Here is a 56,287-nt window from a genome sequence, read left to right on the forward strand (position 1 = left end):
CGCGTTGACCATGCCGGGAAAGACGCGGATGCCGATGAACGGCGATCGCTGCGGGATCACGGCCTCGGCCACGCCCGCCATCCGGTTGATGAGCTTTCCGGCCGCTTCGTCTCCGGTCATCGCGCGGGTCGTCAGCCCGTGGGCCGCGGCGAAGGCATCGGCGGCCTCGGCCGTGCCGCGAACCACGATGCGATCGCCGTCGCGCAGCAGCCCCAGAAGACGTGGCGTGCCCGCGGGGTCGCTGACCGTGACAAGGCGCAGCGCGTCGTCAAGCGGCAGTGCGTCGACCGGGGTTCCAAGAAGGGGCGAGGTGGGCGTCAGGACAAGCACGAAGACATCGCCGGTCAGCCGGTACTGTTCGACCAGCGTCTCGGCATGCCGGCTGAGATCGCGCGGCAGGCTTGGGGCCTCGCGCTCGGGGACAAGGCGCTTGCCCAGCAGCAGCACGATCGCGATGGTGCCGATCAGAAGGGGCACGCCGACAAGCGCGAACTCGAAGAACCCGATGGCGCGCGGGCCGTAATCGCCCGCGGCATCGGCGATCAGCACGTTCTTCGGCGCCCCTGTCAGCGCCAGATGCGCCCCGGCGCCCGAGGCAAAGGCCATCGGCATGAGGAAGCGCGCAGGCTGCGCGCCCAGCCGCACGACCATCAGCATGACCACGGGCAACAGGGCGCCGATCGCGCCGCTGGCATTGATCAGCGGGCAGAGCACCGCGACCGCCACCATTCCGATCACCAGAAGCCGGTCGGCGTCGCCGGACACGATCCGTTCGAAGACCTGGCCAAGCCAGGCTGTCACGCCGGTCGCCTCGAGCCCGGCCGTGACGATGAAAAGCGATGCCACGAACATCACCACCGGATCGCCGAATCCCCGAAAGACCTCGTTCAGCGTCAGGATGCCGGTGGCGTAAAGCGCAAGCGCGCTGCCCATGGCCACGACCACCAGCGGCAGCCGGTTCCAGACGAACAGGGCGATCGTGGCCAGCACGATCAGGAAGAGCAAGCCGATCTCGCTCATCCGCGCATGCCCTGCGCGGCGGTCATCAGAAACCCCAGATCAGCGGCACCACGAAGACGGCCACCACGAAGAACCACAGCATGAAGGGCAGGCCGAACTTCCAGTAGTCGGTGAACTTGTAGTTGCCCGGCTCCATCACCATCAGGTTCGTGGGCGTTGCCACAGGCGTGAGGAAGGCCGCCGCCGCGGCCACGCCCACGGCCATCAGCACGGGCTCGGGTGAAATGCCCATCTGCGTTGCCGTGACGACCGAGATCGGGATGATGATCAGCGCGGTGGCCGTGTTCGAGATGACCTGGCCCAGAACCGCCGTGAGCACGAAGAGACCAGCCAGAAGCACGCGCGGACCCGCGTCGCCGACAAGGCCGACCAGCCCCTCGGCCAGAAGCTGCGCGGCCCCGGTTTCCTGGATCGCGACCGACAGCGGCATCATCGCGCCCACTAGGATCACGGTCGTCCAGTTGATCGCGCGATAGACCTGTTCGACGTTCAGGATGCCGCTGACAAGGAAGGCACCTGCGGCCAGAAGCCCGGCCACAGCCGCCGGAACAAGGCCGGTCGCCAGAAGCAGGACCATGCCGGCAAGGATCACCAGGGTCGTCTGTGCGCCGGGTCCCATCGGCAGCGCCTGCCGTCGCACAAGCTCGGGCGAATCGACGACCAGCACTTCGGCCGGTTCCAGTCGGGTCTCCATCGCTTCCCAGGTGCCCTGCAGAAGCAGCGTGTCGCCAGCGGCCAGCGGCTCGCCCGTGGTCAGGTCCTTGCCTTGTCGCTGGATCGCAAGAACGATCAGGTCGCCGCTGGGCGTGACCATGCCCGGGAAGAACCGTTCGCCCACCAGCGGCGAGCGCGGCTTGATCACCACCTCGGCCAGCCCCGAGTTGCGGTTGAAAAGCCGGTTGGCGGCCCCCTGCGGATCGACCTCGTCGATGATGGTGAGCCCAAGTTCCTGAGCGAACTCGCCAACCGCCACTGTGTCGCCCCGCACGACGACGATGTCGCCGGCCACGAGCCGGTCGCGCCGCATCTCGAGCCCCTCGGCGGCTGCGGCCTTGAGCCCGACCTCGCTTGCGGCCGTGCGGACGGACACAAGCGCGAGCCCCGGGCGGGACGACAGATCAATGGCGTTCCGGTCGGTGCCGACGAGGGGCGAATCCTCGCGGATGCGGAGCCACTGCACGTCGGACGTCAGCTTGTACTGTTCGACCAGAGTATGCGCGTGCCGGCTCAGGTCGCTTGGCAGCGTCTTGCTGACCCGAGCGGGCAAGAGCTTCTCGCCCAGCACGACCGAGATCAGCACGCCGCCGATGACCAGCGGGACACCGACAAGGCCGAACTCGAAATAGCTGAAGTTGCGGCTGGTCGCGTCAGAGAGCGCCTCGGAAATCAGGACGTTGACCGGCGTGCCGGTCAGCAGCAGCATCGACCCGCAGTGCGCGCCGAACACCAGCGGCATCAGCAGGCGCCCCGGCGCGCGGTTCAGCCGAACCGCCAGCACCACGACCACCGGCAGAAGAGCCGCCACGGCGCCGTTCACGCTGATCAGCGCGCTAAGAACGGCCACCGCAAGCGTCATGAACACGATCAGCCGGGTCCGGCTGTCGCCGGCCTTGTCGATCAGGGCCTGTCCCACCCAGGCGGTGACGCCCGACCGCTCCATCCCGGCGCTTATGACGAAAAGCGACGCCACGAAGATGGTGGCCGGATCGCCGAACCCGGCAAGGCTTTGCTGGATGGTCAGGATGCCCGTCGCCCAAAGCGCCAGCGCGCAACCCACGCAGACCACGATGACCGGAAGCCGGTCCCACATGAAAAGGACGATGACGCCTGCGACGATTGCAAAAACGATCCAGATTTCGGTCACGGGCGCATACCTTTGGATGGTTTCAGGATCTTCGTGACAGGCCGGACGCTATCACGCAATCCTTGTCAGGCGAATACTCCACGTTGGCGATCAACTTCGGTTGGGAGGCAGGCGCCCCGGTGTCACGGGCGGCACTTTGCGGGTCTGGTGGGCTGTGTTTGCCTTCAAAGCAGGCCGCGCTTTTCCTGCCTGTGGCATGCTAGCCTGCGAAATGGTCGCGCGAACACCTTGCGAGGAATGCATGGAGCCAAGACGAATCGCCCTGCTGGGTCTGCCGGTGGACGAGGGGGCAGGTCAGCCCGGATGCCTCATGGGTCCGGATGCCTATCGGACCGCCGGCCTTGCCGGGATGATCCGGGCGCTCGGGCACGAGGTCACCGATCTTGGCCGGGTCGTTCCGGTGCCGTCCGGGACGGCCCTGTCGGGGGACGCAAGGCGCGCCGCCGTGATGGACTGGGTCCGGGCGATCTTGCCTGCCGCGCAGGACGCGGCCGCGGGATGGGATATCCCGGTCTTTCTGGGCGGCGATCACAGCCTGACGGCCGGCACGCTGCCGGGTGTCGCGGCCCATGCGGCGCGGCTTGGCCGCCCGCAATTCGTACTCTGGCTCGACGCGCATTCCGATGTCCATACCCTCGACACAAGCGAAACCGGCAACCTCCATGGCACGCCCCTTGCCTATGCGCTTGGCCTTCCGGGCTGCGAGGCCTATCCACCGTTGCCCGCCCGGATCGAGCCCGGGCACGTCTGCATGATGGGCCTGCGCTCGGTCGATCCGGCCGAGCGGCGCCATATCGCGGAACTGGGGCTTGATGCCCACGACATGCGCAGCATCGACAAAACCGGCGTCACGAAACCGCTTCTGGCCTTTCTCGACCGGGTGAGGCAGGCCAAGGGACGGCTTCACGTCAGTTTCGACGTCGATTTCCTTGACCCCGCCATCGCGCCGGCGGTGGGAACCACGGTTCCTGGCGGCGCGACCTTCCGTGAGGCGCACCTGATCATGGAGCTTCTGCACGACAGCGGTCTTGTCACCTCGGTCGACCTTGTCGAACTCAACCCCTTTCTCGACCACGCCGGGCAGACCACGCGGCTGATGTCGGACCTCTGCGCCTCGCTTCTTGGCCGCAGCGTCCTTGATCGGCCGACGCGCATGTTCCGCGCCTGACCGTGCGGCGGTCGTGGCGCCGATGCCGGTCTTCCCGCTTGCATGGAAGAAACGCGGCGACCCGATGGCCGGTGCCGGATTCCCGGGTTCAAGGCCGTGCCCCGTCCCATTCCGGTCGAGGGGCCGCAGGGAGAGAGGCTCGGGCGCGTCGACGGGCATCCCATTCGGCCCGCGCAGAGGCGCTTTCCGGTCCGCGCGTGGGTCTTTCGACCGGTCACGATCTGCACCTTCGTCGCTGGCGCCCCCTGAAGGCGTCTCGGCCGGGAAGGGTTCGCGTGACGTTCCCTTCACGCGGACCGACGGCGGCGATACGATCTGGCGGACAGAGATCGACCTTGTCCTCGACCCCCAGTGATGGCTTTTTTCGAAAGACATGACCAAGCCCTGCATCATCTGTGTCGCGATCACCGGATCACTACCGCAGAAGTCCGACAACCCGGCGGTGCCGATCAGCATCGCCGAGCAGGTGGAAAGCACGCACGAAGCCTTCGAAGCGGGGGCCACAATCGCACATTGCCACGTGCGGATGGAGGATGGCACTCCGACCTCGGACCCCGAGCGCTTCGCGAGGCTGAAGGAGGGGATCGAGACCCATTGCCCCGGCATGATCGTGCAGTTGTCGACCGGCGGTCGGTCGGGGGCAGGGACGGCGCGGGGCGGGATGCTGCCGCTGCGCCCGGACATGGCGTCGCTCAGCGTGGGGTCGAACAATTTCCCCACCCGCGTCTACGAGAACCCGCCCGACCTTGTCGACTGGCTGGCGGCCGAGATGCTGACCCACGGCGTGAAACCCGAGATCGAGGCCTTCGATCTGTCGCACATCTTCCAGGCGGCGCGCATGGCGGCGGACGGGCGGCTGAAATCGCCGCTTTATGTCCAGTTCGTCATGGGCGTGAAAAACGCGATGCCGGCGGACAAGGCGTCCTTCGATTTCTTCGTCGAGACACTCGCGCGCCTTGCGCCTGACGCCGAATGGTGTGCGGCGGGGATCGGGCCGGCGCAAATCCTGCTCAACGAATGGTGCGTCGCGTCGGGCGGGCATTGCCGGACGGGGCTTGAGGACAACGTCCGGCTGGACCGGGACCGGCTTGCGCCATCGAACGCGGCGCTGGTGCGCCGGGTGGTCGGAATCTGCGAGCGCTACGAACGGCCCGTGGCGACCTGGGCCGAGGCGCGCAGGATCCTTGGCCTTCGCCTGCCGGGCTGAGTTCGCCCGGGCAAAGTCAACCGGGCCATGGCCAGCCGGGCAAGCCGAGGCCGCCCGACATCACGCAGGGCCGTCCCGACGCGGCGCCATCAGCCCCGGCGCACGGGAATTCACGGACCCGGTCGCGCAGAGAGGTGTCTTGGGCCATGCATCTTTCAGTTCGGAATCCCGACGTCGAGCATAACGGCGCGGCGCATGATCTCGGGGCCGCTCCTGTCCCACGTGAAGAAGCTGCATCGGGCCGGGTCGCGACGCTACCGGTCCCGCTGGCGCCCCCACGCGGGCTGCTCAGGCAAAGCCCCTCAGCCTGCGTCCGGGATCGTCTTGCCGGGGTTCAGGATGCCCAGGGGATCGAGGGCCCTCTTGATCGACCGCATCACGTCGAGTGCCACGGGGTCCTTCCATCTTTTCATCGACGACAGCTTCGAGACGCCAATGCCATGCTCGGCCGAGAAGCTTCCGCCAAGTTCGGCCACGGTGTCTTCGATCGCGGTGCGGATGGCCTCGTCCCGGGTCCCGTCGGTCGTCGCGGGCCAGACGTTGTAATGAACGTTCCCGTCCCCGAGGTGAGCCACGACGAAGGTACGCGCGCCCGGGTCGACCTGTTCCAGCCGCTTCGAGGCACGCGCGAGGAAGGATTCGACCTTGTCGACGGCCAGGGCCACGTCGTTGATGATCGGGTGCGGCGAGGTGACGGTCAGGTCTGCGGCGCTTTCCCGCCGGGCCCAGATCTCGCGCCGCTGCGTCTCGTTCCGGGCGATGGCCGCGTCCAGGACAAGACCCTGTTCGCATAGTCCCGCCAGCACCTCTTCAAGCTGCTCCACGAGCGGCACTGTCCCGTCGGGACGCGGCGTTGCGTCGGCGGGCGAAGTGGCCCCCAGTTCGACCATCAGGTTGACCTCATGCGTCTGGGCGAAAGGTTCGCGGGCGCCTGGGACATGGGCAAGATGCGTCTCGATGTAGCCGCGCGGCATGTACTCGAACGCCTCGACCTTGCCCCCGGTGTCCTCCTGCAGCCGGTTGAGGATCGCCAGCGCCTCGGGCAGTCCGCGCGCCGCCACCATCGCGGTCGCATAGGCGCGAGGGCGGGGAAAGAGCTTCAGCACCGCGGCGGTGATGACGCCCAGGACGCCCTCGGAACCGATGAAAAGCTGGCGCAGGTCAAGCCCCGTGTTGTCCTTGTGAAGGTCCGTCATGAGGTCGAGCACCTCGCCTGAGGCAAGCACGACCTCCAGCCCAAGGCAGAGACCGCGCGTATTGCCGTAGCGCAGGACGTTCGATCCGCCGGCGTTCGTTGCAAGGCAGCCGCCGATCAGCGCGGACCCGCGCGCCCCGAAGGTCAGCGGAAAGACAAGCCCTTCGGCCTCGGCGGCCGTATGGATGTCGGAAAGGATCGCTCCGGCCTCGACCACCATGACACGGGCGGTCGGGCGGATTGCGCGGATCCGGTTCATCCGGTCGAGCGACAGCATCAGCGCCCCCTCGGCATGGGTGCCCCCCGACAGGCCGGTACTGCCTGACACCGGCACGACCGGCGTGCGGTGGGCACTTGCAAGTCGCAGGACGGCCGCGACGCCCGCGGCGTCGCCCGGCCGGACGACAGCGAGGGGCGACCAGCGGTAGACGCCCGTCCAGTCAGACTGCCAGCGCCGCGTCTTCTCTCCTGTCAGGACGTGGGCCGCGCCAATCTCCGCCCGAAGCGCGGCGAGAAGGGCGCCGCGGCCCGCTGGGGCGGCGTCGTCGGAGTGCGGGGTCTGGGTGGCGGCGCTCAGTACGTGGCCCTCCCTCCGGAAAGGTCGAAGACGCCGCCCGTGGTGAAGCTGTTCTCTTCGGACGCGAGCCAGGCGATCATCGCGCCCGCCTCGTGCAGTTCGAGCATCCGGCCGCGCGGGATCTTCGACAGCATGTACGCGATGTGCGACTCGCTCTGCTGTAGAGCGAGCGTCGTCTTGGCGACCGCGGGCGTCACACAGTTCACGGCGATGTCCTGGCCGGCGAGTTCCTTGCCTAGCGACTTCGTCAGCGCAATGACTCCGGCCTTGGCCGAAGAATAGGCCGGCGCATTCGGGTTGCCTTCCTTGCCGGCGACCGAGGCCACGTTGACGATCCGCCCGTAGCCCGCCGCGATCATGTGCGGCACCACCGTGCGCGACACGTAGAAGGTGCCGACGAGGCCCACGTGGATCACCGCCTCGAAGGCCTCGGGCGGGTACTCCCACGTCGTGGCGTTCGGCCCGACGATGGCGGCGTTGTTGATCAGCACGTCGATCCGGCCGAAGCGGGCCATGGTCGCCGCCGTTGCGGCCTCGACGCTTGCGAGGTCGCCGATGTCGCAGGCGACGGGCAACACCCGTCCCATGTCGAAATGCTCGGGCAGACGAGCGAGCACGGCGTCGTCCCGGTCCCAAATGGCAAGAGACGCGCCGCCGTCGTACATCCGTTGCGCCGCGGCGAGGCCGATGCCCTGTCCACCGCCGGTCACGACCGCGACGCGGCCCGAGAAGTCATATGCGTTCGCCACTCTTTTTCCTCAGTCCATGTCGAAGACGCAGTCCAGCGGGATCTGGACGGGCGTCAGGTCGGGGTTGGTGTCCATGATGTCGGACATGTGCACGAACCACTTCTGCATCAGCGGCTCGGCGAAAAGCTGGTGCAGACGGTTCGTGGCCGTCTTGCGGTGGGTCGCGAACAGGATGTCCGTCTCGGGATCATGGAAGATCGCGTAGTCGCGAATGCCGTAGGCCGCCAGAAGCTCGGCAAGCTCGGGCCAGATCTCGTCATGCCGCCGCTTGTACTCGGCCACCCGGCCGGGGTGCAGCTTCATCTTGAAGGCGACGCGTTCCATGGCTGTCCTGTCGGCGTCCCCGGGCCGGGGAGTGTCGGCCCGGGGCTCTCTGTCATCGACGATCAGAAGTCGAAGTCGTCGATGTTGTTGATGTCGAACGTGGTGAGCGATGACTGCGTGTTGATCGAGTTGTTTTCGTTGATCGTGATCGTTCCGAGGTTCGGCACTTCGAAAGTGGCGCCGACCTCGTTCTGGATCGTCCCCTTGGTCAGGCCGTCGACAAAGTGGGCGACAAGCCAGCCCTGGTTGTAGGGCGACCAGAGCTGGAACGCGTCCACCGTGCCGTCCTTGATGAAGTCGCGCATCTCGGACGGCAGGCCGAGGCCCGTGACCTGCACCTGATCGGAAATGCCGCGCGATTGCACGACCTGCGCCGCCGCCGCGATCCCCACCGTAGTCGGTGCGATCACGCCCCTAAGGTCGGGATAGTTGGCAAGCAGCGCCTCCATCTCGGTCGTCGACTTCTCGGGCTGGTCGTCGCCATAGACCGTCGCCACCAGTTCCATGTTGGCGTACTTCGGATCGCTGGCGAGCGTTTCGTTCATGCCCACGATCCACTTGTTCTGGTCCGGTGCCTCAGTGGTGGCGGACAGGATCGCGATTTGCCCTTCATACCCGATGAGCGAGCCCACAAGCTCGACCTGGTCGCGGCCGACGATGTCGAAGTTGGTGGGCAGGATCGCGGCGTCGCGGAACTCTTCGCTGCCGGTGATGTCGCCGTTCACGGTCAGCACGAGGATCCCCGCGTCCTGCGCTTGGCGCAGCACCTGGTTCAGCGCGTCGGGGCTGTTTGGCGCAATCGCGATCACCTCGACGCCGCGCTGGATCTGGGCCTCGATGAAGGGGATCTGGCTTGTGGCTTCGGCCGTCGCGGGCGCCACGAACTCGAACTCGCACCCGAGCGACTCGCAGGCATCCTCGAAGCCGCCGGTGATCGAGTCGAAGTAGGGGTTGCCGGTGTTCTTGCCGATATACACGATCGACAGGGGATCATCCTGTGCGAACGCGGCCGAGACCAGGCCGACGGCTGTGGTCAGGCCAAGCAGAAGTTTCGTCTTCATTTGTCTTCCTCCCAGTTTATCCGGCCCTTGCCGGCGGTTCAGCCCGCTACCGTTGGGTGCGGGAATAGATCAGGTTCGTCGCCACGATCGATACGATCAGCAGCGATCCCAGCACGCAGAGCTGCCAGGCCGGCAGCCAGTTCGCGACGATCATGCCGGTGGACACGATGACAAGGAGCCAGGCCGCAAGGAAGCTGCCGATGATCGAGCCCCGCCCACCGAAGATGTAGGTGCCGCCCAGCATTGCGATGAGCACCATCTGCAACTCACCCCCCAGCGCCAGGTCGTAGCGAACCGAGCCCAGGCGCGATGCCGTCATCAGCCCCGCGATGGACGCCGTAAGGCCAAGAAGCAGAAACAGGATTGTCTTGATCCGCGCCGAGCGGATGCCCGCGTGGCGTGCCGCGACCGCGTTCGTGCCGATGAGGTAGATCTGCCGCCCGAAGACCGTGAGCCCCATCACGACCGCCAGGACCAGCGCCGTCGCGGTGAAGATGACGACGGGCAACGGAATGCCCAGCACCATCACCTCGTTTATCCCGATGTACCACTCGGGCACGCGGATCGACCGGTCCCCCGCGATGATCTGCGCGAGGCCCCGGAACAGGATCAGCGTGCCGATCGTGACGATGATCGACGGAAGTTGCAGCGCGATGACCATGAACGCGTTGAGCGCCCCCATGGCAAGCCCCGCGAGAAGCCCGATGGCGATCGCCATCGGCATCGGTACGCCGGACGCCTGCGCCCAGGCGAAGAGGCTCGCCGACAGCGCCATTTGCGCGGCGCCCGACAGATCGATCTCGCCCGCGATGATGACCATGGTCAGCACAAGCGCGACGAGCGCGATCTCGGAATAAAGCGTGAAGCTACGCAGGATGTAGCTGATGTCGAGGAAGAAGGGCGAGATCCGGCTTGCCACCACGACCGCAAGGACGAGGAGCGCGAACGTCATGACCTCGGGCCGGATCAGGGCGGACTGCCAGGCCGGCTGCGCGGGCGTCTTGGGGCTCGATGTGGCGTCGGTCACGTCATGGCCCCCGCTGCCTTGTCTCCTCGCTGCCGCACCATCCGGTCGATGACGAGAGCGACGAGGATCACCGCACCATAGATCGCATTCTGCGCGGTTCCCGGAATGCCGAGAAGGGGCAGGGCCGACGCCACGCAGCCCAGAAGCAGCACGCCCAGCACCACGCCCCCCACCGTTCCGACGCCGCCGTTGATCGACACCCCGCCGATCACCACGGCCGCGATCACCTGGAATTCGAAGCCCGCGCCCGTGTTCGACGGATTCACGAAGCCCCATCGGCTGGCGTACATGATGCCCGCAAGCCCGGCGAGCCCGCCCGAGATCGCGAAAACCACAAGCGTCACCTGCGTCACGTTGATCCCGCGCAGGGGCGCGGCAGTCGGGTTCGACCCAAGCGCGAAGATCTGCCGCCCCATGCGCGTGTGCATCACGAACCAGTATGTAAGCAGCGCGACGCCGAACATCATGAAGATGATCCACGGGATGCCGAAGATGGGCGAGGTCTGCGACATCGCCTTCAAAGCCGATGGCACGTACTGGCGGTCGATCTGGCGCGCGTCCGACATGATGAAGGTGAGCCCGCGATACAGGTTCAGCGTGCCGAGCGTCACGATGATCGCGGGCAGGCGGAAGTAGACGACCAGCGCGCCGTTGATGAGGCCAAGGACGATGCCGACCCCGATCGACAGCGGAAAGCCCAGAACCCAGGGGATTTCGGGCGCATAGCGGAACATCAGGCCCGAGGCCATCGCCGCGACCGCCATGATCGAGCCGATGGAGAGGTCGACGTGCCGCGCGGCCAGGACCAGCATCTGCCCCATCGCGGCGATCATGATGAGCGGCACCAGAAGCATCGTGACGCGAAGCTGGTTCAGCGTCAGGAACTGCGGCTTGTAGAGGCCCACGGCGAGGCAGAAGAGGACGATCATCACGAGGATGCCGGCCTCGCGCCGCTGAAGAAGACTGACGAGGCCGCCGTTCATGCCGCGATCCCCGCCGCAGAGGTGCGCGGCACGGCCGCGTGCATGACGCTTTCCTGCGTGGCTTCCTCTCGCGGGATCTCGGCCGTCAGGCGCCCTTCGGCCATGACGAGGATCCGGTCGCAGAGGGCCAGCAACTCGGGCAGTTCGGACGAGATGAGGAGGATCGCCTTGCCGTCCTCGGCCAGGGCCCCGATCATGTCATAGAACTCGGCCTTCACGCCCACGTCGATTCCGCGCGTGGGTTCGTCGAGGATGAGGACCGCCGGGTCGGTGTGCAGCCAGCGCGCAAGGATCGTCTTCTGCTGGTTGCCGCCCGACAGCTCCACGATCGGCTGGCGCAGCGTGGCGAGGCGGATCTTGAGCTTCTCGACCGAGGCCTGGGCAAGAGCGCGGACCCGCGCCGCACTGACGATCCCGAAGCGCGAGATCTGGCCCGGAACGGCCGCGGTGATGTTGTCCTCGACCGACCTCGTGCCGAAGATCCCGGCCACGGCGCGATCCTCGGGGACGAAGGCGAGGCCAAGCTCGATGGCGTCCGTCGGCGTTGCGATCGTCACGTCACGTCCACCAACGTGGATCGTGCCGCTGTCGGCGTGCGCCACGCCGAAGATCGCGCGCGCCACATCCGTTCGGCCCGCACCGACCAGGCCCGCGAGTCCCACGATCTCGCCCCGCCGCACCGTGAACGAGATGTCGCGGAAGGCGGGTGCGCGCGTCAGGCCCCGGACCTCGAGCGCGGTCTCGCCGATCCGGGCGCGGTGCTTGTGGATATAGTCCTTGAGAGGCCGGCCGATCATCATGCGGATGATGTCGGCATCCTCGACCCCGGCCACATCGACTGTCCCGACCAGGCGCCCGTCGCGGAAGACGGTGGCGCGGTCGCAGAGCGCGCGCACCTCCTCGAGCCGGTGGGAGATGAAGATGATCGTGCGCCCTTCGTCGCGCAGACGCCGGGCGATGCCGAAAAGCGTCTCGACCTCCTTTGGCGTCAGCGGTGCCGTCGGTTCGTCCATGATGATGAGCCGCGCGTCGCTGTCGAGCGCGCGGGCGATCTCGACCATCTGCTGATCGGCGATCGACAGGCCGCGCATGACGCGGTTGACGTCGATGCGCACACCCAGAAGCTCCATCAACTCACGCGCCCGCGCTGTGTTCCTGGCCCAGCGGACGCGGCCAAGTGGTGCCTCATCCCCGTGCCCGAGGACGAGGTTCTCGGCGACCGAGAGATCGGGGAACGAAATCGGCTCCTGGTGGATCAGGGTGATGCCAAGGCGCTGCGCGGCCACCGGCGAGGCAACCTCGGTCGCACGCCCTTCCAAGGTGAGCGTGCCCCGCGTCGGGCGGTGCACGCCCGCAAGGATCTTGGCGAAGGTCGACTTGCCCGCGCCATTCTCGCCCAGCAGCGCGTGGATTTCGCCCTTGCGAAGGTCGAGATCGACGTCGGTCAGCACCTCGACACCCGCGAACTGCTTCGAGATGCCCCGGGCTGACATGAGGACGCTCGCGGTCATGCTGTCGTCCGCCATGGGCGTCAGGCCCCGCCGCCGGGAACCGGCGCGTCGGGGTTCAGAAGGCCCTGCGCCTTCAGATCGCTCCAGAAGGCCTGTGGAACGGTCGTGGCAAGGTGGCGAACGTTCTGTGCGACCTCCTCGGGCCGGGCTGCGCCGGGAATGATCGAGACGACGGCCGGATGGGCGAGCGGGAATTGTAGTGCCGCCGCCTGAAGCGCGATCCCATGCGCGGAGGCCATGTCCTGCAGGCGCCGCGCCTTGTCCTGAATCGCCTTCGGGGCGGCGGCGTAGCCGTAGCTTGCCCGTTCGCTCGCCCCGGTGGCGAGGATGCCCGAGGCATAGGGCGCACCGATGATGACGGACACGTTGCGGCGAAGGCATTCCGCCATGCCGCGGTGCAGGCTGTCCTGGTCGAGAAGCGTGTAGGGCATCGCGACGAGAAGGAAGTCGAGGTCGACCTCGGGCGCCACGGTCTCGAAGGCTTCGTTCGTATTGATGCCCATGCCGTAGGCGCCGATGTCGCCCGCGGCCTTGAGCTCCTGGAGGGCTTTCATGCCCGAGGACGCCAGGGCACGCCGATGCCCAAGGTAGGTCTCGGCCGGCTGGTGATAGGCCGCGTCGAGGTCGTGGATCACGAGCGCGTCCACGGTGTCAAGCGCCAGCCGCTGCAGCGCCTGCTCGTACGAGCGCATGATCCCATCGTAGCTGTAGTCGAAGCGGACTTCGAAGTTCAGGCCGCCGGCCCAGGGGCCGCGGTCGAAGGTCGCCGGGTCTTTCGGCCGGTGCAACGTGCGGCCGACCTTGGTCGAGATCAGGAAGTCGCTGCGGGGCAGGGTGCGCAGGAAGCCGCCCAGCCGGTGCTCGGCCAGGCCCCGGCCGTACCAGGGGGCCGTGTCGAAGAAGCGCATGCCGCTGTTCCACGCGGTCTCGAGCGTCGACCGCGAGATCGCTTCGTCGACGTAGCCGTAGAGTTCGCCCAGATGCGCCGTGCCAAGCCCGCAGACCGGCAGCTCAAGGGTCGTTCGACCGACCTTGCGACGTGAGTCGAGGCTGACAGCCAATGCTTCCCCCCTTGGATTTCCGGCCGTTTGCGTCGCGGCGCTTTGCTTGCGAGGTAAAACTTGTCAGACAAAAATTAGTTTGACAACTTTTTTGTGATGCCGACAATTCAGCTCACACAGGGCGGGGCGATCGGGCCTGCCTGGGGGGAGGGAAGACCGCGCATGACGGCCGTCGGCACCTATCCGATGCTCTATGCGTTTTTTGACGATCAGGGTCGCCTGCGCGCCGACGCCGTTGCACCGCAGGTCGCCGCCGCGGTCGCCGCCGGGGCCGAGGGCGTGGCCGTCCTTGGCCTCGGAACCGAAACGCACAAGCTTGGACGCGACGAACGGCGCGCGCTTCTTGACGGCACGCTCGCCGCGGCCGCCGGACACTTGCCCGTCGCGGTGACGATCTCGGAAGGAAACCTGCCCGACGCAATCGACGCCGCCCGCGAAGCCGCAGCGGCAGGGGCGGCGTGGCTCATCCTCCAGCCGCCGCGGCCGCCGGCATCGGGCACCGACCTCGTCGCCTGGTTCGGTCAGGTCGCCGAGGCCGCAGGCGTGCCGGTCGCCATCCAGAACGCGCCCGAGTTCCTGGGCATCGGCCTGACGCCCGCCGAGATCGCCCGCCTGCATGAAGCGCACCCGAACGTCATCGCCGTGAAGGCGGAATGCAGCGCGCTGGCGCTGGGCGAGTTGCGCGATGCGGTGGGCGGCGGCCTGCGGCTTCTCAACGGGCGCGCGGGGCTCGAGCTGACCGACAACTACCGCGCGGGCGCCGACGGCATGATCCCGGGGATCGAAACGATCGACCTGCAGGTCGCCGTCGCCCGGGCAATGCGGGAGGGCGATGAGGATCGTGCCGAGACGCTCTACCGCCGGCTTCTGCCCACGCTGGCCTTCATCATGCAGGGCGTCGCGCAGTTCGTGCTCTACGGAAAACTCATCGCGGCGATGCGCCTCGGTCTCGAGCCAGGCACGCACCGGTTGCCATCTTCACCGCTTTCCCCGCGCGGGCTGGCCTGGGCGCGGCGGCTTGCCGCCGACCTTGGACCGCTTGCGCACTGACCGGATACAGACGAAGGACCGTTCCATGGCAAAGATCACCGACGTACGCACGACGATCTGGGAATGGGTGGGCGCGGTCGCGCCGATGCCGCCGCATTTCTGCACGACGGCGGGGGACCTGGTCACCGATGTGACCGGCTCGATCGCCGGCTTCCGGTTCCTTGGCTGGCTGGTCGTCGAGATCGAGTGCGACGACGGCACGGTGGGCATCGGCAACGCGGCGCTCGCGCCGCACGCGACGAAGACGACGATCGATACCTACCTCAAGCCGCTCCTGATCGGGACGGATCCGATGGACAGCGAATACATCTGGCAAAGCATGTATCGCCGCACCATGCCCTTCGGCCGCAAGGGGATCGGCATGACCGCGATGAGCGCGGTCGATCTCGCCATCTGGGACGCCAAGGGCAAGATGCTGGGCCAGCCGGTCTTCCGCCTGATCGGCGGGCGCACCAAGCCGAAGCTGCCGGTCTACGCCAGCCGCCTCTACAGCCAACCGCTCGACACGCTTTACACCGAGGCGAAGGCCTATGCCGAACAGGGCTTCAATGCGGTGAAGATCCGTTTCGGCTGGGGCCCGAAGGACGGGCTCGAGGGGATGCGGAAGAACGTCGACCTTGTTAAGACCACGCGCGAGGCGGTGGGCGATGACGTCGATATCATGGCCGACTGCTACATGGGCTGGAACATCGAATACGCCCGGCGGATGCTTCGCCTCCTCGAGCCGCTGGGGATGCGCTGGGTCGAGGAACCTGTGATCGCCGACGACCTTGCGGGCTATGCCGAGCTGCGCGCGCTGAACATGGTCGCGATTTCGGGCGGCGAGCATGAATACACGCTTGCCGGGTTCCGCCACGCGCTTGATCTGCGCGCCTACGACATCGTGCAGTTCGACGTGAACCGCGTGGGCGGCATCACCGCGGCGAAGAAGATCGCCGACCTTTGCGAGGCCTACGACATCCCGGTCATCCCGCACGCGGGGCAGATGCACAACTACCACGTCTCGATGTCGTCCTACGCCGCGCCGATCTCGGAATACTTCCCGAAGGTCCCGGTCGAGGTCGGCAACGAGCTGTTCTGGTACATCTTCGATGGTGAACCAGTGGCCGAAGACGGCTACATCAACCTTTCGGACACCGCCCCGGGATTCGGCCTCACCCTCCAGACGCCCGACCAGAACTTCAGGCTGACAAGCTGAGGAGCCCGCCATGCCGGCCTTCCCGATCATCGACACGCACCTGCACATCTGGGACCACGGACGGCTCAAGTATTCCGCGTTCGAGGGGCACCCGATCTTCGGCAAGTCCTTCCATGTCGAGGACTACCAGAAGGCCTGCGGCGACGTGGCGGTCGAGGCGATGGTCTTCCTCGAATGCTACTGCGACTTCACGCCCGAGGGCGGCCAGTACATCGAGGAAATCGAGTTCGTCGAGGACGAGGCGAAGCGCGACCCGCGCATCCTCGGGATCGTGCCGATGGCCCCGCTCGAGAAGGGCCGGGCGGTCGAACCGATGCTCGACGAGATGACCGGCCGCTTCCCGCGCGTGAAGGGCATCCGCCGGATCGTCGAGTTCGACGACGATCCGCGTGCCCTGACACTGTCGGATGCCTTCGTCGACGGGGTGAAGCTGTTGCCGAAGTACGGGCTGCACTTCGAGATCAACGTGAACCACACGCAGATGGACATCGTGCGCGAGTTCGTCCGCCGCGTCCCCGGGGTGACGCTGATCCTCGACCATTGCGGCAAGCCCGGCATCGCCGAGGGTGCGATCGACCAGTACCGCGCGGACCTCGCGGACCTCGCGCAGTTCCCCAACCTCTGGATCAAGCTTTCGGACCTGCCGGTCGAGGCCGATCACGCCAACTGGACCGAAGCGGACCTGCGGCCCTTTGTCGACGCCACGCTCGACGCCTTCGGACCGGCGCGCACGATCTTCGCCGCAGACTGGCCGATCTGCCTGCAGGCGACGACGATCCCCGAGTGGGTGGACGTTCTCGACCGGGCGCTGGCCGCGCTTTCCGAGACCGAGCGTCGCGCCATCTACCGTGACAACGCCAACCGGTTCTACCGGCTGGGATTGCAGGGATAGGTGCCGCGCCATGGGCCATGACAAGACGCCGTCGGTCGCAAAGCTCGAGACCCCCTTCGGGCTTGCCGTGGATCAGGCCAAGGCCGACAGTCGCCGGCTTGGCGGCACGCTCGAGCGCAAGCCGATCGCCGAACAGGTGACGACGCGCATCATGGCGATGATCAAGAGCGGGAACCTCAAGTCGGGCGACCGTCTGCCGACCGAGGCGCAGATGTGCGTGGCCTTCGGCATCTCGCGCCCGCCGCTGCGCGAGGCGCTGAAGGCGCTTACGCTGATGGGTGTGCTCGAAAGCCGGCAGGGCGGGCGCTATACGGTCACCGACCTCTCGCCCACTCGGATGGTCGCCCCGTTCAACGCGATGCTGTCAGTCACCGAATACGACGTGACCCAGCACTTCGAGGCGCGGGCCCTCGTCGATCTTGAACTTACCAGGCTCTGTGCGATCCGCGCGACCGATGCCGAACGGCAGAAGATTCGCCGCCTCGCGCTTGACGGTCGGGCGTTCTACGACGACCCCGTGGCGTTCCGGCTTCTGGACATCGAATTCCACCGCGCGCTCAACGAGCCTGCCGGCAACGCACTGATCTTCGCGCTGGCGCAGGGGCTTTACGACATCGGCCTCGACATGCGGCGGGTGGCGAGCACGCTGCCGGGCGTCATCCCGGTTTCGGTCGCCCAGCACTGCGAGGTGGCGGACGCGATCTGCGACCGTGACCCGGACGCTGCCGCCGCGGCTTACCGCAGGCACCTCGAGCATGTGGTCGAGACGACCGTCCGCGCCATAGAACTGACCGGAGGGGGGGGCATCGACCATGCCTGAACGCATCGCCTTTCGCATGGCGCTCTATCCCGGCCAGGCGGCCGAATACGAGAAGCGCCATGACGAGATCTTCCCCGAACTCGTCACCGCGTTGAAGGAGGCGGGCGTCTCGGACTACTCGATCTGGCTCGACCCCGAGACGCACCACCTCTTCGCGATCCTGACCCGGTCCGACGACCACACGATGGACCGATTGCCCGATCAGGAAATCGTAAGGCACTGGTGGGCGCACATGGCGGACATCATGGACACCCACTCCGACAACGTGCCGGTGCAGGTGCCGCTCTCGCGGGTGTTCCACCTGCCATGAGCCGCAACTTCCGGATCGGCGCGCTGCGTGTCTACACCCTTCGGCCCAGCAGCGAGGCGGGCACGTACTTCCAGCAGGGTGCGGCCGAGCACTGGCTTGTCGACAGTCTGATCGCGAACCCGATGTCGGGCCACGCGGCCTATCGCGCCCGGCGGTCGAGTTGGGGGATCAACGCGCTTGAAAGCATCGTCGTGGAGATCGAGACCGAGGCCGGCGTCACCGGTGTCGCGACAGGCAGCGGCGGGATGCCTGCCGCCTGGCTCATCTCGAACCACTTCCGCCGCTTCATCGAAGGGCAGGATGCGCGCAACATCAACCTGATCTGGGACCAGCTTTACCGAGCGACGCTGCCTTACGGCCGGAAGGGCTTGCCGATCCTCGCGATGAGCGCCGTCGACCTCGCACTGTGGGACCTGAACGGCAAGGTCCGGGACGAGCCGGTGTTCAACCTCATCGGCGGCAAGGCGCGGGACGAGATCAGCTTCTACTGCACCGGGCCCGACGCTGCGGCGGTCAAGGCGATGGGCTTCTGGGGCGCGAAGGTGCCGTTGCCCGAAGGCCCCTTCGATGGCGAGGCAGGCCTGCGCCGGAACGTCGACTTCCTTGCCGCGCAGCGCGCGACGGTCGGGCCGGGCTATCCGCTGATGGTCGACTGCTACATGGCGCTCGACGTGCCCTATGCGAGCCGGCTCGCGACCGCCTGCCGCGACCTCGACATCTACTGGTGGGAAGAGGTGCTCTCACCCGAGGACACCGAGGGCTACCGCCGCCTCCGGCAGTCGCACCCCGACCTCATGTGGACCACGGGCGAGCATGAATACACCCGCTACGGCTTTCGCCGCCTGATCGAAGAGCGCACACTCGACATCCTGCAGCCCGACGTGATGTGGGTCGGTGGCCTGACCGAGACGCTTCGCATCGCGGCCCATGCCTCGGCCTACGACATCCCGATCGTTCCGCACGGCAGCGGACCCTACTCCTACCACTTCATCGCGAGCCGCACCGAACCCGCCTTCTGCGAATACGTCGCGGCCAGTGCGGACGGCCGGTCGATCCGGCCGGTGTTCGGCACGCTCTTCGACGGCGAGCCGGTGCCAAAGAACGGACGCATGCGCGTGCCCGACGCACCGGGCTTCGGCATGACGCTTGCCGCGCGCGACGTTCTTGCCGAGGTCAAGCCGGGTTAGCGATCGTCGACAGGCCGGACGCGCCGACGCCTCATCCCCATCGCCGCGCCCGATGTTCAAGTGGTTGGTGACGGAGTCGTGGACGGAGGTGAGCTTTCGCGGACTTCGCATGCGCCGGAAGCCCAGGAATGCCCGCTTCCATCGTCGGAAAGGCAGGTGCGAATTCTCCGCCAGATTGTTCGGCCATCGGCCTTTTTCCTCTCTGTCCTCGATACCGAGAGGCATCATTGCCGCGCCGTAGGGCCGCAGCTTGTCCGTTGCGAACTGCCCGCACCGGCCGTGCGTCTTCATGGCTTTCTAAGGAACTTACGGGCCGCCGTCTTGTCTCGCGTCTTCGTAACGACGCTTCCAAGCACCTCGGCCTCGCGGTCAACGGCACGCCACGACGTGGCTTCCGCGGTTGCAATGGCGCAGTCTGCATTCCGCGAAGCATCCGAGGAGCGCCACCTTGTTCAGCGCGTAACCCGACGGCTGGTCCGCTGCATGGACCTCAGCATCATCGTGCGTCTCGCGGCATTGGAGGGATCGTGCATCAACGCTCTAGATCCCTGATGCTCAGCCGCACTCAAGAAACAGCCAAGCGCTTTGGAGAAGTGGGGCACTATGTGGGGCACACAAACGGCATGCGTATTTCACTACTAAAATCAATTAGATATGGCGGAGAGGGTGGGATTCGAACCCACGGACCGCTTTCACGGTCAACGGTTTTCAAGACCGTCGCAATCGACCACTCTGCCACCTCTCCGTGGCCCGCGCCTCGCCCGTAGCGGGGCAGGGGAGCCTGTCGCATGCCAGCCGATCGGACTGGCACACGATCCCCGCGGGTGTGTCGCGTGGCCCGCGTCCTGTCAAGCCGCGCGAAGCTTTGCCGGAACGGGGCACACGACCCGGCGCGGGCCTTTCCATGACGGCGTTCTGCCGCTACACTCCGCGCCAACGCCGAACGACCCGACCCGACGCCAGTTCCGACGGTCGAGTTACAGGCAGGGCACGTGCCGCCTTGGCGGCGCAAGCGCGGGGCACATCGCGCGGCAACATAGGGGCAAGGCATGAGCAAGTCTTGGAAGATGCCACTACTCTTCGTCGTGGCCGCGGCACTGGCAGGCTGCGACGAGAACGGCGAGTTTCTTCTTGGGTCCGCACCCTCGTCGGAGGGCGGCGAAGAGGTGATCACCACCGAGACCGGGGCCCAGGTCGTCGAGCGCGACGTCGAGGCGCCCGAAGTCTTCCAGGCGGCCGAAACCGGCCTGTGGGACGGCCGCCCGTCCCTTGGCGGGGTCTGGGTCGCCCATCCCGACGTGACTGAGCCCGAGCGCGTCATCATCCGCAACGCGGCCAACGGCAACGAGGTGATCGGCGCGCTGTTCCGGCGCGAGCGGGAGAACCCCGGGCCGCGCATCCAGGTGTCTTCGGACGCGGCGATCGAGCTTGGGATGCTTGCAGGTCAGCCGGCGGCGCTTGAAGTGATCGCGCTTCGTCGCGAGCAGGTCGAGATCGCCCCGGCCCCCGTCGTGGCCGACGCGGCGGCGGAAGGGCTGGCGCCGGGCGAGATCTCGTCCGAGCCGCTGGATCCGATCGCCGCGGCGGCCGCCGCGATCGACGAGGCCGAGGCCGGCACGGCCGCAACGGTCGCGTCTGCCGCCCCCGCGCCCGCCGCTGCGCCCGCACCAGCCGCGGCCCCGGCCGCCGCTGCGGCCCCGGCGTCGACATCGTCCCTGTCCGAGCCCTTCGTCCAGATCGGCATCTTCAGCGTCGAGGCGAATGCCAACAACACCGCCGCCAGCCTGCGCACCGTGGGTGTCGTGCCGACGGTCGTCCGGCAGGAAAGCCGGGGCAAGGAATTCTGGCGTGTGATCGTCGGCCCCGCGACGACCTCGCAGGAACGCGCCTCGATCCTTGCAAAGGTGAAGGAGCTTGGCTTTACCGACGCATACTACGTGGCGAACTGACCGATGATGAGATCCGTGCTTTCCGCCGCCGTCCTGTCGCTGGCCGTTTCCCCGGCCCTGGCCGATTACGAAACCCGGGCGACCGCAGCCTACCTTTACGACATGACGAACGACACCTTGCTTCTGTCGAAGAATGCCGATGCCCCCCTGCCGCCGGCGTCGATGTCGAAGCTTATGACGCTTTACATGCTGTTCGAGGCCCTGCGCGACGGCCGGGTGACGCTTGACACCCAGTTCGCGGTTTCGGCGCGCGCCCGCCAGATGGGCGGGTCGACGATGTTCCTCGACGAAACCGATCGCCCGACGGTGGAAGAACTGATCAAGGGGATCATCGTCCAGTCCGGCAACGACGCCTGCGTCGTGGTGGCCGAGGGGCTGGCCGGCACGGAAGAGGCCTTCGCCCGCCTGATGACCGAACGCGCCCGCCAGCTTGGCATGACAAGCTCGACCTTCGTGAACTCGACCGGCTGGCCGGCGCCGAACCACGTGATGAGCATGCGCGATCTCGGGATCATCGCCGAGCACATCATCGAGGAATTCCCCGAGTACTATTCCTATTTCGCGATCGCCGAATGGGATTTCGACGGTCGCTCGCCCTCGAACCGGTTCAACCGGAACCCCGTTCTGCGGCTTGGCCTCGGGGCGGACGGCCTGAAGACCGGCCACACCCAGGAGGCCGGCTATGGCCTTGTGGGCTCGGCCAAGCAGGGCGATCGGCGCATCGTTTTCGTCATCACCGGGCTTGGAAGCGATGCCGACCGCGCAAGCGAAAGCGAGCAGATCATCAACTGGGCCTTCCGCCAGTTCGTCGAAAAGACGATCGCCAAGACGGGTCACCAGTTCGCCGAGGCGCCGGTCTGGATGGGGAACGAAACCCGGCTGGGGCTGGTCGCGACCGAAGACGTTACGGTGCTTGTCCCGGCGGTCCAGCGCGAGACGCTTGAGGCGCGCGTCGAATACCAGGGTCCGATCGAGGCGCCGGTGTCCGCGGGCCAGCACGTGGCCGACCTGGTGATCACCGTCGAAGGACTTCCCGAACGGCGCATCGCGCTGGTGTCGGACCGCGAGGTGACGCGGGGCGGGTTCCTGCCGCGGGCGCGCAGCGCCGCGCAGGTGCTTCTGGCGCGGGCCGTGGGCGGGGCGCAGGCCCTGACCGAATGACGGCCGGCGGGCGCTTCATCACCTTCGAGGGGATCGACGGATCGGGGAAATCGACGCAGGCGCGCCGCCTTGCGGCCACCATGGAACGGCGCGGCATCCCGACCCTTCTCACGCGTGAGCCGGGCGGATCGCCCGGCGCCGAGGAGATCCGCCGCCTTCTGGTCGAGGGCGATCCGCACCGCTGGTCGCCCGAGACCGAGATCCTGCTCTTCACCGCGGCGCGGCGCGATCACCTGGAACGAACGATCCTGCCGGCGCTGGCCGCCGGCAAGACCGTCATCTCGGACCGTTTCGCCGACAGCACGCGCGTCTACCAGGGGGCGGTCCGGGCCGATGCCCGGGCGATGGTCGATACGCTTCACGACCTGGTGATCGGGCGCGACCCGGACCTGACCTTCGTGATCGACATGGATCCCGAACTGGCGTTGCGCCGGGGTCTGGCCCGCCGGTCAGGCGAGGACCGGTTCGAGGAGTTCGGCCCCGATTTCCAGACACGCCTGCGCGCCGGCTATCTGTCGCTTGTGCGGGATTTTCCCGATCGTTGCGTGCTGATCGACGGCAACCGCCCCGAGGATGCGGTGGCCGCCGACATCGCCGCCCAGGTCGGGCAGGCCGTCGCATGAGCGGTGGCGACGGGCTGCCCGAACCCGACCGCGTCGGCGAGGCGCCGCACCCGCGCGAGACGCTGCATCTTTTCGGGCAGGAGGCCGCCGAGGCCGAGGTGCTGGCCGCCCACACCGCCGGGCGGATGCACCATGCCTGGCTGCTGACCGGGCCGCGCGGCGTGGGCAAGGCGACGCTGGCCTGGCGGATCGCGCGTTTCCTGCTGACCCAGCCCCCCCGCGATGACGGGCCGGGCCTTTTCGGCGACGCACCGCCCGCGCCCGCGCCCGCCACGCTCGACACCGATCCCGGGCATCCGGTCGTCCGGCGGATGCAGGCCCTGGCCGAGCCGCGGCTGTTCCTTCTGCGCCGGGGGCCGAACGACAAGGGCGACCGCCTGATGGCCACGATCGGCGTTGACGAGGCACGCAAGCTCGGCAGCTTCCTCGCCCTGACGGCCGCCGACGGCGGCACGCGGGTGGTGATCGTCGACGCGGCCGACGAGTTGAACCCGAACGCCGCGAACGCCATTCTCAAGCTGCTCGAAGAACCGCCGCGCGGCGTCGTCTTCCTTCTGGTCAGCCACCAGCCCGCACGTCTTCTTCCGACGATCCGCTCGCGCTGCCGCAAGCTTGCGCTGCCCCGGCTGCCGGCCGCGGACCTTGCCCTGGCGCTGACCCGGGCGGGCTACGAACCCGGCCCCGATCCGGTGGATCTTGCCGAGTTGTCCGATGGCTCGGCCGGGATGGCAGTGCGCCTGCTCGAGGGCGAGGGACTTCAGCTTTACCGCGATCTGGTCGGCACGGTGGCGACCATGCCCGGGATGGACCGCGAAGCGGCGGTGAAGCTGGCCGATCACATCGGCGCGCGGGGCCAGGGCGAGCGGCAGGAGCTTGCCGTCTATCTTGTCGGCCTTCTGCTGGGACGGCTTGCCCGCTGCGGGGCCGGTCATCCGCCCATGGCCGAGGCCGCCCCGGACGAGGCCGCGCTTCTGCGCCGGCTTTCGCCGGATGCGGCGGCCGGACGGCACTGGGCGGCGCTTCAGTCCAACCTGACCGCGCGCCTCGGCCAGGGTTTGGCCGTCAACCTTGACCCCGCCACGCTGATCCTCGATACGATGATCCGCATCAACGAGGCCGCGGGCCCGCTTTCCGTCCGCGCGTGAACCGTTCCGAAATCCGCGCCCAGACCATACCCCACACCGCATCCATGACCCCGCCCGTCCTCACCGACAGCCACTGTCACCTCGACTTTCCGGACTTCGCCGACGATCTGCCGGGCGTGGTCCGGCGCGCGGCCGAGGCCGGGGTGCACCGCATGGTCACGATCTGCACCCGGCTCAGGCACGAACCGCAGGTGCGCGCCATCGCCGAGCGGTTCGATCCCGTCTTCTATGCCGCCGGCACCCATCCGATGAGCGCCGCGGACGAGCCCATGGCAACCGTCGACGCGCTTGTCGCCCTTGCCCGGCATCCGAAGTTCGTCGGCATCGGCGAAAGCGGGCTTGATTACCACTACACCGCCGGGACGAAGGCGGTGCAGCAGGAAAGCCTGCGCGTTCATGTCGAGGCCGCGCGGCGCACCGGACTGCCGCTTATCATCCATGCCCGCGACGCCGACGCCGACATGGCCCGCATCCTGACCGAGGAATATCGCGCGGGGCGCTATTCCTGTGTCATGCACTGCTTTTCCTCTGGTCCGGCACTGGCCGCGGCGGCGCTCGATCTGGGCTTCTACCTGTCGATGTCGGGGATCGCGGCCTTCCCGAAATCTGCCGACCTGCGCGCGATCTTCGCCGCCGCACCTGTCGACCGCATCCTGGTCGAGACCGACGCCCCCTACCTTGCGCCGCCGCCGCACCGCGGCAAGCGGAACGAGCCGGCCTATTCCGCCCACACCGCCCGCGTCGCCGCCGAGGTCTTCGGCATGGACTACGCCGCCTTTGTCGCACGGACCGAGGCGAATTTCGAGGCGCTCTTTTCGAAGGCCGCGCGCTGGAGCGCGGCCGCCTGATGCCCCGCACCGTCGCCACGATCCTTGGCTGCGGTTCGTCCGGTGGGGTGCCGCGTCTTGGCGGACACTGGGGCGACTGCGACCCGGCGAACCCCCGCAACAGTCGCCGCCGCTGTTCGATGCTGGTCACGCGCGACGGGCCGGGGGGCACGACCAGGGTGCTCATCGACACCTCGCCCGACCTGCGCGCGCAGTTGCTGGACGCCGGCGTCGGCACGCTCGATGCGGTGGTCTATACCCATTCCCACGCCGACCATGTGCACGGGATCGACGATCTGCGGATGATCGTCTTCAACATGCGCCGTCGCCTGCCGGTCTGGGCCGATGGCGATACCCAGAACGACCTTCTGTCGCGCTTCGGATATGCCTTCGTCCAGCCCGAGGGGTCGGCCTATCCGCCGATCCTCGACATGCACACGATCGAGGGGCCCTTCACCGTCGACGGCGCCGGTGGGCCGATCACGCTGCGGCCGTTCGAGGTCGCGCACGGCTCGATCGATGCGCTTGGGTTCCGGATCGGCGGGCTGGCCTACTTGCCCGACGTCTCGGACATCCCGGACGACGCGTGGTCGGTTCTCGGCGGTCTTGACTGCTGGGTGCTCGACGCGCTGCGGCGCACGCCGCACCCGACGCATGCCCATCTGTCCCGCGCGCTGGAATGGATCGAGCGCGCCGCGCCAAGGCGCGCGGTCCTGACCAACATGCACATCGACCTCGACTACGCCACCGTCGAGGCCGAGACGCCACCCCATGTGACGCCGGCCTACGATGGCATGACAATCGAGATCGGCGATTAGGTGCAGGCGCTTCTCGACGTCATCCTGCCAGTCTTTCTGGTAATCGGCTTCGGCTATGCCGCGGTGCGGTCGGGCGTGTTCCCCGATGCCGGGGTCGACGGGCTGACGAAGTTCACCCAGAACTTCGCCATTCCCTGCCTTCTGTTCAGCGCCATCGCCACGCTCGATCTTTCGGGCGTGTTCCAGCCTGCGCTTCTGATCAGCTTCTACACCGGGGCGACGGTCGGCTTTCTGGCGGGGCTTTTCGGGGCGCGCTACCTGTTCGGGCGGGACTGGGACGCCAGTGTCGCCATCGGCTTTTCCTGCCTCTTCTCGAACTCGGTCCTCCTTGGCCTGCCGATCACCGAGCGCGCCTATGGGGTCGAGGCGCTGCAGGCGAATTTCGCCATCATCGCGGTCCATGCCCCCTTCTGCTATGCCCTCGGCGTCACGGTGATGGAGATCGTTCGCAACCGTGGCGGGCTTGCCGGGGACACCCTGCGCAAGGTCCTGCGGTCGATGTTTCGCAACGCTCTTGTCATCGGGATCGGGCTTGGCTTTCTCGTCAATCTCAGCGGCCTGCCGATCCCGCGGGTGGTCGACGACGCGCTGGCGCTTGTTGTTCGTGCGGCGCTGCCCGTGGCGCTGTTCGGCCTTGGCGGGGTCCTGGTCCGTTATCGGCCCGAAGGCGACATGCGCACCATCCTCTACGTCTGCGCCGTCTCGCTTGTGCTGCACCCGGCGGTCGTCTGGGGGATCGGCATGGCGACCGGACTTGACCGCGATGCCTTTCGCTCGGCCGTCCTGACCGCGTCGATGGCGCCGGGGGTCAATACCTACATCTTCGCCAGCATGTACGGGGTCGCGCTGCGTGTGGCGGCCTCGGCCGTGCTGATCGCGACGGCGTTGTCGATCCTGACGGTCTGGGGCTGGCTTGCCATCCTGCCTTGAGCGCGGCTTTCGCATTGCAACGCCCGGACGAATTGGATTGAGTGAGGACGGACGCGCCCCCGCTTCGCGGCGAGCGCAGGCGACGGGCAATCGGGGCGCAGGGCGTGGCGACATCGCAGACCTCACGTGACGCATCTGCTCCGCAGTTCACCCTTGCCGAGACGGACGGCGCCCATGTCGTGACGGCGTCCGGTGACCTTTCGCTGAGGCACATAGCCGTCATGCGCGACGCCCTGGCGGGGCTGCCCGCGGAAGGGACGGTGACGGTCGATCTTGCGGGGGTTCGGCGGCTTGACACGGCAGGCGCCTGGTCGGTCCTTGCCTACCTCGATCGGGTCGACGGTGCAGGCGGATCGGCCCGCGTCTCGGGGGCGTCGGCGGCCCACGCGGCCCTGATCGACACGGTGCGCGCGGACCGTGTCAGCGAACACCCCGAGCTGCCGGCACGCACCCTGACCGACAGGCTCGAGGCGACGGGCGCGATGGTCGTCGCCGGAGCCGGGGTTGCGGCGGATCTTCTGGGCTATGTGGGCATGTTCCTTGCGCGCCTGGTGCGCGCCTTCTTCCATCCGCGCGAATTTCGCCTGACCTCGCTGGTCCATCACTGTGAAGAGGTGGGATTGCGCGCCCTGCCGATCGTCTCGCTGATGGCCTTTCTTATCGGCGTCGTTCTTGCCTTCCAGGGGGCCGCGCAGCTGCGCCAGTTCGGGGCTCAGATCTTTGTGGTCGACCTGATCGCCGTGTCGCTTCTGCGCGAGCTTGGCATCCTTCTGACGGCGATCGTGGTGGCCGGTCGGACGGCCTCGGCCTTTACCGCGTCGATCGGGTCGATGAAGATGCGCGAAGAGGTCGACGCCATGCGCACGCTGGGCATCGACCCGGTTCAGGCTTTGATCGTCCCGCGCGTGCTGGCGCTGGTCATCACGCTGCCGATCCTGGGTCTGATCGCCAATCTTGCGGGGCTGACCGGCGGCGCGCTGATGGCCTGGATCGAGCTTGGGATTTCGCCAGAGACGTTCCAGATCCGGCTGGCCACTTGGGACAACTTCCTCAACGCCGTGGTCGGCCTCAGCAAGGCGCCGGTCTTCGCGGTGCTGATCGGGATCGTCGGCTGCTACGCCGGGATGCAGGTGAAGGGCAACGCCGAGTCGCTTGGTCTGATGACCTCGAAGGCCGTTGTCGCCGCGATCTTCCTTGTGATCGTGGTCGATGCCGCGTTCTCGATCTTCTTCCTGAGGGTCGGGCTATGAGCGCGTCGGACGACGTCGTCATCCGCCTGCGCGGCGTCCGGACCCAGTTCGGAAGCCATGTTGTGCACGACAACCTCGATCTCGACATCCGGCGGGGCGAAGTCGTGGGAATCGTGGGCGGATCGGGCACCGGGAAGTCGGTCCTGCTGCGCACCATCGTCGGGCTCTTGCGCCCGTCGGCGGGCAGCGTCGAGGTTCTGGGCACCGACATCCTGAACGGCACCGAGGACGAACGCCTTGCGGTGCAGACGCGCTGGGGGGTTCTGTTTCAGGACGGAGCGCTCTTCTCGTCGCTGACGGTTCGCGAAAACGTCGAGGTTCCGCTGTCGATCGCCTCGGACGCCGACCGCGAGGAACGCCGTGCCCTTGCCGAACTCAAGGTCGCGATGTCGGGCCTGCCGGTGAACGCCAACGCCAAGTTCCCGTCCGAGCTTTCGGGGGGCATGCGCAAGCGCGCGGGGCTGGCGCGGGCGCTGGCGCTTGACCCCGAGATCGTCTTCCTTGACGAGCCGACCGCCGGCCTCGATCCCATCGGCGCGGCCGATTTCGACCAGCTGATCGCGGAGCTGCGCAATGCCCTGGGACTGACTGTCTTCATGGTCACGCACGACCTCGATTCCCTGCATGCGATCTGCGACCGGATCGTGGTGCTTGCCGAGAAGAAGGTGCTTGCCAGCGGGACCATCGGCGAACTCAAGTCCTTCGATCACCCCTGGGTCCGGGATTACTTCAATGGGCCGCGTGCCCGTGCGGCAGAGCTTTCGGCCGAGGCCGCGAAAGGGTAGGAAGCGGTATGGAAACGCGCGCGAATTACGTCCTGATCGGCCTGTTCACCCTGGTTGGCTTCATCGGCATCCTCGGGTTTCTGGTCTGGCTGACGAATTCACAGCTCAACCAGCAGTACACGCATTACCAGACGCGCTTCACCAGCGTGTCGGGCCTTGACCGGGCGTCGACCGTCCGTTTCGCAGGTCTTTCGGTGGGGCAGGTCACGGAACTGCAACTGTCGCCCAACCGTGACGGGACCGTGACGGTGATCATGCAGATCGACGCCGCCACGCCGGTGCGTACGGGCAGCACCGCGACGATCACCGCGCAGGGCGTCACCGGCACGTCGTATATCGAGATCTCGCCCGGTCGACCGGGCCAGGACCTGCTTGCCGAGGCCAGTCCCGACGAGATCCCCGAAATTCCCGCCGGCGTCGGCTTGCTGCAAAGCCTGACCGAGGATGTGCCGAACCTGCTCAACGAGGTGCAGACGCTGATCTCCGACCTTCGCGCCGTGGTCAGCCCCGAGAACCGCCAGCGTGTCGACATGATCCTGTCGAACCTCGAGGACGGATCGGCGGACATCCGCGAAACGCTCGACAACTTCTCGAAAGTGGCCAGCAGCGTGGGCAGTTCGGTGTCCGACATCGCGTCCTTCACCGAGGGCCTGTCGGGCATCACCCAGTCGGTCGCGCAGACGCTTGAGGTCGCCGATGGGGCGCTCGAGGCGATCAGGACCCTGTCGACCCAGGCCGAAGGCACGCTGACGGCGGGCAACGACGCGCTGCAAAGCGCGACGCAAACCTTCGACGCGGCCCAGGTCTTCCTCGACGGCGATCTGCGCACGGCCGTGGGGACCATCGCCGATACCTTCGAACGGGCGAACACGACGCTGGCCGCGGTCGACGAAGCGCTGGCGTCAAGCGAAGGCGCGATCACCGCGGCCGAGGGCGCGTTCAAGGGGGCGGACCGGCTGATCAACGAAGACCTCCTTGGCCTGAGCGCGGACCTGAAGGCCGCCGTCGAGTCGTTCAACCAGACCCTGGCCGCGGTCACGGCCGACATTCCGGCGGCCGCCTCCGATATCCGGTCGGCCGCGGATGCGGCGCGGGTGACGATGGAAGACGTCTCGCGCGTGGTCGCACAGGGCGAGGCGCCGGTGAACGCCTTCCTGACGCAGGGCCTGCCGCAGTTCACCCGCCTCGCAAGCGAGGCGCAGCGCCTGCTCGTCGTGCTCGAGCAGCTGACGCGCCGGCTTGAAAACGACCCCACGCGGTTCCTCCTTGGCCGCGACGCCCCCGAATTCAGAAGGTGACCTGCCGATGCTACGTCCCGCCGCCCTCCTGATCGCCCTTGCCCTTCTGTCGGGATGCTCTGCCATCTCGGCGGTCGGTTCCGCGACCCAGCCGCTTGACGCCTACGAGGTGGTCAGCACGGGCGAGCTTCCGCGCGCTTCGGGCGGGCCGGTGTCGCGCGACTTGATCGTCGAGGTGCCCACGGCCAACGGCGCGCTCAACACCGAGCGCATCCTGATCCGGCCCACCCCGCTCGAGGTGCGCTATCTGCCCGATGCGCGCTGGACCGAGGCGCTGCCTCTGATGGTTCAGACCCTGTTCGTGCGCAGCCTCCAGCAAAGCGGTGGCGTCCGCTTCGTCGGGCGGCGGCCCATCGGGCTGGGCGGCGATTTCGCGATCCTGACCGAGATCACCGAGTTCGAGGCGGCGATCGCCCCGGACGGGCAGACCGTGACCACGCGCGTCCGCTTCGTCGCCACGATCGTGCGCGAGGCCGACGCCCAGGTCGTGGCAAGCCGTGTCTTCGAAGTGGACGGCGTGGCTCCGTCGACCCAAACGATCGACGTGGTCGCGACCCTTGACCAGTCGATGGCGCGGCTGATGCCCGGCTTCGTGTCCTGGGCGATGGGTGTGGCCGGCGCGCGGGTGTCCTGAGCGCTATCGTCGCGGCGCGGGCCAGCCGCCGGCGTCGTCCTTCACCGCCTCCATCGAGACATGGGTCGATGTGGCCGCGACGTGGGGCAGGGCACTGATCACTTCGCCCAGCACCTCGCGGTAGGCGCGGATGTCGCGGGTGCGGACCTTCAGCAGATAGTCGAAGGCGCCGGCGATCATGTGGCACTGCTCGATCTCGGGCACCTTCGCGACGGCGGCGTTGAAGGCCCTGAGCGCGCTTTCGGTCGTGTCCTTGAGCCGCACCTCGACGAAGGCGATGTGGTCAAGGCCAAGGCGTGCGGGGTCAAGCACCGCGCGAAATCCGCGGATATAGCCGCGGGCCTGAAGCCGCTTCAGCCGGACCTGGCAGGGGCTCTTCGACAGACCCACGCGAAGGGCCAGATCGGCGACGGACATCCGGCCATCGGCCGCGAGTTCGCGCAGGATCGCGCGGTCGAAGCGGTCGATTTCACCGCCATCTTGCGTTTCAGAAGTCATCTGGCCTGCTCACGATCGCTTTTTCAGGTCAAGAGTATCACATCGCTACGAAACTCGGGCGATCGGATGGGCAAGTCAATGCTATGGTGGTTCCGTCGCCCTTCGCCGAGTATGCCATGACCACCGATCCTCTTCGCGCCCCGATCCATGCCCATCACACCGCCCGCGAGGCCGAGGTGCTTGACCGCCTTCTGGCCCACGCCCCCACCGCGGCCCTGCGGCAGGCGGCGACCGCCCGCGCGACCCGCCTGGTCGAGGCGATCCGCAACGACGGGCGCCCCGGTCTGATGGAGGTCTTTCTGGCCGAATACGGCCTTTCCACGCGGGAAGGCATCGCGCTGATGTGCCTGGCCGAGGCGCTGTTGCGCGTGCCCGACGCCGACACGATCGACGCGCTGATCGAGGACAAGATCGCGCCCTCCGACTGGGGCGTGCACCTGGGCAAGTCAAGCTCGTCGCTTGTCAACGCCTCGACCTGGGCGCTTTTGCTGACAGGCCGGGTGCTTCAGGATGGCGAGGGACTCGCCTCGGTGCTGAAGGGCGCTGTTCGTCGGCTGGGCGAGCCGGTCATCCGCACGGCCGTGGGACGCGCGATGAAAGAGATGGGCCGCCAGTTCGTTCTGGGCGAAACCATCGACGAGGCGCTGCGGCGCGGGCGCGAGAAGGCCGCGCGCGGCTATACCTTTAGCTACGACATGCTGGGCGAGGCGGCGCTTACCGCGCATGACGCGGACGCCTTCGACCGCGCGTATGCCGCCGCCATCGCGCGGCTTGCCGCGACCTGCGCGTCTTCGGACATCCGCGACAATCCCGGCATCTCGATCAAGCTGTCCGCGCTCCACCCCCGCTACGAAGAGGCGCAGCGCGCCCGGGTGATGGACGAACTTGTCCCGTGCGTTCTGGCCCTTGCCCGGCAGGCCGCCGCCGCGGGTATGGGCCTCAACATCGACGCCGAAGAGGCCGACCGCCTCGATTTGTCGCTCGACGTGATCGAGGCGGTGCTGGCCGACCCCACGCTGCAAGGCTGGGACGGCTTCGGCGTAGTGGTGCAGGCCTACGGCAAGCGGGCGCTTCCGGTGATCGAGTGGCTGCACGCGCTGGCCGCCCGCCTTGACCGGCGGATCATGGTGCGGCTCGTGAAGGGCGCCTACTGGGACAGCGAGATCAAGCGCGCCCAGGTCGAGGGGCTTGACGATTTTCCCGTCTTCACGCGCAAGGCCGCGACCGACGTGTCCTACCTTTGTTGCGCGGCGCGGCTTCTGGCGCTGTCCGACCGCATCTATCCGCAGTTCGCCACCCACAACGCCCATTCGGTCGCGGCGATCCTGGAGATGGCCGCCGATCCCCGCACCTTCGAATTCCAGCGCTTGCATGGCATGGGCGAGGTGCTGCACGATCAGGTCCTTGCGGCGAACGCGACGCGCTGCCGCATCTACGCCCCGGTCGGCGCGCATCGCGATCTGCTGGCCTATCTGGTCCGGCGTCTGCTCGAGAACGGCGCGAACTCGTCCTTCGTCAACCAGATCGTCGATGCCTCGGTGCCGGCGGCGACCGTGGCGGCCGATCCTTTCGACGTTCTTGCCAAGGCCGGGCCGAACCGAGCGGTCGTATCCCCGGCGGACCTCTTTGGTGCCGAGCGGCGCAATTCGCGCGGGGTCGACCTGCGCGACCGGGTGACGGTCGGGCGTCTCGACGCCGCGCGCCGCCCCTGGCGCGCGCACGTCTGGGAGGCGGGGCCGATCACCGTGGACGGCGCCAAGGGTGGCGGGGTGATCGAGGTGCGCAATCCCGCCGATCCTTCCGATCTTGTCGGCCGCCTGCGCGAGGCGACGGTGCAGGACGCCGCGCGTGCCGTCGCGGCGGCCCGGCCCTGGGACGAGGTCGACACCGCCGAGCGCGCCCGCGTTCTTGGCCGCGCCGCCGATCTTTACGAGGCCGCCCATGGCGAGGTTTTCGCCGTTCTCGCGCGCGAGGCCGGCAAGGTGCCGGCCGACGCCGTGTCCGAACTTCGCGAAGCGGTCGATTTCCTGCGCTACTACGCGGCGCGGGCCGCGCAGCTTGACGCCCCGGCGCGGGGCCGCGTCACCTGCATCTCGCCCTGGAACTTCCCGCTGGCGATCTTCACCGGGCAGATCGCCGCTGCACTGGCCGCCGGCAACGCGGTGCTGGCAAAACCGGCAGAGGCCACGTCGATCACCGCCGCGATCGCGGTGCGGCTTCTGCACGAGGCCGGCGTGCCGCGCCACGCGCTTCAGCTTCTGCCCGGCCGCGGCGCGGTGATCGGGACGGCACTGACGACGGATGCGATGGTCGACGGGGTCTGCTTCACCGGCTCGACCGTGACCGCTCAGAGGATCAACCGGTCAATGGCCGCGTCGATGGCCCCGACCGCGCCCCTGATCGCCGAGACAGGCGGGCTCAACGCGATGATCGTCGACAGCACGGCACTGCCCGAACAGGCGGTGCGCGACATCGTCACCTCGGCCTTCCGGTCGGCCGGGCAGCGCTGTTCGGCGCTGCGGATGCTGTATCTGCAGGAAGACGTCGCCCAGCCCTTCCTCAAGATGCTGTACGGCGCGATGGACGAGCTTTCGCTGGGCGATCCCTGGGACCTGTCCACAGACATCGGCCCCGTCATCTCGGCCGAGGCAAGGGCGGGGATCGAGGCGCACGTGGCGCAGGCCGCGCGCGAAGGGCGGGTCCTCAAGCGGCTGGCCACACCCCGGCAGGGCACCTTCGTCGCGCCCACCGTGATCCGTCTGTCGGGGATCGGCGCGCTCGAGCGCGAGGTCTTCGGGCCCGTTCTGCATGTCGCGACCTTCCGCTCGGACGAGCTTGACGCTGTGGTCGCGGCAATCAACGCCCGGGGCTATGGCCTGACCTTCGCGCTGCACAGCCGGATCGACGACCGGGTCGAGCAGGTCGCCGCGCGCGTGCGGGCCGGCAACATCTATATCAACCGCAACCAGATCGGCGCGGTGGTGGGCAGCCAGCCTTTCGGGGGAGAGGGGCTGTCCGGCACCGGCCCGAAGGCCGGTGGCCCGGCCTATCTGCACCGCTTCGTCCGACCCCCGGCGGCTGCGGCCGCCGTGCCGTCGGGTCAGCCGGTGTCCGCTGAAGCCTTACAGCGCGCCATCGCCGCGCTGGCCGGGCAGGGCGACCGCGTCACCGGGACGAAGAACCTTCCGGGGCCGACCGGCGAATCGAACCGGCTGACGACGCTTGGCCGGGGCGTGGTGCTGTGCCTTGGCCCCGGCGCCGATCGCGCCCGGGCACAGGCCCTTGAGGTGCGCGCGGCCGGGGCGGCGGCGCTGGCGATCGCGCCCGGGCTGGAGGGCGGCGAGGGGCTCGACGGCACGCTCGACCCTGCAATGCTCGCCACGCTTTCGGGGTTCGACGCGGTGGTCTGCGAAGCGCCGGACGAGGCGTTGCGCCCTCTGCGCCGGGCCCTGGCAGACCGCGATGGCGCGATCCTGCCGCTTCTGGCGGAAGCTGACTTCGCCCGCTGGGTCGTGATCGAACGGCACCTGTGCATCGATACCACCGCCTCGGGCGGCAACGCGGCGCTTCTTGCCTCGGCCGGGTGATGGCCAGGTCGCCTTGACCGGTGTCAATGCGCCGTCGCTGGCGCGGGCCCAAGGCTGACCAGGAAGCAGGACACCGGGACGGGGGGCCGCGATGGAACTGGACAGGTTCGCCGACCGGCGCGAGGCCGGACAGGAACTGGCCAAGCGGCTCGAGGCCTTTCGGGGCACCGACGCCGTGGTCTCGGCCCTGCCGCGCGGGGGCGTTCCGGTCGCCGCCGAGGTCGCGCGGGCGCTGGGGCTGCCGCTGACGCTGACGCTTGTGCGCAAGATCGGGGTGCCGCAACAGCCTGAACTTGCGGCAGCGGCGATCGCGGGGCCAGGGGGCGAACACCTGATCGAGAATCCCGCCGTCGTCCGCAGCGCCGGGCTTGACCGCGCGCAGATCGAGGCGCTGGCCGCCCGCGAACGCGGGGAACTTCTGCGGCGCGCCAAGCTCTATCTGTCGGGGCGGCCCGAGGTGCCGCTTCGTGGTCGGACGGTTCTGGTCGTCGACGACGGTCTGGCGACCGGGGCCACCATGGAGGCGGCGGTGGCCGCGCTGAAGGCCATAGGCGCGGCGCGCGTGATCGTCGCGGTGCCTGTCGGCGCCGCCGACACGGTCCAGCGTCTGGCCAGCAGCGCCGACGAGGTGGTCTGCCTCAGAACGCCGACGCACTTCTACGCCGTGGGGGCGCATTACCGCGATTTTCCGCAGACATCGGATGACGAGGTCGCACGGCTTCTCGACGAGGCCGGCCCCGCGGGCTGAACGCGCAGCGCAGAGCGCCGCCGTCTTTTGCCGAAGGGTCGATGCGAAGGCCCGTGCCCCGTGCGGGGCCGGCATCAGGGACGGGGACGAGGCGTGGAATGATGCCGTCGACACAAACATGTCCCGCTGCAGGGCGCCCCGGGGCCACTCAACCCCGGAGAGGTCCCCCGCACCGACACATGAACGTTAGGGCGGATTCGGCCCGGTCACATTGACGACGGTCATCCCTGGAGGCGCGCACGCCAAGGGATGCGCCGAGCGTGCTTGATCATGGTCAATGCGGGGCGCAAGATGACGGGAAAGAAGACAGGACATGTCCGGAAGGGGGCCGGTCCCGTCCGTCAGTCATGCCGGCGGGCGTCCCGTGGGCAGAAGGAGCGCCACATGAGCATCAAGACCATCGCCGTCTGCCTGACCACGATGCGCGAAGCCGACTGGCTTCTGCCCATCGCCTGCGATCTTGCGCGGTCGCGCGGCGCGCATCTCGTGGGCGTGCATCCAAGCGAGCCGATCATTCCCTATGTCGCGGCCACCGCCGGCATCGGCGCCTTGGCCGCGCCGCAGTTCCTTGACTGGCAGATCGAGGAGACCGAGGCGATCCGTGCCCGATTCCAGGACATTACCCGTGGCGACAGCTTCGTTGCGGAATGGCGCGAACAGGGCGCGGCCGATCTCGGGGCCGAGGACTTCCTTCTCGACAGCGTCCGTGCGGCCGATATCGTGCTGATGGGGCAGGTCGACAGTGACATGCCCCGGGCCGAGCATCTGCGTTATTTCGACGCCATCGTGCGGTCCTCGGGCCGTCCGCTGCTTCTTGTGCCCAAGGGGACCGACGCCGCCGCCCTGGGCCAGCGCATCGCGATCGGCTGGAGCGGGACGCGCGAGGCGACGCGTGCCGCGCACGACGCCCGCCTTCTGGCCCGGCCGGCCGCAAGCTTCGACATCGTCTTCGTCGCCCGCACCGGGTCGCGCGGCCGCGACGACAGCTGCCGCGAGGATATGGCCGCGGCCCTTGACCGCCAGGGGTTCAAGGCGAAGGTGACCGAAGCCGCCCGTGCGTCCGAGGAAACCGGCGAGCAGCTTCTTCGCATGGCCCGCGAAGGTGGGGCCGACATCCTTGCCGTCGGCGCCTATGGCCATTCGCTGGTCTATGATTTCGTCGTGGGCGCGGTCACGCGCAGGCTGTACGATCAGCCTGAACTGCCCGTGCTGTTCTCGCGCTGAGAGCGGCGCGCGGGCCGGAGAGACTTTGGCCCAAGGGACCACGGCCCGACCATGACCCGCATCGCGAACGAACGCGCCGCCCTTGCCGACAGCCTTTGGACGGCGACCGCCAATTCCGCACCCGCGCGCCCCGCGCTTGATCACGCGGCCGAGGCCGACGTGGCGATCGTCGGCGGCGGCTACACCGGGCTGTCGGCCGCGCTTCGTCTGGCCGAAGCCGGGCAGCGGGTAATCCTGCTTGAGGCCGAGACGCCGGGGTGGGGCGCCTCCGGGCGGAACGGGGGACAGGTCAACCCCGGCTTCAAGGACAGCCCCGACGAGATCGAGGCGCGCTTCGGCGATGGGCTTGGCAGGCGCATGGTGGCGCTGGCCGGCGAGGCCGGCGATCTGGTCTTCGACCTGATCGACCGGCACGGCATCGCCTGCGCGCCGCGGCGCACCGGCTGGATCCGTGCGGCGACCACGCCCAAGGCGCTTGCGAGCCTTGGCGATCTTGCCCGGCAGTGGCAGGCGCGGGGGGCGGAGGTCGAGCCGCTCGACCGCCGCGCCATCGCCGCGCTGACCGGCACCGAGGCCTATCTTGGCGGGCTGATCGACCGCCGCGGCGGCAATCTGCATCCGCTGAACTATGCGCTGGGGCTTGCGGCGGCCGCGGAACGCGCAGGCGCCCGGCTTCATGGGCAAAGCCGCGTCACCGCCCTGCACGCCAACGGCGAGGTCGTGACGGTCGAGACCGCGGCGGGCCGGGTGACGGCGCGGGCCGCGCTGATCTGCACCAATGCCTACACCGGCCGCCTTGCCGATCCGCTGGGCCGCAGCGTGCTGCCCGTGACGTCGATTCAGGTCGCGACCGAGCCCCTGGGCGACAACTTGGCGCAGTCCATCCTGCCCGACGGCCAGCAGGTCTCGGATTCGCGCCGGCTGCTTCTTTACTTCCGCAAGGATGCCGAAGGCCGATTCATCATGGGCGGACGCGGCGCGCTGGGCGAGGCGGGGACACGGGCCCGGCACCAGGCGCTGCGCGCCGCCTCGCTCAGGCTTTATCCGCACCTCAAGGACGTCCGCTGGACCCACGCCTGGGGCGGCGACGTTGCGCTGACCGCGTCGCATCGGCCGGGGCTGCACCGGCTGGCGCCGGGCGTGATGGCGGCGTTGGGCTACAACGGTCGCGGGGTGGCGATGGCGACCGCGATGGGACGGCTGCTGGCCGACTGGGCCCAGGGACGGCCCGAGGCCGACCTTGGATTTCCCGTGACCGAGGCCCGCACGATCCCGTTCCACCGTTTCCGGCGGCTTGGGCTCGGGCCCACGGTCGCGGCCTTCTCGGTTCTCGACCGGCTAGGCGTCTGACGCGCCGTCAGATGCTCTCGCCGCCGTCGATCACCAGCGCATGCCCGGTCATGAAGGACGACCGGTCCGAGGCGAGGAACACGATGCCTTCCGCGATTTCCTCGACCGTGCCGAACCGGCCCATCGGAATCGCGGTCGCGACATAGTCTTCAAGCCCCGCCCGTCCGCCCATCTGGATCTCGAAGCCGCGGTTGAAGGGCGTGTCCACGAAGCCCGGGCAAAGTGCGTTCACGCGGATGTTCTCGCGTGCGTAGTCAGCGGCGATCTGGCGGGTCATCGCCAGCACGGCGTGCTTCGTGGTGGCATAGGCGACCATCTCGCGGTCGTATTGCACGCCCGAATTCGACGAGGTGATGATGATGCTGCCGCCGCCCTGCCGGCGCATCGGCGCGATGGCGGCCTGGGCTGCCACGAAATGCGACCGCACGTTGAGCGCCCATGAGGCATCCATGTCCGCGACGCTGACCTGCTCGAGCGTCCCCTCGATCTGAAGACCCGCGTGCGAATGCAGCACGTCGAGCCGTCCGTGATGCGCCGCGGTCGCCTCGATCGCGCCGCGCAGGGCCGTGTCGTCGGTGACGTCGACGGTGATCGCCTCGGCCGCGTGGCCGTCGGCCCGGATCGCCGCCGCCACCGCTTGCGCGCCGGGCCCGTCCCTGTCGGTCACGACCACCGTTGCCCCTTCGCGTGCCAGCGCCCGCGCCCCGGCCGCCCCGATGCCCGAGGCCGCGCCGGTGACGAAGGCGACCTTGCCGGCAAGAAGCGATGCCTGAGCCTGCGCGTTCATCGGCATTACCGCCGTTGGCCGCGGCGCAGGATCAACTGCGCGGCGATCAGAAGGACAAGCGAGGCGACCATCACCATGGTCCCGATCGCATTGATCTCGGGCGTCACGCCGCGCCGGATCGAGGAAAACACGTAGATCGGAAGCGTCGTTTCCGAGCCGGCCACGAAGAAGGCGATGATGAAATCGTCGAAGCTGAAGGTGAAGCTAAGCAGGAATCCCGCCAGGATCGCCGGGGCGATCAGCGGCAGCGTGACCTGTCGGAAGGTGCCGAAGGGCGTGGCGTAAAGGTCGGCCGACGCCTCGGTCAGGGCCTGTTCCAGGCTGCCCAGCCGCGCCCGCACGATGATGATGACCAGCGCCATGGTGAACATCGTGTGAGCCGCGACGAGCGAGCCCACACCCATCGACAGCCGGGGCGGCGTTGCTGCGTCGGGCCAGAGCGAGGCAAGCCAGGGGTTGAGCCAGTCGAACACCGTCACCAGCGCGATCAGCGTGGCGATGCCGATCACGATCCCGGGGATCATCACGGCGATATAGATGACCGCGTCGAATAGGGTGCGCGCGGGCCCGCGGATGCCCTGCAGACCCACGGCAGCCAGCGTGCCCAGAACACTGGCCAGCATGGCCGACAGGAAAGCGACGGTCAGGCTGGTCTTCAGCGCCTCCATCACGAAGGGATTGGACAGCGCGCGACCATACCACTGGACCGAGAAGCCCGTGAACTCGCTGGCGTTGCGCCCCGCGCTGAAGCTGAACAGCGCGATGATCGCGATCGGGGCGTAGAGGAAAAGATAGACGCAGGCCGCGTAGATCCGCATGCGCCCCTCACATGATCGAGATGTCGTCGCGTCGCCCGCCCATGCGCCCGATCAGGCGCATGTAGACGGTCACCGTGACCAGCATGATGACGATCAGCGTCACCGCAACGGCCGAGCCGAAGGCCCAGTTGCGCGACTGAAGGAAAAGATCGACCAGCGCGTTGCCGACGAAGAACACCTTGCCGCCGCCCAGAAGCGCGGGGATCAGGAACTCGCCCATCAGCAGGATGAAGACCAGCATGCAGCCGGTCGCCACGCCCGGAATCGACAGGGGCAGGGTGACCTGCCGGAAGGTCGCGAAAGGCCGCGCCCCAAGGTCGGACGAGGCTTCGAGCAGGCGCTTGTCCAGCCGCTCGAGGCTGACGTAGATCGGAAAGACCATCAGCGGCAGGTAGCCGTAGACGATGCCCACGAGCACCGCGAAGGGCGTGTTGATTAGCCGGACGTCGGCGATCCCGACGCTTTCCAGCAGCGCCGGAATCCCGCGCCCGCCCAGGATGAAGATCCAGGCGTAGCTGCGGATCAGGATGCTGGTCCAGAACGGCACGATGACCAGCACCAGAAGCAGCGTCTTCCAGCGCGGATCGGTGCGCACCGCCAGCTGGTAGGCCAGCGGATAGGCGATGATCAGCGCCGCCAGCGTGCCGAGCGGCGCAAGGATCAGCGTGTTCTTGAAGGCGGTGAAACGGGCGGGAAGGTTCGCGTATTGCTCGAAGGTGAAGGCGGGGACATAGCCGCCCGCCGGCCCCCGCTCTCCGAAGCTGAAGACGAAGACGACGGCAAGGGGAAGGACCAGCATCACCAGAAGCCAGGCGGCGGCGGGCGCCACCAGAAGCCAGTTCCGTTCGCGCTGGGTCACGGTGCCGGTCCTTCCCCGTTCGTCTCAGGCCGACTTGAACCGCGCCATCAGCTCGGCGCGGTTGGGATCGGTCAGCGTCACCGCCGCGCCGAATTCAAGCGCATCGAGCAGATCCTGTGCCGGATAGAGGATCGGATCCTCGAGGATCTCGGGCGGCAGAAGCGCGTTGGTCCGGCTGTCGGCCACGGGATAGCCGTGGGCGAGCACCTCGCGCGCGTTGACCTCGGGGTCGAGCAGGAAGTTGATCAGCGCGTAGGCCGCGTCGCGGTGCGGCGCGCCCTTCGGGATCGCGTAGAAGTCGCTCCAGAGCTCGCCGCCCTCGCGTCCCAGGATATAGGCGATCTCGGGGATGTCGGTGTTAAGCTGTTTGCCGTCGCCGGTCCAGCAGATCGTCATCCAGGCGTCGCCGCTGCGCATCGAGGGCTGGTAGTCCGACGAGATCGCGAAGAGGTGCGGCTTGACCTCGATCAGCAGTCGCTCGGCGTCGGCAAGCTCGGCCGGGTCGACCGAGTTGAATGAATAGCCGAAGTATTTCAGCGCGTTGCCGATGGTTGTCAGCTGGTAGTCATGCACCATCGTCCGGCCCGAGAAATCCTCCTTCGTGCGGTCAAAGAAGTCCTTCCAGGTGGTCAGGGGGGTGCCGCCGTCATGGGCGGTGTTCACCGCGAAGCCCGTGGTGCCCCAGTTCTTCGGCACGGCATAGAGAACGCCGTCGACGCTGCCCGCATCCGAGAAGCGCGCCTCGAAGGCCGCCGCGTCGTAGTTCGGCAGTTTCGAGACGTCGAGCGGTTCGATCAGGTCTTCGGCGACATAGGTCGTGATGGTGTAGTTCGTGGGCACGAACACGTCCCAGCCGCTGCCGCCGGCCTGAAGCTTGGCCAGCATCTCTTCGTTCGAGCCGAAGACATTGACCTGCACGAAGGCGCCAAGCTGTTCGGTGAACATGTCGAAGTTCGCCGGGTCGTGGTAGTTGGGCCAGGTCGCCAGCACCACACGGTCGCCGATGTCCTGGGCGAAGGCGGGACGGGGGCGCAGGCCCGGCATCGCGGCGCCAAGAACCGCGGTTGCCGTGCCAAGGCCGGTCACGCCAAGGAAGTGCCGGCGCGTCACCGACCCTTTCTGGTAGCGGCGGAGTTCTTCCATGAACTTCCGCTTCGAGATGTGGCCGTCGTCTTTCATTGGGTCATCTCCCTGTTGCTTGGGTCTTCCGGTCAGTCCTGTTTCAGGATCAGCGCCGCGTCGCCGGTCCAGCCGATGAAGGCGCGATCGCCCACCGCAAAGGCCTGCGCGCCGATTTCCGCCTGGCGCGGGGCCAGGACGATCACGTTTCCTAGGGTGTCGTGCCGCACCAAGTATTCGGTGTGCTCGCCCAGAAAGATCCGGTTCTGCACCGTGACCGCAAGCCGGCCGTCGCCGCCGTCGCGCGACAGGCGGATCTGCTCGGGCCGCAGGCTGGCGCTGGCGCCCGCGCCTTCGGACAGGCCCGCGGCCAGGCGCCCCTCGATCGTCAGTCCGCCCTCAAGCGTGATCGTGGCCCGGTTGCCCCGAACCGCGGCGATGCGCCCGTCGAAGAAGTTCGACGTTCCGACGAAATCCGCGACATAGCGGGATGCCGGTTGGTCGTAGAGGTCCTGCGGGCTTCCCACCTGCACGATCCGGCCCGCGCGCATCACGCAGATCCGGTCGCTCAGCGACAGCGCCTCTTCCTGGTCGTGGGTGACCAGGACGAAGGTGATGCCAAGCTGGCGCTGCAGGTCCTGAAGCTCGATCTGCATCTCCTTGCGCAGCTTGCGGTCAAGCGCGGCCAGCGGTTCGTCCAGAAGCAGAAGCTTGGGTTCGTTCACGATGGCGCGCGCCAGCGCGACGCGTTGCTGCTGGCCGCCCGACATCTCCCAGATGCGGCGTTTCTCGTAGCCCGACAGCCGCACGATCTCGAGGGTGCGGGCGACCTTCGCGGCGACCTCGCGCGCGGCGGGGCGCGGGTGACGCTGGCGCAGGCCGTAGCCGATGTTGTCGGCCACGTTCAGGTGCGGGAAAAGCGCGTAGCTCTGGAAGACCATGTTGACCGGGCGGCGATAGGGTTCGAGGCGGTTCACGACCTCACCGTCGATCAGCACTTCGCCCGCGGTCGGCGTCTCGAAGCCGGCAAGCATCCGCAGCGCGGTGGTCTTGCCGCAGCCGGACGGGCCGAGGAACGACAGGAATTCGCCTTCGGCGATGCGCAGGTTGAGGTCCCGGGCGGCCAGCACCTCGCCAAAGGATTTCGACACGCCGCGCAGTTCGGCGACGATGCGCCGGCCTTCGGGGGCGTCGGTCGCCGGATAGTCCCCGACAAGGCTGTCTGGCGGCATCTGCATCGATCAGACTCATATTGCGCGACAGGGCTATTTCAGGAAGAGTTGCCCTGACTTGTAAATATGCCTTTTTAAGTATCCGTTTGCGCATAGCCGCAGCCGGAGGCAAGGCGGCTAGGGAGGCCGAGGGGATGAGCTGGTATGACGCCGCAGGGGCGATCGTCGAGGCAATCGGCACCCCCGCCTTCCCGCAGGCGCTGGCGCGTGGGCTGCGGGACATCGCGCCTTACGACTTCACGGTCGTCTTCGGATATGTCGGTTCGGCGCGCCCGCTCGATCTTTACGATGACTTCCCCGAAGATCGCCGCCGCCTGCATGTCGAGCAGTATCAGGAAGGTCCCTACCTGCTTGATCCCTTCTTTCTTGCCAGCCTGGGGCGCCTGACGCCCGGCCTTTGGCGGTTGTCGGAAATCGCGCCCGACCGCTTCTATCAGGGCGAGTATTACCGCAACTACTACGCCCAGACCGGGCTGGCCGAAGAGGTGGGGTTCCTGATCGCGGTGAACGGCCGGCTACGGATCGTGCTGTCGCTCATGCGCAAGGAAAAGCGCTTTTCGAATGCCGAGATCCGGGCGCTGAAGGCGGTCTGGCCGGTGATCGACGCCGCCTGCCGCAAGCACTGGCAGGAGGTCGCCCTGCACGAAACGGCGGCCGAACCCGCGATCGAGGAGCGTGTCGAACAGGCCTTTCGCAGCATCGGCGAGGGGATTTTGACCCCGCGCGAACGGCAGGTCGTCGAACTGACCCTGCGTGGCCATTCCGCCGAGGCGATCGGCGGCATGCTCGGGATTTCCCCCGGAACGGTGCGCATCCACCGCCGCAACATCTATTCGAAGCTTCGGATTGGCTCGCAGGGCGAGCTTTTCTCGGCGTTCCTTGCCGCCATGGTCGGCACGCAGGACGGCGGCGCTGCGGCCTGAGGGATCGGCCACTGGCCCGGCCGCGGCTCGTGGCTAGGCCGCGGCGGCAGGTATCCGGAAGCTGATCGCCTCGGCGACATGCGCGCGGCCTACGCGGTCGGCGCCGTCGAGGTCGGCGATGGTGCGGGCCACGCGCATGACGCGATGATAGCCGCGTGCCGACAGGCCAAAGCGCTCGGCGGCGCGGGCAAGGAAGGCGCGGCCCTCGTCATCGGGGGCGGCCACCTGTTCCAGCAGCGCCCCCTCGGCATCGGCGTTGACGCGGGCATCGCCGGTGCCGTCGAAGCGCCGGGCCTGTCTGTCGCGCGCGGCGGCGACGCGGGCGGCGACGGCGGCGCTGGTCTCGCCATCGGCGGGAATGTCGAGATCGCGGTAGGACACGGGCGGCACGTCGACCCGCAGGTCGAAACGGTCCATCAGCGGGCCCGAGATCCGGCCCATGTAATCTTCGCCGCACAGGGGCGCCCGTCCGCAGGCGCGGCCCGGATCGGTCAGGTGGCCGCATTTGCAGGGGTTGGCGGCGGCGACCAGCATGAAGCGACAGGGATAGCGCACGTGGGCGTTGGCGCGGGCCACGACGACGTCGCCTGTCTCGATCGGCTGGCGCAGCGTCTCCAGCACGCCCCGTGGGTATTCGGGGAACTCGTCCAGAAACAGGACGCCGTTGTGCGCCAGGCTGATCTCGCCCGGTTTTGCGCCCTTCCCGCCGCCCACGATCGCGGCCATCGACGCGGTGTGATGCGGCTGGCGGAAGGGGCGGCTGCGCGAGATGCCGCCTTCGTCGAGAAGTCCGCAAAGCGAGTGGATCATCGAGGTTTCCAGCGCCTCGGCCGCGCTCAGCGGCGGCAGGATGCCGGGCAGGCGTGCGGCCAGCATCGACTTGCCCGACCCCGGCGTGCCGACAAGCAGCAGGTGATGCCGCCCGGCCGCCGCGATCTCGAGCGCGCGCTTGGCGCGTTCCTGCCCCTTCACGTCACGCAGGTCGCGGACCAGGGGATCGACGCGCACTTCGCCCGGCGTGGCCGGCGCCAGTGGTGCGCGGCCGGTCAGATGGGCCACCATCTCGGCCAGGGACGGCGCGCCCACGACCTTGGTCGCGTCGACCCAGGCGGCCTCGGCGCCGCAGCCCTTGGGGCACAGCAGCGTCCGGCCGCTTTCCGCCGCCGCGACCGCCGCCGGAAGCGCCCCCGCGACCTGCACGAGCGAGCCGTCAAGCGACAGCTCGCCCAGCGCCACAGCGCCTTCGACGTCGTCCGCCGGCACGACGTCGATCGCCGCCAGAAGCGCCAGCGCGATCGGCAGGTCGAAGTGCGACCCTTCCTTCGGCAGATCGGCCGGTGACAGGTTGATCGTGATGCGCCGCGCGGGCAGGGCGATCGCCATCGCGGTCAGCGCTGCGCGCACGCGCTCGCGTGCTTCGGAGACCGCCTTGTCGGGGAGCCCTACGATCGAGAAGGCCGGCACGCCGGGCGCCACGGCGCACTGGACCTCGACAAGACGCGCCTCGATCCCCTCGAATGCCACGGTATAGGCGCGCGCGACCATGCGAGATCCCGGAAACGTTGCTGAAAACCATGCAGGACCGGGCTACGGCAGCGCTGGTTTAGGAATGGTTAACGAAGCGTGGAGAAGCTGCGGTGGCGGACGCAAGAGTAACGATTTTGTCATCTTTCCTGTGATCCGGCCGGGCGGTGACCACGTAACAATCTGCGTCACACAAGATGAAGACCGCAAGATTTGGTCACCAAGAAACCGGGGAGTTTTTGAATGGCACTCGACGGGTTTTCGGATCAGACGCTGTCGCGGCGCGCGATGCAGGCAGAACTGCTCGACGCCGAGACCGAACTCAGACTTGCCTACGCCTGGCGCGATCATCGCGACGAGGAAGCGCTGCACCGGCTGGTCACCGCCTACATGCGGCTTGCAATCTCGATGGCCTCGAAGTTTCGCCGCTATGGCGCGCCGATGAACGACCTCATCCAGGAGGCGGGGCTTGGCCTGATGAAGGCCGCCGACAAGTTCGACCCCGACCGCGGCGTGCGCTTTTCGACCTATGCCGTCTGGTGGATCAAGGCCTCGATTCAGGACTACGTGATGCGCAACTGGTCGATGGTGCGGACCGGCTCGACGTCGTCGCAGAAGTCGCTGTTCTTTAACATGCGGCGCGTGCAGGCCCGGCTCGAGCGCGAAGCCGTGGCCGCCGGCGAGACGCTGGACCGCCACCAACTGCGCCAGATGATCGCGACCGAGGTGGGTGTGCCGCTTCACGACGTCGAGATGATGGAGGGTCGGCTCGCCGGGTCGGACTTCTCGCTCAACGCCACGCAGTCGACCGACGACGAGGGGCGCGAGTGGATCGACACGCTTGAGGACGAGAACGCCCAGCAATCTGCCGCGGTCGAGCATCGCAAGGACATCGACACGCTGCGCGGCTGGCTTGTCACGGCGATGTCCGGCCTGAATGAGCGTGAACGCTTCATCGTGCGCGAACGCAAGCTGCGCGACGACCCGCGCACGCTGGAAAGCCTGGGCGATGAGCTTGGGCTGTCGAAAGAGCGGGTGCGCCAGCTTGAGGCCGCCGCGTTCGGCAAGATGCGCAAGAGCCTTGAATCGCAGTCCAGCGAGGTTCACCAGTTCTTCGCATGATCCGCGCCGCCCTCGGCCCGACCGCAGGTGCCGTCCTTTGGGCGGCACTTTCGGCGTCGGGGTCCGAGGCGGTCGAGATCGACGCGACCGGGCTTTACGACCTGCCCCCCGCCGACATCGTTGTGCTGGGCGAGGTGCACGACAACCCCGTCCACCATGCCCATCAGGCGATCGCGGTCGAAGCCATCGCACCCCGCGCCATCGTATTCGAGATGCTGAGCCCTGATCAGGCCGGGCGCATCACGCCGGCGCTTCTGGCCTCGGAACCGGCGCTTGGCGCGGTGCTGGGCTGGGACGCAGCGGGTTGGCCCGATTTCGGCATGTATTACCCGGTGTTCCTGGCCGCGCGCGGGGCCGCGTTCCGGGGCGGAACCGAAACCGTCGCGGCGGCGCGTCAAGCGGTGCGCGACGGGGCGGCGGCCGTCTTCGGAGAGGGGGCGGAGGCCTTCGCCCTGGACCGTCCGCTGCCCGAGGTCGAGCGCGCCCTCCGCATCGAGGAGCAGCGGGTCGCCCATTGCGACGCGCTGCCCGACGATCTTCTGCCCGGCATGGTCGAGGCGCAGCGCCTGCGCGATGCCTGGTTGGCGCGCGCGACGCTCGCCGCCCACGCCGAGACCGGCGGACCGGTTGTGGTGATCACCGGAAACGGCCATGCCCGGACCGACTGGGGGGTACCGGCGCTGCTGGCTGCGGCGGCACCCGGCCTTTCGGTCCTGTCGGTCGGGCAGTACGAAGAGGCCGCCGACGCCGCGCCGCCTTTCGACCTCTGGCTTGTGACCGAGGCCGCCGCGCGCGCGGACCCCTGCAAGGACCTGCGCCCCTAGCGCCGCGCTTGCGGTTGCGGCCCATGGCCCGTAGGACTTGGGGCGCGACAGGCGCGAGGGGTGCCCATGCTGGCAGGCAGACGCATACTTCTGATCATCGGCGGCGGGATCGCCGCCTACAAGGCGCTTGACCTGATCCGGCGGCTGAAGGAGCAGGGGGCGGCCGTCACCCCGGTTCTGACCCGCGCCGCGCAGGAATTCGTCACGCCGCTGTCGGCGTCGGCACTGGCGGGCGAGAAGGTCTATACCGATCTCTTCGACTTGACCGACGAGGCCGAGATGGGCCATATCGAGCTTTCCCGCGCCGCCGATCTTCTGGTCGTGGCGCCGGCCACGGCCGATCTCATGGCGAAGATGGCGGGCGGGCATGCCGACGACCTGGCCTCGACGCTGCTGATGGCGACCGACAAGCGCGTGCTGATCGCACCCGCGATGAACGTCCGCATGTGGGAGCATCCCGCCACGGCGCGAAACCTTGCGACCCTTCTGGCCGACGGCGTTCTGACGGTGGGGCCGAACGAAGGCGACATGGCCTGCGGCGAATTCGGCTTCGGACGCATGGCAGAACCGGCCGAGATCGTCGCGGCCGCCGCCGCTGGGCTGGGCGAAGGGCCGCTGAAGGGCCGGCACCTCATCGTCACGTCGGGCCCGACGCATGAACCCATCGACCCGGTGCGCTTCATCGCCAACCGGTCGTCCGGGGCGCAGGGCGCTGCGATCGCCGAGGCGCTGGCGAATCTGGGCGCGCGTGTAAGCTTCGTCACCGGTCCGGCCGAGGCGGCGATGCCGCGCGGCGCGACCGTGATCCGGGTGGAAACCGCGCAAGAGATGCTTGACGCCGTCACCGCCGCGCTTCCCGCCGATGCCGCGGTGTTCGCCGCCGCCGTGGCGGACTGGCGCGTCGACGGGGCGCAGGCCGGCAAGATCAAGAAGACGGCCAAGGGCGGCGTGCCCGAGCTTCGCCTTGTCGAGAACCCCGACATCCTTGCCACCGTCGCGCGGATGCCGACGGGCCGCCCCGCTTTGGTGGTGGGCTTCGCCGCCGAGACCGACGACGTCATCGCCAACGCCACGGCGAAACGAGCGCGCAAGGGGTGCGACTGGATCGTCGCCAACGACGTCAGCGCCGGCACCGGCATCATGGGCGGGACCGAGAACGCGGTCACGCTGATCCATGCCGAGGGCTCCGAGACCTGGCCGAGGCTGTCGAAGGCGGAGGTCGGCCGAAGGCTTGCCGCGCGGATCGCCGCACACCTGACGGCGGGCGCATGAGCGTCACGGTCGGCCTTTTCCGGGACGCAGACGCCGACGCCGAGGTGCCGCTGCCCGACTATGCCACACCGGGATCGGCCGGCGCGGACATCCGCGCGAACCTGCCCCAGCCGCTGCGCGACACCGGCCTTGTCCTTCAGCCGATGGAGCGGCGGATCGTGCCCACCGGGCTTCGCGTGGTGATCCCCGACGGGTTCGAGATCCAGATCCGCCCGCGCTCGGGCCTGGCCCTGAAGCACGGCATCACGCTTCCGAATACGCCGGGCACCATCGACAGCGACTATCGCGGCCCGCTGGGTGTGCTTCTCGTCAATCTGGGGGCCGAGCCCTATGTCGTCGCCCATGGCGAACGGATTGCACAGATGATCGTGGCCCCGGTGGTGCAGGCACGGTTTGCGCTGGTCGAGACGCTGGACGAAACCGGACGCGGCGACGGCGGTTTCGGATCGACCGGGCGTCACTGATGGTTCTCTTCCTCGCGCTGGTCGCCGGGATCTGGATGCTTGGCCACTATGCCAAGGCCCCGACATCCGCTCGCTGGCTGATGATCTGCCTGCTTTACGTGGCGGTTCTTGGCGTTCAGGTGGCCTTGCCCGAAGCAAACCCCCTGCGCGCCGCGCTGGGTGGCAGCCGTGGCGAATGGCTGGCGCTTGGCCTTCTGGGGCTGGCCGTCTGGGTCTATCGGCTGGGCCTTGGCAAGTTGCGCGACAGGGTGCGCCCCGAAAACCGCCCGAAGGCCGGGCCGGGAAGCGCCGGGGGAAGTGCCCGGGGAAGCGCAGGGGGGACCGCCGACCGGGCATCCGCCGAGACCGGGGTCGAGCGCTACGCCCGCCACATCGTCCTGCGCGAGATCGGCGGCCCGGGCCAGAAGTGCCTGCGCGAGGCACGGGTGCTGGTGATCGGGGCAGGGGGGCTGGGCTCGCCCGTCCTGCAATACCTTGGCGCGGCTGGTGTCGGGACCCTCGGCGTGATCGACGACGACGTGGTCGAGGTGGCCAACCTGCAGCGGCAGGTGATCCACAGCGATGCGCGGCGGGGCCTGCCCAAGGTATTTTCCGCGAAGGCGGCCGTCGAGGGCCAGAACCCGCTGGTCACGGTCCGCCCCTACAACCGTCGCTTCACCGAAGAGATCGCCACCGATCTGTTCGACGACTACGATCTGATCGTCGAGGGCACGGACGACATCGCGACGAAATACCTTGCCAACCGTGCGGCCTTCGCCGCGAGAAAGCCGCTGATCTTCGGCGCGCTCTCCCAGTGGGAGGGGCAGGTGTCTCTCTTCGATCCTGTCCGAGGCGGCCCCTGCTATGCTTGCCTTTTCCCGGTGCCGACCGCCGCCGGCGTCGCGCCAAGCTGCGCCGAGGGCGGCGTGCTGGGGCCGCTGCCGGGGATCGTCGGCACGATCATGGCGGCCGAAGCCGTCAAGCAGGTCACCGGCGCGGGACACACGCTGCACGGGCGCGTGCTGGTTTTCGATGCACTCCACGCCGAGGCACGCACCATGACGCTGCGACCGCGGCCCGAATGCCCGGTCTGCGGCGGCTGATCTTGCGCCCGGCGCGGCGCAGCGCATACTCACGCGAACAATCCAGCAGGGAGAACCCGATGAAACTTCTGAATGTGCTGGCCGCCGTCGCGGCCACGGTCTGGGCGACCGGCGCCATGGCCGCCGGCCATCTGCCCGATCTGGGCGGACGCGAGGTGGTGGTGGTGACCGAAAACGCCTATCCGCCGCTCCAGTTCGTCGACCCGATCACGGGCGAGGCGATCGGCTGGGAATACGACGCGATGGCCGAAATCGCCAAGCGGCTGAACATCACCGTCACCTACGAGAACATCAGCTGGGATGCGATGATCGCCGCCGTGAGCGAGGGTCAGTTCGACATGGGCATGACCGGCATCACCATCCGCGAGGATCGGGCCGAGGTCGTCGACTTCTCCGATCCCTACATGCGGTCGGAAATGGTGATGATGGTGCGCGGCGACGAGGACCGCTTCTCGAACGCGGCCGAGTTCGCCGCCGACGCCGACCTTCTGGTCGCCGCGCAGCCCGGCACGACCCCGTTCTATGTCGCGGTCTACGATGTGCTTGACGGCGACGAGGCGAACCCGCGCATCAAGCTGTTTGAGACCTTCGGCGCGGGCGTTCAGGCGCTGCGTGCGGGCGATGTCGACCTGGTCCTGACCGACGGCACCGCCGGCGAGGGCTATGTCGCCGCGTCGAACGGCGCGCTCAAGATCGTGGGCGAAAAGCTTGGGACCGAGGATTTCGGCTTCATCTTCCCGAAGGGCTCGGACCTGGTCGGGCCGATGAACGCGGCGATCCAGTCGATGAAGGATGACGGCACGATCGACGCGCTGAACAAGCGCTGGTTCCTCGACTTCAAGGTCGGCGGCTGACCGGCGGGCGCGCCGCGCCGCAGCGTCCATCGCTGATTGACCCCTGCCGGGGCGGCCGACCTTGGCCGCCCCGTTGCCCGACCGCAAGGACCATGCCCGCGTGACACCAACACCTCCAGACGACAGGGACTTTCCCTGGTGGCTTGTCGTCGCCGCGGCGCTGGCGGCCTATCTGCTTTACGAGGTGATCGCCAACGACATCTACCGACAGGTGCTTCAGACCCTGTCGAAGGGCATCGGGATCACCATCTTCGTCACGCTCGTGGCCTTCACGCTGGCCTCGGCGTTGGGGCTTCTGCTCGCGGTGGCCTGCCTGTCGCGGCACATTGCGCTGCGCCAGCTTGCGCGCTTCTACATCGAGATCGTCCGCGGCGTCCCGATCGTCGTCCTTCTGCTTTACGTGGCCTTCGTCCTTGCGCCCGCGATGGTGGCTTTCTGGAACTGGATCGCGACGGGTCTTGGCTTCGATCCGATCCGCACCCGCGACTTCACCCTTCTGTGGCGCGCCATCATCGCGCTGACCATCGCCTATTCGGCCTTCATTGCCGAGGTTTTTCGCGCCGGTCTGCAGTCGGTGGACAAGGGCCAGATCGAGGCTGGCGAGGCGCTGGGCCTGAACGGCTGGCAGCGCTTCCGCCTGATCGTCTTTCCGCAAGCCTTCCGCACGATCCTGCCGCCGCTTGGCAACGACTTCATCGCCATGGTCAAGGACAGCTCACTTGTCTCGGTGCTGGGCGTTCTTGACATCACCCAGTTGGGCAAGGTGACGGCAGCGGGCAATTTCCGCTACTTCGAGACCTACAACGTCGTCGCGCTGATCTATCTCATCATGACGGTGTCGCTGTCGCTTGTTCTGCGCCGTCTTGAACGCCGGCTGCGGCGTGTCCCCGGACAGAATGGCTGACACTCCACTGGTAGCCGGCGCGGGCAGGAACTAAGTCCGGATCAAGCCACCGAAAGGCATCGTCATGACCAACCCGCTTCTCGCCGACTGGACCACAGATTTCGCCCTGCCGCCCTTCGCGGACATTCGTGACGCGCATTTTGCGCCGGCGTTCGAGGCCGCGCTGGACGAGGCGCGGGCCAATATTCGCGCAATTGCCGAGACCCCCGAAGCGCCGACCTTCGCCAACACCATCGAGGCTCTGGAAGAGGCCGACGCGACGCTCAATCGCGTGCTGGGCGTGTTCTACAACGTCGCGGGGTCGGATTCGAACCCCGAGCGTGAGGCGCTGATGCGCGCCTTCTCGCCCCGGCTTGCGGCTTATGGGTCAGAGATCACCCAGAACCGCCCCTTGTTCGAGCGGATCGAGGCGCTCTGGCAGGCGCGCGACACGCTTGACCTGACGCCCGAACAGGCGCGCGTGCTGATGCTGACGCGACGGGGCTTCGTCCGCGCCGGGGCCGAGCTGGACGGCGAGGCGCGCGACCGTCTCGCCGCGGTCAAGGAACGCCTTGCCGTTCTTGGGACCGAGTTCACGCAGAATCTTCTTGCCGACGAACGCGAATGGTTCATGGCGCTGTCCGAGGTCGATCTTGACGGGCTGCCCGATTTCGTCGTCTCGGCCGCGCGCGCGGCTGGCGCGGAAAAGGGGCTGGATGGTCCGGTCGTCACGCTGTCGCGGTCGCTCATCGTGCCCTTCCTGCAGTTCTCGCCGCGCCGGGACCTGCGGAAGAAGGCCTACGAGGCCTGGGTCGCCCGCGGCGCGAATGGGAACGGCAACGACAACCGCGCCATCGCCGCCGAGATCCTGAAGCTGCGCGACGAGCGCGCGCGCCTTTTGGGATACGACACTTTCGCCGCCTACAAGCTTGAAACCGAAATGGCGAAGACACCCGCCGCCGTGCGGGATCTTCTGATGCAGGTCTGGACCCCGGCGAAGGCCGCGGCGCTGGCCGATGCGGCGGTGCTTGAAGGGATGCTGCGATCGGACGGGATCGACGGACCTTTGGAACCGTGGGACTGGCGCTTCTACGCCGAGAGGCGGCGCAAGGCGGAACACGACCTCGACGAGGCCGCGCTGAAGCCGTTCTTCCAGCTCGACCGGATGATTGAAGCCTCCTTCGCCTGTGCGTCCCGGCTTTTCGGGCTTCAGTTCCGGCCGCTCGACGCAGAGCTTTACCATCCCGACGCCCGCGCCTGGGAAGTGACGCGGGACGGCGAGCATGTCGCCGTCTTCATCGGCGACTACTTCGCCCGCGGTTCGAAGCGGTCCGGGGCCTGGTGTTCGGCGATGCGCCAGCAAAAGCGCTTGGGCGGCGAGACCCGGCCCATCGTCGTGAACGTCTGCAACTTCGCCAAGGGCGATCCCGCGCTTCTGTCCTATGACGACGCGCGGACGCTGTTTCACGAATTCGGACACGCCCTGCACCAGATGCTGAGCGACGTGACCTACGAATCGATCTCGGGGACGTCGGTCGCCCGTGATTTCGTCGAACTGCCCAGCCAGCTTTACGAACACTGGCTGGACGTGCCCGATGTGCTGGCCGAATTCGCGACGCATGCCACGACGGGCGAGGCGATGCCGCGCGACCTTCTTGACCGTCTTCTGGCGGCCGCGACCTATGACATGGGGTTCCAGACGGTCGAATACGTGGCCTCGGCCCTGGTCGACCTGGCCTTCCACGACGGGCCGGCGCCCGCCGATCCGATCCAGCGCGAGGCCGAGGTGCTGGCCGAGCTCGGCATGCCGCGCGCAATCCGGATGCGTCACGCCACACCGCATTTCGCACATGTCTTCTCGGGCGACGGCTATTCGTCGGGCTACTACAGCTACATGTGGTCCGAGGTGATGGACGCTGACGCCTTCGCCGCCTTCGAAGAGGCCGGCGATCCCTTCGACGCCGACCTCGCGAGGAAGCTCGAAACCCACATCCTGTCGTCCGGCGGTTCGGACGAGGCCGAAGACCTTTACACCGCCTTCCGCGGGCGGATGCCTGGGGTCGAGGCGCTGCTCAGGGGGCGGGGGCTTCTCGACGCGGCGTGACGCGCGACGGGTCTTCGGGGTGCGGCTGCACGCCGACCGGGTCCTTGTGGATGATCACGTCGGCTTGCGGGAATTCCTTCAGGATCGCCCGGCGCAGCGCCGCGCCGATGGCGTGCGCCTCGTCCAGCGACTGCGCGCCATCAAGCTCGATGTGCATGTTCACGAAGACGCGGCTTCCGGCGGTCCGGGTCTTCAGGTCGTGATAGCCGTGGACCCCGGGCCAGTCGTCCGCGATCGCCTCGATCCGCGCGATCATGGCGGGTTCGGCGCGGCGGTCCATCAGCGCGTCCCAGGCCCCCTTGCCGATGCGCAGAGCGCCCACCGCCAGCATCGCCGCCGCGCCCATGGCCACCACGCTATCGATCTGCACCAGCCCGAAGCGCGCCGACGCCCAAAGCGAAACGATCGCTCCGATGTTGGGAAGAAGGTCGCCCAGATAGTGCAGCGAATCGGCCTTCACCACGCGGCTTCCGGTGCGGGCGGCGACCCGTCGTTGCCAGACCACCAGCGCCAGCGTCAGCAGGATCGAGGCCGCCATGACGATCATGCCGCGCCCTTCCGACCGAAGCTCGGTCGGGGTGTCGGCCAGAAGCCGGGCCGCCGCCGCCCAACCGATCACGCCCGCGGACACAAGGATGAAGATCGACTGGCCCAGCGCGGCAAGATCCTCGGCCGAGGTGTGGCCGAAGGCGTGGTCCTCGTCCGGCGGCCGCGCGGCGTAAAGGATCGCGGCAAGCCCGCCCAGCGACATCATCAGGTCCATGGCGCTGTCGGCTAGGCTTGCGGCAATGGACAGCGCGCCGGTTTCCGCCAGCGCCCACAGCTTCAGCGCCACCAGCACCAGCGCCACGGCCACCGAGGCGGCGCCGGCCGAGATGTTCAATCGCGTCGCGTTCGTCACGCCGGCAGGTCCTGGAACGTCGTTGAGCCTGGTCGGACCCTAGCTCAGGCCGGCGGCGGACGGAACCGGGGCTATTCGCGGATTTCGTCCGGCTCGACGCCCCAAAGCGCGGCCTTCTCGATCCAGCCGCGCTGGCCTCCGGCGCTGATCCGGCACCACTCGGCGTTGCATTCGCCAAGCTGCGCGACGACGCCCGCCTCGGCATAGGCGTTGACCGGGGCCTGCGGGTCGGGCTTGACGTGCAGCGCCGCCAGATCGCGGTCGACGATCACCGTCCGGTTGCCCGACAGAAGCGAGTAATGCACCCAGCCGCCCTGTCCGTCGCGATCCTGCACGCGGCGCCAGTGGCCGAATTCGCCGGTGATCTGCAGCGGCATGTCGCGGCGCAGGAACACCCAGTCGATCTTGTGCGACAGCGACGGACCGCGCCGCACGTTGCCCTCGGACGTCTTGAGCGAGACGTAGCGCGGGATCGGAAGATTGGTGACCTGGCCGCGCGTCTCGGCCTGCGCGTTGCCGGCCAGAATGATCGCGACCGTGATCGCGAACGAAAGTATAACAGCGATCCTCATCGAAGACCTGCCCCGTTTCCTGAATACTGCCTCGTTAGCCCGCGTTTTCCGCGGGGGCCCGGGCCGGCCTCTCTTGTGCCGATCCCGGTTACTTGCCACTTTGCCAGCACGCGCCGCGCAAGGGAAGCGAAGGGAGAGCTCGATGCCAACTGAACGGCTGAGTGTTGTCGTCACGCGACGGTTGCCGGAAGTGGTCGAGACCCGGATGAAGGAACTCTTCGACGTCGACCTCAACACCGACGATCGCAAGATGACCCGCGACCAGCTTGCCGCGGCGATGCAGCGGGCCGATGTTCTGGTGCCTTGCGTCACCGATCACATCGACGCGGGCCTTCTGGGGCAGGCCGGCGAGAAGCTGAAGCTGATCGCGAACTACGGTGCCGGGGTCGACCATATCGACGTCCACACGGCCCGCCAGCGCGGTATCCTGGTGTCGAACACACCCGGCGTCATGACCGAGGACACCGCCGACATGACGATTGCCCTGATTCTCGCCGTGACGCGGCGCATCCCCGAGGGGCTTGCCATCATGCAGTCCGGCCGGTGGGAGGGCTGGGCGCCGACCGCGAACCTTGGCGGCCGTGTCGGCGGGCGCCGGCTGGGCATCCTTGGCATGGGCCGAATCGGTCAGGCCGTGGCGCGGCGCGCGCGCGCCTTCGGGATGCAGGTGCACTATCACAACCGCAAGCGCCTGCGGCCCGAGATCGAACAGGACCTCGAGGCGACCTACTGGGAAAGCCTCGATCAGATGGTCAGCCGGATGGACATCATCTCGATCAACTGCCCGCACACACCCTCGACCTTCCACCTGATGAACGCGCGGCGGCTGAAGCTGCTCAAGCCCTCGGCGGTGATCGTGAACACCTCGCGCGGCGAGGTGATCGACGAGAACGCGCTGACCCGGATGCTGCGCGCG

52 protein-coding genes, 1 tRNA gene and 1 pseudogene (2 of these 54 only partly in view) are annotated in these 56,287 nt (G+C 67.9%); 33 read left to right on the plus strand and 21 right to left on the minus strand.

Translation table 11 applies throughout. From position 1 onward, the window contains the following. Positions 1-1,020 carry the 5' portion of an SLC13 family permease gene (locus tag ACRDNQ_RS00210; protein WP_431826607.1) on the minus strand. It extends 777 nt beyond the left edge of the window, so the window shows 1,020 of its 1,797 coding nt (coding positions 1-1,020); it begins with the start codon at positions 1,018-1,020; its stop codon lies beyond the left edge, outside the window. Between the two features lie 25 nt (positions 1,021-1,045). Continuing rightward, positions 1,046-2,884: an SLC13 family permease gene (locus ACRDNQ_RS00215; protein ID WP_431826608.1), complete on the minus strand. Its 1,839-nt coding sequence runs from the start codon at positions 2,882-2,884 to the stop codon at positions 1,046-1,048. A 241-nt stretch (positions 2,885-3,125) separates the two neighbouring features. On the opposite strand from ACRDNQ_RS00215, the gene rocF reads away from it, so the two are divergent. Together rocF and ACRDNQ_RS00225 are read left to right on the plus strand one after the other, a co-directional pair. Next, positions 3,126-4,052, plus strand: coding sequence for an arginase (gene rocF, locus ACRDNQ_RS00220; RefSeq protein WP_431826609.1), 927 nt, complete (start codon positions 3,126-3,128; stop codon positions 4,050-4,052). 373 nt (positions 4,053-4,425) lie between these two features. Further along, positions 4,426-5,259, plus strand: coding sequence for a beta-keto acid cleavage family enzyme (locus tag ACRDNQ_RS00225; RefSeq protein ID WP_431826610.1), 834 nt, complete (start codon positions 4,426-4,428; stop codon positions 5,257-5,259). Between the two features lie 302 nt (positions 5,260-5,561). On the opposite strand, the gene ACRDNQ_RS00230 is transcribed toward ACRDNQ_RS00225, so the two are convergent. The 8 genes from ACRDNQ_RS00230 to ACRDNQ_RS00265 all read right to left on the minus strand — a co-directional run bounded on the left by ACRDNQ_RS00230 (position 5,562) and on the right by ACRDNQ_RS00265 (position 13,747). Beyond that, the gene (locus tag ACRDNQ_RS00230; protein WP_431827827.1) at positions 5,562-7,031 is read right to left on the minus strand and encodes an FAD-binding oxidoreductase; all 1,470 of its coding nucleotides are present in this window, start codon (positions 7,029-7,031) and stop codon (positions 5,562-5,564) included. Beyond that, complete coding sequence (locus ACRDNQ_RS00235; protein ID WP_431826611.1) at positions 7,028-7,780, minus strand: SDR family NAD(P)-dependent oxidoreductase; 753 nt, start codon at positions 7,778-7,780, stop codon at positions 7,028-7,030. Before ACRDNQ_RS00235 ends, ACRDNQ_RS00230 begins: the two co-directional genes overlap by 4 nt. A gap of 9 nt (positions 7,781-7,789) precedes the next feature. Further along, positions 7,790-8,104: an L-rhamnose mutarotase gene (locus tag ACRDNQ_RS00240; RefSeq protein ID WP_431826612.1), complete on the minus strand. Its 315-nt coding sequence runs from the start codon at positions 8,102-8,104 to the stop codon at positions 7,790-7,792. 62 nt (positions 8,105-8,166) lie between these two features. After that, entirely contained in the window at positions 8,167-9,165 is a 999-nt protein-coding gene (locus tag ACRDNQ_RS00245; RefSeq protein ID WP_431826613.1) for a substrate-binding domain-containing protein, read from the minus strand. A 46-nt stretch (positions 9,166-9,211) separates the two neighbouring features. Then, on the minus strand, positions 9,212-10,192 hold the full coding sequence (locus tag ACRDNQ_RS00250; protein WP_431826614.1) for an ABC transporter permease: 981 nt from the start codon (positions 10,190-10,192) through the stop codon (positions 9,212-9,214). Beyond that, on the minus strand, positions 10,189-11,175 hold the full coding sequence (locus tag ACRDNQ_RS00255; RefSeq protein WP_431826615.1) for an ABC transporter permease: 987 nt from the start codon (positions 11,173-11,175) through the stop codon (positions 10,189-10,191). Before ACRDNQ_RS00255 ends, ACRDNQ_RS00250 begins: the two co-directional genes overlap by 4 nt. After that, entirely contained in the window at positions 11,172-12,686 is a 1,515-nt protein-coding gene (locus ACRDNQ_RS00260; RefSeq protein WP_431826616.1) for a sugar ABC transporter ATP-binding protein, read from the minus strand. The genes ACRDNQ_RS00255 and ACRDNQ_RS00260 overlap by 4 nt, the downstream gene beginning before the upstream one ends. Positions 12,687-12,706: 20 nt before the next feature. Then, entirely contained in the window at positions 12,707-13,747 is a 1,041-nt protein-coding gene (locus ACRDNQ_RS00265; RefSeq protein WP_431826617.1) for an aldo/keto reductase, read from the minus strand. 162 nt (positions 13,748-13,909) lie between these two features. Between ACRDNQ_RS00265 and ACRDNQ_RS00270 the strand changes: the two genes are divergently transcribed. The 6 genes from ACRDNQ_RS00270 to rhmD are packed head-to-tail and all read left to right on the plus strand — an operon-like array spanning position 13,910 to position 19,204. Beyond that, positions 13,910-14,797, plus strand: a complete 888-nt coding sequence (locus ACRDNQ_RS00270) for a dihydrodipicolinate synthase family protein (RefSeq protein WP_431826618.1) — start codon at positions 13,910-13,912, stop codon at positions 14,795-14,797. 25 nt (positions 14,798-14,822) lie between these two features. After that, complete coding sequence (locus ACRDNQ_RS00275) at positions 14,823-15,995, plus strand: L-rhamnonate dehydratase (protein ID WP_431826619.1); 1,173 nt, start codon at positions 14,823-14,825, stop codon at positions 15,993-15,995. Positions 15,996-16,005: 10 nt separating this feature from the next. Then, positions 16,006-16,887 (plus strand): amidohydrolase family protein, encoded by an 882-nt coding sequence (locus tag ACRDNQ_RS00280; RefSeq protein ID WP_431826620.1) that lies wholly within the window; start codon positions 16,006-16,008, stop codon positions 16,885-16,887. 10 nt (positions 16,888-16,897) lie between these two features. Next, positions 16,898-17,707 carry a FadR/GntR family transcriptional regulator gene (locus tag ACRDNQ_RS00285; RefSeq protein ID WP_431826621.1) on the plus strand — a complete coding sequence of 270 codons (810 nt, stop codon included), beginning with the start codon at positions 16,898-16,900 and terminating at the stop codon, positions 17,705-17,707. Continuing rightward, entirely contained in the window at positions 17,700-18,017 is a 318-nt protein-coding gene (gene rhaM / locus ACRDNQ_RS00290) for an L-rhamnose mutarotase (protein ID WP_431826622.1), read from the plus strand. The genes ACRDNQ_RS00285 and rhaM overlap by 8 nt, the downstream gene beginning before the upstream one ends. Continuing rightward, entirely contained in the window at positions 18,014-19,204 is a 1,191-nt protein-coding gene (gene rhmD / locus ACRDNQ_RS00295) for an L-rhamnonate dehydratase (RefSeq protein ID WP_431826623.1), read from the plus strand. The genes rhaM and rhmD overlap by 4 nt, the downstream gene beginning before the upstream one ends. A 54-nt stretch (positions 19,205-19,258) precedes the next feature. Here rhmD and ACRDNQ_RS00300 read toward each other — a convergent pair. Together ACRDNQ_RS00300 and ACRDNQ_RS00305 are read right to left on the minus strand one after the other, a co-directional pair. Then, positions 19,259-19,587: pseudogene (locus ACRDNQ_RS00300) on the minus strand (DDE-type integrase/transposase/recombinase); the annotation flags it as partial. Positions 19,588-19,859: 272 nt separating this feature from the next. After that, positions 19,860-19,949, minus strand: a tRNA-Ser gene (locus ACRDNQ_RS00305). 304 nt (positions 19,950-20,253) lie between these two features. Between ACRDNQ_RS00305 and ACRDNQ_RS00310 the strand changes: the two genes are divergently transcribed. The 11 genes from ACRDNQ_RS00310 to ACRDNQ_RS00360 all read left to right on the plus strand — a co-directional run bounded on the left by ACRDNQ_RS00310 (position 20,254) and on the right by ACRDNQ_RS00360 (position 30,624). Then, a complete protein-coding gene (locus ACRDNQ_RS00310; RefSeq protein ID WP_431826624.1) occupies positions 20,254-21,153 on the plus strand; it encodes an SPOR domain-containing protein in 900 nt (299 codons plus the stop codon). Between the two features lie 6 nt (positions 21,154-21,159). Continuing rightward, complete coding sequence (locus ACRDNQ_RS00315) at positions 21,160-22,314, plus strand: D-alanyl-D-alanine carboxypeptidase family protein (RefSeq protein WP_431826625.1); 1,155 nt, start codon at positions 21,160-21,162, stop codon at positions 22,312-22,314. Further along, the gene (gene tmk / locus ACRDNQ_RS00320; RefSeq protein ID WP_431826626.1) at positions 22,311-22,937 is read left to right on the plus strand and encodes a dTMP kinase; all 627 of its coding nucleotides are present in this window, start codon (positions 22,311-22,313) and stop codon (positions 22,935-22,937) included. Before ACRDNQ_RS00315 ends, tmk begins: the two co-directional genes overlap by 4 nt. After that, positions 22,934-24,082, plus strand: a complete 1,149-nt coding sequence (locus ACRDNQ_RS00325) for a DNA polymerase III subunit delta' (RefSeq protein WP_431826627.1) — start codon at positions 22,934-22,936, stop codon at positions 24,080-24,082. Before tmk ends, ACRDNQ_RS00325 begins: the two co-directional genes overlap by 4 nt. 44 nt (positions 24,083-24,126) lie before the next feature. Then, positions 24,127-24,930 carry a TatD family hydrolase gene (locus ACRDNQ_RS00330; protein WP_431826628.1) on the plus strand — a complete coding sequence of 268 codons (804 nt, stop codon included), beginning with the start codon at positions 24,127-24,129 and terminating at the stop codon, positions 24,928-24,930. Next, positions 24,930-25,727, plus strand: a complete 798-nt coding sequence (locus ACRDNQ_RS00335) for an MBL fold metallo-hydrolase (RefSeq protein ID WP_431826629.1) — start codon at positions 24,930-24,932, stop codon at positions 25,725-25,727. Before ACRDNQ_RS00330 ends, ACRDNQ_RS00335 begins: the two co-directional genes overlap by 1 nt. Next, positions 25,728-26,657 (plus strand): AEC family transporter, encoded by a 930-nt coding sequence (locus tag ACRDNQ_RS00340; RefSeq protein ID WP_431826630.1) that lies wholly within the window; start codon positions 25,728-25,730, stop codon positions 26,655-26,657. A gap of 104 nt (positions 26,658-26,761) precedes the next feature. Continuing rightward, positions 26,762-27,907 (plus strand): MlaE family lipid ABC transporter permease subunit, encoded by a 1,146-nt coding sequence (locus ACRDNQ_RS00345; RefSeq protein WP_431826631.1) that lies wholly within the window; start codon positions 26,762-26,764, stop codon positions 27,905-27,907. After that, positions 27,904-28,692, plus strand: a complete 789-nt coding sequence (locus tag ACRDNQ_RS00350) for an ABC transporter ATP-binding protein (protein ID WP_431826632.1) — start codon at positions 27,904-27,906, stop codon at positions 28,690-28,692. The genes ACRDNQ_RS00345 and ACRDNQ_RS00350 overlap by 4 nt, the downstream gene beginning before the upstream one ends. An 8-nt stretch (positions 28,693-28,700) precedes the next feature. After that, positions 28,701-29,990, plus strand: coding sequence for an MlaD family protein (locus ACRDNQ_RS00355; protein ID WP_431826633.1), 1,290 nt, complete (start codon positions 28,701-28,703; stop codon positions 29,988-29,990). A 7-nt stretch (positions 29,991-29,997) separates the two neighbouring features. Then, complete coding sequence (locus ACRDNQ_RS00360) at positions 29,998-30,624, plus strand: ABC-type transport auxiliary lipoprotein family protein (RefSeq protein ID WP_431826634.1); 627 nt, start codon at positions 29,998-30,000, stop codon at positions 30,622-30,624. 3 nt (positions 30,625-30,627) lie between these two features. On the opposite strand, the gene ACRDNQ_RS00365 is transcribed toward ACRDNQ_RS00360, so the two are convergent. Then, the gene (locus tag ACRDNQ_RS00365; RefSeq protein WP_431826635.1) at positions 30,628-31,122 is read right to left on the minus strand and encodes an Lrp/AsnC family transcriptional regulator; all 495 of its coding nucleotides are present in this window, start codon (positions 31,120-31,122) and stop codon (positions 30,628-30,630) included. Positions 31,123-31,238: 116 nt separating this feature from the next. Here ACRDNQ_RS00365 and putA point away from each other — a divergent pair, with 116 nt between their 5' ends. The 4 genes from putA to ACRDNQ_RS00385 all read left to right on the plus strand — a co-directional run bounded on the left by putA (position 31,239) and on the right by ACRDNQ_RS00385 (position 38,031). Continuing rightward, the gene (gene putA / locus ACRDNQ_RS00370; protein WP_431826636.1) at positions 31,239-34,709 is read left to right on the plus strand and encodes a bifunctional proline dehydrogenase/L-glutamate gamma-semialdehyde dehydrogenase PutA; all 3,471 of its coding nucleotides are present in this window, start codon (positions 31,239-31,241) and stop codon (positions 34,707-34,709) included. 91 nt (positions 34,710-34,800) lie between these two features. Further along, positions 34,801-35,457 carry a phosphoribosyltransferase gene (locus tag ACRDNQ_RS00375; protein ID WP_431826637.1) on the plus strand — a complete coding sequence of 219 codons (657 nt, stop codon included), beginning with the start codon at positions 34,801-34,803 and terminating at the stop codon, positions 35,455-35,457. 384 nt (positions 35,458-35,841) lie between these two features. Further along, positions 35,842-36,681, plus strand: coding sequence for a universal stress protein (locus tag ACRDNQ_RS00380; RefSeq protein WP_431826638.1), 840 nt, complete (start codon positions 35,842-35,844; stop codon positions 36,679-36,681). Positions 36,682-36,732: 51 nt separating this feature from the next. Beyond that, positions 36,733-38,031, plus strand: coding sequence for an NAD(P)/FAD-dependent oxidoreductase (locus ACRDNQ_RS00385; RefSeq protein ID WP_431826639.1), 1,299 nt, complete (start codon positions 36,733-36,735; stop codon positions 38,029-38,031). Positions 38,032-38,038: 7 nt separating this feature from the next. On the opposite strand, the gene ACRDNQ_RS00390 is transcribed toward ACRDNQ_RS00385, so the two are convergent. From ACRDNQ_RS00390 to ACRDNQ_RS00410, 5 genes are all read right to left on the minus strand, one after another. Then, positions 38,039-38,818 carry an SDR family NAD(P)-dependent oxidoreductase gene (locus ACRDNQ_RS00390; protein WP_431826640.1) on the minus strand — a complete coding sequence of 260 codons (780 nt, stop codon included), beginning with the start codon at positions 38,816-38,818 and terminating at the stop codon, positions 38,039-38,041. A 5-nt stretch (positions 38,819-38,823) separates the two neighbouring features. Continuing rightward, positions 38,824-39,636, minus strand: a complete 813-nt coding sequence (locus tag ACRDNQ_RS00395; protein WP_431826641.1) for an ABC transporter permease — start codon at positions 39,634-39,636, stop codon at positions 38,824-38,826. 7 nt (positions 39,637-39,643) lie between these two features. Next, positions 39,644-40,435, minus strand: coding sequence for an ABC transporter permease (locus tag ACRDNQ_RS00400; RefSeq protein WP_431827828.1), 792 nt, complete (start codon positions 40,433-40,435; stop codon positions 39,644-39,646). An 84-nt stretch (positions 40,436-40,519) separates the two neighbouring features. Continuing rightward, complete coding sequence (locus tag ACRDNQ_RS00405) at positions 40,520-41,674, minus strand: ABC transporter substrate-binding protein (RefSeq protein ID WP_431826642.1); 1,155 nt, start codon at positions 41,672-41,674, stop codon at positions 40,520-40,522. A gap of 32 nt (positions 41,675-41,706) precedes the next feature. Continuing rightward, positions 41,707-42,852, minus strand: coding sequence for an ABC transporter ATP-binding protein (locus ACRDNQ_RS00410; RefSeq protein WP_431826643.1), 1,146 nt, complete (start codon positions 42,850-42,852; stop codon positions 41,707-41,709). 128 nt (positions 42,853-42,980) lie between these two features. Between ACRDNQ_RS00410 and ACRDNQ_RS00415 the strand changes: the two genes are divergently transcribed. Beyond that, complete coding sequence (locus ACRDNQ_RS00415; protein WP_431826644.1) at positions 42,981-43,769, plus strand: helix-turn-helix transcriptional regulator; 789 nt, start codon at positions 42,981-42,983, stop codon at positions 43,767-43,769. Between the two features lie 33 nt (positions 43,770-43,802). Here the strand turns inward: ACRDNQ_RS00415 and ACRDNQ_RS00420 are convergent, their stop codons facing one another. Then, complete coding sequence (locus ACRDNQ_RS00420; protein WP_431826645.1) at positions 43,803-45,314, minus strand: YifB family Mg chelatase-like AAA ATPase; 1,512 nt, start codon at positions 45,312-45,314, stop codon at positions 43,803-43,805. 222 nt (positions 45,315-45,536) lie between these two features. Between ACRDNQ_RS00420 and ACRDNQ_RS00425 the strand changes: the two genes are divergently transcribed. The 8 genes from ACRDNQ_RS00425 (at position 45,537) to ACRDNQ_RS00460 (ending at position 53,898) form a co-directional block, all read left to right on the plus strand. After that, positions 45,537-46,415, plus strand: a complete 879-nt coding sequence (locus ACRDNQ_RS00425; protein WP_431826646.1) for an RNA polymerase factor sigma-32 — start codon at positions 45,537-45,539, stop codon at positions 46,413-46,415. Beyond that, positions 46,412-47,239, plus strand: coding sequence for a ChaN family lipoprotein (locus ACRDNQ_RS00430; protein ID WP_431826647.1), 828 nt, complete (start codon positions 46,412-46,414; stop codon positions 47,237-47,239). The genes ACRDNQ_RS00425 and ACRDNQ_RS00430 overlap by 4 nt, the downstream gene beginning before the upstream one ends. Before the next feature lie 66 nt (positions 47,240-47,305). Beyond that, positions 47,306-48,511, plus strand: coding sequence for a bifunctional phosphopantothenoylcysteine decarboxylase/phosphopantothenate--cysteine ligase CoaBC (gene coaBC / locus ACRDNQ_RS00435; RefSeq protein WP_431826648.1), 1,206 nt, complete (start codon positions 47,306-47,308; stop codon positions 48,509-48,511). Then, on the plus strand, positions 48,508-48,975 hold the full coding sequence (gene dut, locus ACRDNQ_RS00440; RefSeq protein ID WP_431826649.1) for a dUTP diphosphatase: 468 nt from the start codon (positions 48,508-48,510) through the stop codon (positions 48,973-48,975). Before coaBC ends, dut begins: the two co-directional genes overlap by 4 nt. Beyond that, positions 48,975-50,057 (plus strand): HesA/MoeB/ThiF family protein, encoded by a 1,083-nt coding sequence (locus ACRDNQ_RS00445; RefSeq protein WP_431826650.1) that lies wholly within the window; start codon positions 48,975-48,977, stop codon positions 50,055-50,057. The genes dut and ACRDNQ_RS00445 overlap by 1 nt, the downstream gene beginning before the upstream one ends. A 59-nt stretch (positions 50,058-50,116) precedes the next feature. Continuing rightward, positions 50,117-50,911 carry a transporter substrate-binding domain-containing protein gene (locus ACRDNQ_RS00450; protein ID WP_431826651.1) on the plus strand — a complete coding sequence of 265 codons (795 nt, stop codon included), beginning with the start codon at positions 50,117-50,119 and terminating at the stop codon, positions 50,909-50,911. 73 nt (positions 50,912-50,984) lie between these two features. After that, the gene (locus ACRDNQ_RS00455; RefSeq protein ID WP_431826652.1) at positions 50,985-51,815 is read left to right on the plus strand and encodes an amino acid ABC transporter permease; all 831 of its coding nucleotides are present in this window, start codon (positions 50,985-50,987) and stop codon (positions 51,813-51,815) included. Between the two features lie 64 nt (positions 51,816-51,879). Then, positions 51,880-53,898, plus strand: a complete 2,019-nt coding sequence (locus ACRDNQ_RS00460; protein ID WP_431826653.1) for a M3 family metallopeptidase — start codon at positions 51,880-51,882, stop codon at positions 53,896-53,898. On the opposite strand, the gene ACRDNQ_RS00465 is transcribed toward ACRDNQ_RS00460, so the two are convergent. After that, complete coding sequence (locus ACRDNQ_RS00465) at positions 53,867-54,799, minus strand: cation diffusion facilitator family transporter (RefSeq protein WP_431826654.1); 933 nt, start codon at positions 54,797-54,799, stop codon at positions 53,867-53,869. The genes ACRDNQ_RS00460 and ACRDNQ_RS00465 overlap by 32 nt on opposite strands. Before the next feature lie 71 nt (positions 54,800-54,870). After that, entirely contained in the window at positions 54,871-55,371 is a 501-nt protein-coding gene (locus tag ACRDNQ_RS00470) for an SH3 domain-containing protein (protein WP_431826655.1), read from the minus strand. A gap of 142 nt (positions 55,372-55,513) precedes the next feature. Here ACRDNQ_RS00470 and ACRDNQ_RS00475 point away from each other — a divergent pair, with 142 nt between their 5' ends. Beyond that, positions 55,514-56,287 carry the 5' portion of a 2-hydroxyacid dehydrogenase gene (locus ACRDNQ_RS00475; RefSeq protein WP_431826656.1) on the plus strand. The gene runs 213 nt beyond the window's last position, so 774 of the gene's 987 nt are visible here — the first part of the coding sequence; the start codon lies at positions 55,514-55,516; its stop codon lies off the right edge, out of view.

The organism is Saliniferula longa, assembly GCF_050789285.1.
Lineage (GTDB): Bacteria > Pseudomonadota > Alphaproteobacteria > Rhodobacterales > Rhodobacteraceae > CAVPWP01.

What these genes read in the sequence shown, in the direction of transcription:
- ACRDNQ_RS00350 (WP_431826632.1), top strand. Translation starts at nt 27,904, where the DNA reads ATGAGCGCGTCGGACGACGTCGTCATCCGCCTGCGCGGCGTCCGGACC.
- ACRDNQ_RS00425 (WP_431826646.1), top strand. Translation starts at nt 45,537, where the DNA reads ATGGCACTCGACGGGTTTTCGGATCAGACGCTGTCGCGGCGCGCGATG.
- ACRDNQ_RS00445 (WP_431826650.1), top strand. Translation starts at nt 48,975, where the DNA reads ATGGTTCTCTTCCTCGCGCTGGTCGCCGGGATCTGGATGCTTGGCCAC.
- ACRDNQ_RS00405 (WP_431826642.1), bottom strand. Translation starts at nt 41,674, where the DNA reads ATGAAAGACGACGGCCACATCTCGAAGCGGAAGTTCATGGAAGAACTC.
- rhaM (WP_431826622.1), top strand. Translation starts at nt 17,700, where the DNA reads ATGCCTGAACGCATCGCCTTTCGCATGGCGCTCTATCCCGGCCAGGCG.
- dut (WP_431826649.1), top strand. Translation starts at nt 48,508, where the DNA reads ATGAGCGTCACGGTCGGCCTTTTCCGGGACGCAGACGCCGACGCCGAG.
- ACRDNQ_RS00270 (WP_431826618.1), top strand. Translation starts at nt 13,910, where the DNA reads ATGACGGCCGTCGGCACCTATCCGATGCTCTATGCGTTTTTTGACGAT.
- coaBC (WP_431826648.1), top strand. Translation starts at nt 47,306, where the DNA reads ATGCTGGCAGGCAGACGCATACTTCTGATCATCGGCGGCGGGATCGCC.
- ACRDNQ_RS00325 (WP_431826627.1), top strand. Translation starts at nt 22,934, where the DNA reads ATGAGCGGTGGCGACGGGCTGCCCGAACCCGACCGCGTCGGCGAGGCG.
- ACRDNQ_RS00380 (WP_431826638.1), top strand. Translation starts at nt 35,842, where the DNA reads ATGAGCATCAAGACCATCGCCGTCTGCCTGACCACGATGCGCGAAGCC.
- ACRDNQ_RS00365 (WP_431826635.1), bottom strand. Translation starts at nt 31,122, where the DNA reads ATGACTTCTGAAACGCAAGATGGCGGTGAAATCGACCGCTTCGACCGC.
- tmk (WP_431826626.1), top strand. Translation starts at nt 22,311, where the DNA reads ATGACGGCCGGCGGGCGCTTCATCACCTTCGAGGGGATCGACGGATCG.
- ACRDNQ_RS00400 (WP_431827828.1), bottom strand. Translation starts at nt 40,435, where the DNA reads ATGCTGGTCCTTCCCCTTGCCGTCGTCTTCGTCTTCAGCTTCGGAGAG.
- rocF (WP_431826609.1), top strand. Translation starts at nt 3,126, where the DNA reads ATGGAGCCAAGACGAATCGCCCTGCTGGGTCTGCCGGTGGACGAGGGG.
- ACRDNQ_RS00420 (WP_431826645.1), bottom strand. Translation starts at nt 45,314, where the DNA reads ATGGTCGCGCGCGCCTATACCGTGGCATTCGAGGGGATCGAGGCGCGT.
- ACRDNQ_RS00275 (WP_431826619.1), top strand. Translation starts at nt 14,823, where the DNA reads ATGGCAAAGATCACCGACGTACGCACGACGATCTGGGAATGGGTGGGC.
- ACRDNQ_RS00280 (WP_431826620.1), top strand. Translation starts at nt 16,006, where the DNA reads ATGCCGGCCTTCCCGATCATCGACACGCACCTGCACATCTGGGACCAC.
- ACRDNQ_RS00285 (WP_431826621.1), top strand. Translation starts at nt 16,898, where the DNA reads ATGGGCCATGACAAGACGCCGTCGGTCGCAAAGCTCGAGACCCCCTTC.
- rhmD (WP_431826623.1), top strand. Translation starts at nt 18,014, where the DNA reads ATGAGCCGCAACTTCCGGATCGGCGCGCTGCGTGTCTACACCCTTCGG.
- ACRDNQ_RS00385 (WP_431826639.1), top strand. Translation starts at nt 36,733, where the DNA reads ATGACCCGCATCGCGAACGAACGCGCCGCCCTTGCCGACAGCCTTTGG.
- ACRDNQ_RS00310 (WP_431826624.1), top strand. Translation starts at nt 20,254, where the DNA reads ATGAGCAAGTCTTGGAAGATGCCACTACTCTTCGTCGTGGCCGCGGCA.
- ACRDNQ_RS00410 (WP_431826643.1), bottom strand. Translation starts at nt 42,852, where the DNA reads ATGCAGATGCCGCCAGACAGCCTTGTCGGGGACTATCCGGCGACCGAC.
- ACRDNQ_RS00240 (WP_431826612.1), bottom strand. Translation starts at nt 8,104, where the DNA reads ATGGAACGCGTCGCCTTCAAGATGAAGCTGCACCCCGGCCGGGTGGCC.
- ACRDNQ_RS00470 (WP_431826655.1), bottom strand. Translation starts at nt 55,371, where the DNA reads ATGAGGATCGCTGTTATACTTTCGTTCGCGATCACGGTCGCGATCATT.
- ACRDNQ_RS00360 (WP_431826634.1), top strand. Translation starts at nt 29,998, where the DNA reads ATGCTACGTCCCGCCGCCCTCCTGATCGCCCTTGCCCTTCTGTCGGGA.
- ACRDNQ_RS00335 (WP_431826629.1), top strand. Translation starts at nt 24,930, where the DNA reads ATGCCCCGCACCGTCGCCACGATCCTTGGCTGCGGTTCGTCCGGTGGG.
- ACRDNQ_RS00390 (WP_431826640.1), bottom strand. Translation starts at nt 38,818, where the DNA reads ATGAACGCGCAGGCTCAGGCATCGCTTCTTGCCGGCAAGGTCGCCTTC.
- ACRDNQ_RS00355 (WP_431826633.1), top strand. Translation starts at nt 28,701, where the DNA reads ATGGAAACGCGCGCGAATTACGTCCTGATCGGCCTGTTCACCCTGGTT.
- ACRDNQ_RS00460 (WP_431826653.1), top strand. Translation starts at nt 51,880, where the DNA reads ATGACCAACCCGCTTCTCGCCGACTGGACCACAGATTTCGCCCTGCCG.
- ACRDNQ_RS00450 (WP_431826651.1), top strand. Translation starts at nt 50,117, where the DNA reads ATGAAACTTCTGAATGTGCTGGCCGCCGTCGCGGCCACGGTCTGGGCG.
- ACRDNQ_RS00395 (WP_431826641.1), bottom strand. Translation starts at nt 39,636, where the DNA reads ATGCGGATCTACGCGGCCTGCGTCTATCTTTTCCTCTACGCCCCGATC.
- putA (WP_431826636.1), top strand. Translation starts at nt 31,239, where the DNA reads ATGACCACCGATCCTCTTCGCGCCCCGATCCATGCCCATCACACCGCC.
- ACRDNQ_RS00415 (WP_431826644.1), top strand. Translation starts at nt 42,981, where the DNA reads ATGAGCTGGTATGACGCCGCAGGGGCGATCGTCGAGGCAATCGGCACC.
- ACRDNQ_RS00245 (WP_431826613.1), bottom strand. Translation starts at nt 9,165, where the DNA reads ATGAAGACGAAACTTCTGCTTGGCCTGACCACAGCCGTCGGCCTGGTC.
- ACRDNQ_RS00430 (WP_431826647.1), top strand. Translation starts at nt 46,412, where the DNA reads ATGATCCGCGCCGCCCTCGGCCCGACCGCAGGTGCCGTCCTTTGGGCG.
- ACRDNQ_RS00330 (WP_431826628.1), top strand. Translation starts at nt 24,127, where the DNA reads ATGACCCCGCCCGTCCTCACCGACAGCCACTGTCACCTCGACTTTCCG.
- ACRDNQ_RS00255 (WP_431826615.1), bottom strand. Translation starts at nt 11,175, where the DNA reads ATGAACGGCGGCCTCGTCAGTCTTCTTCAGCGGCGCGAGGCCGGCATC.
- ACRDNQ_RS00260 (WP_431826616.1), bottom strand. Translation starts at nt 12,686, where the DNA reads ATGACCGCGAGCGTCCTCATGTCAGCCCGGGGCATCTCGAAGCAGTTC.
- ACRDNQ_RS00375 (WP_431826637.1), top strand. Translation starts at nt 34,801, where the DNA reads ATGGAACTGGACAGGTTCGCCGACCGGCGCGAGGCCGGACAGGAACTG.
- ACRDNQ_RS00315 (WP_431826625.1), top strand. Translation starts at nt 21,160, where the DNA reads ATGAGATCCGTGCTTTCCGCCGCCGTCCTGTCGCTGGCCGTTTCCCCG.
- ACRDNQ_RS00225 (WP_431826610.1), top strand. Translation starts at nt 4,426, where the DNA reads ATGACCAAGCCCTGCATCATCTGTGTCGCGATCACCGGATCACTACCG.